62 protein-coding genes are annotated in these 57671 nt (G+C 51.3%); 2 read left to right on the top strand and 60 right to left on the bottom strand.

What is annotated here, in order from left to right:
* Positions 1-263: 263 nt before the first annotated feature.
* From F456_RS0107760 to F456_RS0107740, 5 genes are all read right to left on the bottom strand, one after another.
* A complete protein-coding gene (locus F456_RS0107760; RefSeq protein ID WP_018976444.1) occupies positions 264-947 on the bottom strand; it encodes a DnaD domain-containing protein in 684 nt (227 codons plus the stop codon).
* A 57-nt stretch (positions 948-1004) separates the two neighbouring features.
* Positions 1005-2300 (bottom strand): asparagine--tRNA ligase, encoded by a 1296-nt coding sequence (gene asnS / locus F456_RS0107755; protein WP_018976443.1) that lies wholly within the window; start codon positions 2298-2300, stop codon positions 1005-1007.
* A gap of 24 nt (positions 2301-2324) precedes the next feature.
* Positions 2325-3533 carry an acetate/propionate family kinase gene (locus tag F456_RS0107750; protein ID WP_018976442.1) on the bottom strand — a complete coding sequence of 403 codons (1209 nt, stop codon included), beginning with the start codon at positions 3531-3533 and terminating at the stop codon, positions 2325-2327.
* Entirely contained in the window at positions 3530-4402 is an 873-nt protein-coding gene (locus tag F456_RS0107745) for a 3-hydroxyacyl-CoA dehydrogenase family protein (RefSeq protein ID WP_018976441.1), read from the bottom strand. The genes F456_RS0107750 and F456_RS0107745 overlap by 4 nt, the downstream gene beginning before the upstream one ends.
* 197 nt (positions 4403-4599) lie before the next feature.
* Entirely contained in the window at positions 4600-5481 is an 882-nt protein-coding gene (locus F456_RS0107740) for a LysR family transcriptional regulator (RefSeq protein ID WP_018976440.1), read from the bottom strand.
* Positions 5482-5591: 110 nt separating this feature from the next.
* Here F456_RS0107740 and F456_RS25080 point away from each other — a divergent pair, with 110 nt between their 5' ends.
* On the top strand, positions 5592-6410 hold the full coding sequence (locus F456_RS25080) for a tautomerase family protein (protein ID WP_018976439.1): 819 nt from the start codon (positions 5592-5594) through the stop codon (positions 6408-6410).
* Between the two features lie 113 nt (positions 6411-6523).
* On the opposite strand, the gene F456_RS0107725 is transcribed toward F456_RS25080, so the two are convergent.
* The 54 genes from F456_RS0107725 to F456_RS0107460 form a co-directional block, all read right to left on the bottom strand.
* The gene (locus F456_RS0107725; protein ID WP_018976438.1) at positions 6524-8026 is read right to left on the bottom strand and encodes an AAA family ATPase; all 1503 of its coding nucleotides are present in this window, start codon (positions 8024-8026) and stop codon (positions 6524-6526) included.
* On the bottom strand, positions 8019-8564 hold the full coding sequence (locus tag F456_RS0107720) for a heavy-metal-associated domain-containing protein (RefSeq protein ID WP_018976437.1): 546 nt from the start codon (positions 8562-8564) through the stop codon (positions 8019-8021). The genes F456_RS0107725 and F456_RS0107720 overlap by 8 nt, the downstream gene beginning before the upstream one ends.
* A 398-nt stretch (positions 8565-8962) precedes the next feature.
* A complete protein-coding gene (locus F456_RS0107715; protein ID WP_018976436.1) occupies positions 8963-9481 on the bottom strand; it encodes a DUF5590 domain-containing protein in 519 nt (172 codons plus the stop codon).
* A gap of 24 nt (positions 9482-9505) precedes the next feature.
* Positions 9506-10816, bottom strand: coding sequence for an amidohydrolase (locus tag F456_RS0107710; RefSeq protein WP_018976435.1), 1311 nt, complete (start codon positions 10814-10816; stop codon positions 9506-9508).
* Positions 10779-11456, bottom strand: a complete 678-nt coding sequence (locus F456_RS0107705) for a redox-sensing transcriptional repressor Rex (protein ID WP_018976434.1) — start codon at positions 11454-11456, stop codon at positions 10779-10781. Before F456_RS0107705 ends, F456_RS0107710 begins: the two co-directional genes overlap by 38 nt.
* Positions 11457-11480: 24 nt before the next feature.
* Entirely contained in the window at positions 11481-14345 is a 2865-nt protein-coding gene (dinG, locus tag F456_RS0107700; protein WP_026293731.1) for an ATP-dependent DNA helicase DinG, read from the bottom strand.
* 158 nt (positions 14346-14503) lie between these two features.
* Positions 14504-14887, bottom strand: coding sequence for an aspartate 1-decarboxylase (panD, locus tag F456_RS0107695; protein WP_018976432.1), 384 nt, complete (start codon positions 14885-14887; stop codon positions 14504-14506).
* Positions 14880-15791, bottom strand: a complete 912-nt coding sequence (panC, locus tag F456_RS0107690; RefSeq protein WP_018976431.1) for a pantoate--beta-alanine ligase — start codon at positions 15789-15791, stop codon at positions 14880-14882. The genes panD and panC overlap by 8 nt, the downstream gene beginning before the upstream one ends.
* Entirely contained in the window at positions 15788-16714 is a 927-nt protein-coding gene (panB, locus tag F456_RS0107685) for a 3-methyl-2-oxobutanoate hydroxymethyltransferase (protein WP_018976430.1), read from the bottom strand. Before panB ends, panC begins: the two co-directional genes overlap by 4 nt.
* A gap of 344 nt (positions 16715-17058) precedes the next feature.
* Positions 17059-18195 (bottom strand): biotin--[acetyl-CoA-carboxylase] ligase, encoded by a 1137-nt coding sequence (locus tag F456_RS0107680; RefSeq protein WP_018976429.1) that lies wholly within the window; start codon positions 18193-18195, stop codon positions 17059-17061.
* The gene (locus tag F456_RS22065) at positions 18192-19505 is read right to left on the bottom strand and encodes a CCA tRNA nucleotidyltransferase (RefSeq protein WP_051086716.1); all 1314 of its coding nucleotides are present in this window, start codon (positions 19503-19505) and stop codon (positions 18192-18194) included. The genes F456_RS0107680 and F456_RS22065 overlap by 4 nt, the downstream gene beginning before the upstream one ends.
* A gap of 51 nt (positions 19506-19556) precedes the next feature.
* Positions 19557-20714: an N-acetyl-alpha-D-glucosaminyl L-malate synthase BshA gene (bshA, locus tag F456_RS0107670; RefSeq protein WP_018976427.1), complete on the bottom strand. Its 1158-nt coding sequence runs from the start codon at positions 20712-20714 to the stop codon at positions 19557-19559.
* Between the two features lie 57 nt (positions 20715-20771).
* A complete protein-coding gene (bshB1, locus tag F456_RS0107665; protein WP_018976426.1) occupies positions 20772-21470 on the bottom strand; it encodes a bacillithiol biosynthesis deacetylase BshB1 in 699 nt (232 codons plus the stop codon).
* Entirely contained in the window at positions 21463-21891 is a 429-nt protein-coding gene (locus F456_RS0107660; protein ID WP_026293729.1) for a methylglyoxal synthase, read from the bottom strand. Before F456_RS0107660 ends, bshB1 begins: the two co-directional genes overlap by 8 nt.
* 37 nt (positions 21892-21928) lie before the next feature.
* Complete coding sequence (gene dapB, locus F456_RS0107655; protein WP_018976424.1) at positions 21929-22729, bottom strand: 4-hydroxy-tetrahydrodipicolinate reductase; 801 nt, start codon at positions 22727-22729, stop codon at positions 21929-21931.
* Entirely contained in the window at positions 22726-23079 is a 354-nt protein-coding gene (locus F456_RS0107650; RefSeq protein WP_018976423.1) for a nucleotide pyrophosphohydrolase, read from the bottom strand. The genes dapB and F456_RS0107650 overlap by 4 nt, the downstream gene beginning before the upstream one ends.
* 170 nt (positions 23080-23249) lie before the next feature.
* Complete coding sequence (locus F456_RS0107645; RefSeq protein WP_018976422.1) at positions 23250-23909, bottom strand: DUF1405 domain-containing protein; 660 nt, start codon at positions 23907-23909, stop codon at positions 23250-23252.
* A gap of 144 nt (positions 23910-24053) precedes the next feature.
* A complete protein-coding gene (locus F456_RS0107640) occupies positions 24054-24257 on the bottom strand; it encodes an IDEAL domain-containing protein (RefSeq protein WP_018976421.1) in 204 nt (67 codons plus the stop codon).
* Positions 24258-24562: 305 nt separating this feature from the next.
* Positions 24563-25168, bottom strand: coding sequence for a histidine phosphatase family protein (locus F456_RS0107635; RefSeq protein WP_018976420.1), 606 nt, complete (start codon positions 25166-25168; stop codon positions 24563-24565).
* Positions 25169-25215: 47 nt separating this feature from the next.
* Positions 25216-25836, bottom strand: coding sequence for a hypothetical protein (locus tag F456_RS22060; protein WP_018976419.1), 621 nt, complete (start codon positions 25834-25836; stop codon positions 25216-25218).
* Positions 25826-26431 (bottom strand): RNA polymerase sigma factor, encoded by a 606-nt coding sequence (locus F456_RS0107625; RefSeq protein ID WP_018976418.1) that lies wholly within the window; start codon positions 26429-26431, stop codon positions 25826-25828. The genes F456_RS22060 and F456_RS0107625 overlap by 11 nt, the downstream gene beginning before the upstream one ends.
* A 298-nt stretch (positions 26432-26729) precedes the next feature.
* Positions 26730-27350: an immunity protein Imm33 domain-containing protein gene (locus F456_RS0107620; RefSeq protein WP_018976417.1), complete on the bottom strand. Its 621-nt coding sequence runs from the start codon at positions 27348-27350 to the stop codon at positions 26730-26732.
* 14 nt (positions 27351-27364) lie between these two features.
* The gene (locus F456_RS0107615) at positions 27365-27808 is read right to left on the bottom strand and encodes a hypothetical protein (RefSeq protein WP_018976416.1); all 444 of its coding nucleotides are present in this window, start codon (positions 27806-27808) and stop codon (positions 27365-27367) included.
* A gap of 98 nt (positions 27809-27906) precedes the next feature.
* The gene (locus tag F456_RS0107610; protein WP_018976415.1) at positions 27907-28632 is read right to left on the bottom strand and encodes a DUF4274 domain-containing protein; all 726 of its coding nucleotides are present in this window, start codon (positions 28630-28632) and stop codon (positions 27907-27909) included.
* 217 nt (positions 28633-28849) lie between these two features.
* The gene (locus tag F456_RS0107605) at positions 28850-29197 is read right to left on the bottom strand and encodes a hypothetical protein (RefSeq protein WP_018976414.1); all 348 of its coding nucleotides are present in this window, start codon (positions 29195-29197) and stop codon (positions 28850-28852) included.
* Positions 29198-29648: 451 nt separating this feature from the next.
* A complete protein-coding gene (locus F456_RS0107600; protein ID WP_018976413.1) occupies positions 29649-30737 on the bottom strand; it encodes a prephenate dehydrogenase in 1089 nt (362 codons plus the stop codon).
* Between the two features lie 48 nt (positions 30738-30785).
* The gene (gene hisC / locus F456_RS0107595; RefSeq protein ID WP_018976412.1) at positions 30786-31883 is read right to left on the bottom strand and encodes a histidinol-phosphate transaminase; all 1098 of its coding nucleotides are present in this window, start codon (positions 31881-31883) and stop codon (positions 30786-30788) included.
* A 170-nt stretch (positions 31884-32053) separates the two neighbouring features.
* On the bottom strand, positions 32054-32968 hold the full coding sequence (gene trpA, locus F456_RS0107590; RefSeq protein WP_018976411.1) for a tryptophan synthase subunit alpha: 915 nt from the start codon (positions 32966-32968) through the stop codon (positions 32054-32056).
* Complete coding sequence (gene trpB / locus F456_RS0107585; protein ID WP_026293726.1) at positions 32965-34170, bottom strand: tryptophan synthase subunit beta; 1206 nt, start codon at positions 34168-34170, stop codon at positions 32965-32967. Before trpB ends, trpA begins: the two co-directional genes overlap by 4 nt.
* Positions 34170-34892, bottom strand: coding sequence for a phosphoribosylanthranilate isomerase (locus F456_RS0107580; RefSeq protein WP_018976409.1), 723 nt, complete (start codon positions 34890-34892; stop codon positions 34170-34172). Before F456_RS0107580 ends, trpB begins: the two co-directional genes overlap by 1 nt.
* Positions 34892-35731, bottom strand: a complete 840-nt coding sequence (trpC, locus tag F456_RS0107575) for an indole-3-glycerol phosphate synthase TrpC (RefSeq protein WP_018976408.1) — start codon at positions 35729-35731, stop codon at positions 34892-34894. Before trpC ends, F456_RS0107580 begins: the two co-directional genes overlap by 1 nt.
* Positions 35721-36797, bottom strand: a complete 1077-nt coding sequence (gene trpD, locus F456_RS0107570; protein WP_018976407.1) for an anthranilate phosphoribosyltransferase — start codon at positions 36795-36797, stop codon at positions 35721-35723. The genes trpC and trpD overlap by 11 nt, the downstream gene beginning before the upstream one ends.
* A 485-nt stretch (positions 36798-37282) precedes the next feature.
* On the bottom strand, positions 37283-37660 hold the full coding sequence (gene aroH / locus F456_RS0107565; protein WP_026293723.1) for a chorismate mutase: 378 nt from the start codon (positions 37658-37660) through the stop codon (positions 37283-37285).
* Positions 37660-38760, bottom strand: coding sequence for a 3-dehydroquinate synthase (gene aroB / locus F456_RS0107560; protein WP_026293722.1), 1101 nt, complete (start codon positions 38758-38760; stop codon positions 37660-37662). The genes aroH and aroB overlap by 1 nt, the downstream gene beginning before the upstream one ends.
* Before the next feature lie 13 nt (positions 38761-38773).
* A complete protein-coding gene (gene aroC, locus F456_RS0107555; protein ID WP_018976404.1) occupies positions 38774-39943 on the bottom strand; it encodes a chorismate synthase in 1170 nt (389 codons plus the stop codon).
* Between the two features lie 185 nt (positions 39944-40128).
* Entirely contained in the window at positions 40129-40956 is an 828-nt protein-coding gene (locus F456_RS0107550; RefSeq protein ID WP_018976403.1) for a CheR family methyltransferase, read from the bottom strand.
* Positions 40947-41390, bottom strand: coding sequence for a nucleoside-diphosphate kinase (ndk, locus tag F456_RS0107545; protein WP_018976402.1), 444 nt, complete (start codon positions 41388-41390; stop codon positions 40947-40949). The genes F456_RS0107550 and ndk overlap by 10 nt, the downstream gene beginning before the upstream one ends.
* Positions 41391-41574: 184 nt before the next feature.
* Positions 41575-42549: a polyprenyl synthetase family protein gene (locus tag F456_RS0107540; protein ID WP_018976401.1), complete on the bottom strand. Its 975-nt coding sequence runs from the start codon at positions 42547-42549 to the stop codon at positions 41575-41577.
* Entirely contained in the window at positions 42546-43421 is an 876-nt protein-coding gene (locus F456_RS0107535; protein WP_051086715.1) for a menaquinone biosynthetic enzyme MqnA/MqnD family protein, read from the bottom strand. The genes F456_RS0107540 and F456_RS0107535 overlap by 4 nt, the downstream gene beginning before the upstream one ends.
* Positions 43403-44020, bottom strand: coding sequence for a UbiX family flavin prenyltransferase (locus F456_RS0107530; protein WP_018976399.1), 618 nt, complete (start codon positions 44018-44020; stop codon positions 43403-43405). Before F456_RS0107530 ends, F456_RS0107535 begins: the two co-directional genes overlap by 19 nt.
* A complete protein-coding gene (locus tag F456_RS0107525; RefSeq protein ID WP_018976398.1) occupies positions 44014-44886 on the bottom strand; it encodes a UbiA-like polyprenyltransferase in 873 nt (290 codons plus the stop codon). The genes F456_RS0107530 and F456_RS0107525 overlap by 7 nt, the downstream gene beginning before the upstream one ends.
* 1 nt (position 44887) lies before the next feature.
* Positions 44888-45604, bottom strand: coding sequence for a demethylmenaquinone methyltransferase (locus F456_RS0107520; protein WP_018976397.1), 717 nt, complete (start codon positions 45602-45604; stop codon positions 44888-44890).
* The gene (locus F456_RS22055) at positions 45601-46401 is read right to left on the bottom strand and encodes a heptaprenyl diphosphate synthase component 1 (protein WP_018976396.1); all 801 of its coding nucleotides are present in this window, start codon (positions 46399-46401) and stop codon (positions 45601-45603) included. The genes F456_RS0107520 and F456_RS22055 overlap by 4 nt, the downstream gene beginning before the upstream one ends.
* Positions 46402-46496: 95 nt before the next feature.
* The gene (gene mtrB / locus F456_RS0107510; RefSeq protein ID WP_018976395.1) at positions 46497-46721 is read right to left on the bottom strand and encodes a trp RNA-binding attenuation protein MtrB; all 225 of its coding nucleotides are present in this window, start codon (positions 46719-46721) and stop codon (positions 46497-46499) included.
* 302 nt (positions 46722-47023) lie between these two features.
* The gene (locus F456_RS0107505; RefSeq protein WP_018976394.1) at positions 47024-47296 is read right to left on the bottom strand and encodes an HU family DNA-binding protein; all 273 of its coding nucleotides are present in this window, start codon (positions 47294-47296) and stop codon (positions 47024-47026) included.
* 237 nt (positions 47297-47533) lie between these two features.
* Positions 47534-47896 carry a 2Fe-2S iron-sulfur cluster-binding protein gene (locus tag F456_RS0107500; RefSeq protein WP_018976393.1) on the bottom strand — a complete coding sequence of 121 codons (363 nt, stop codon included), beginning with the start codon at positions 47894-47896 and terminating at the stop codon, positions 47534-47536.
* 96 nt (positions 47897-47992) lie between these two features.
* Positions 47993-49033, bottom strand: a complete 1041-nt coding sequence (locus F456_RS0107495) for an NAD(P)H-dependent glycerol-3-phosphate dehydrogenase (protein ID WP_018976392.1) — start codon at positions 49031-49033, stop codon at positions 47993-47995.
* Positions 49026-49664 carry a glycerol-3-phosphate 1-O-acyltransferase PlsY gene (gene plsY / locus F456_RS0107490; RefSeq protein WP_018976391.1) on the bottom strand — a complete coding sequence of 213 codons (639 nt, stop codon included), beginning with the start codon at positions 49662-49664 and terminating at the stop codon, positions 49026-49028. Before plsY ends, F456_RS0107495 begins: the two co-directional genes overlap by 8 nt.
* 197 nt (positions 49665-49861) lie before the next feature.
* Positions 49862-51184, bottom strand: coding sequence for a ribosome biogenesis GTPase Der (gene der, locus F456_RS0107485; protein WP_018976390.1), 1323 nt, complete (start codon positions 51182-51184; stop codon positions 49862-49864).
* Between the two features lie 207 nt (positions 51185-51391).
* Positions 51392-52675: a 30S ribosomal protein S1 gene (rpsA, locus tag F456_RS0107480; RefSeq protein ID WP_018976389.1), complete on the bottom strand. Its 1284-nt coding sequence runs from the start codon at positions 52673-52675 to the stop codon at positions 51392-51394.
* A gap of 82 nt (positions 52676-52757) precedes the next feature.
* Complete coding sequence (gene cmk / locus F456_RS0107475) at positions 52758-53465, bottom strand: (d)CMP kinase (RefSeq protein WP_018976388.1); 708 nt, start codon at positions 53463-53465, stop codon at positions 52758-52760.
* A gap of 185 nt (positions 53466-53650) precedes the next feature.
* Entirely contained in the window at positions 53651-54292 is a 642-nt protein-coding gene (locus tag F456_RS0107470; protein WP_018976387.1) for a flagellar brake protein, read from the bottom strand.
* Between the two features lie 217 nt (positions 54293-54509).
* Positions 54510-55259 (bottom strand): glutamic-type intramembrane protease PrsW, encoded by a 750-nt coding sequence (prsW, locus tag F456_RS0107465; protein WP_018976386.1) that lies wholly within the window; start codon positions 55257-55259, stop codon positions 54510-54512.
* Between the two features lie 111 nt (positions 55260-55370).
* Complete coding sequence (locus F456_RS0107460; protein WP_018976385.1) at positions 55371-55982, bottom strand: genetic competence negative regulator; 612 nt, start codon at positions 55980-55982, stop codon at positions 55371-55373.
* A 362-nt stretch (positions 55983-56344) separates the two neighbouring features.
* Between F456_RS0107460 and F456_RS0107455 the strand changes: the two genes are divergently transcribed.
* The gene (locus F456_RS0107455) at positions 56345-57301 is read left to right on the top strand and encodes a polysaccharide deacetylase family protein (RefSeq protein WP_040925052.1); all 957 of its coding nucleotides are present in this window, start codon (positions 56345-56347) and stop codon (positions 57299-57301) included.
* A 130-nt stretch (positions 57302-57431) separates the two neighbouring features.
* On the opposite strand, the gene F456_RS22050 is transcribed toward F456_RS0107455, so the two are convergent.
* The coding region (locus F456_RS22050; protein WP_018976383.1) for an IS3 family transposase at positions 57432-57671 on the bottom strand (240 nt) is incomplete at its 5' end.

Raw genomic sequence — 57671 nt, 5'->3', positions numbered from 1 at the left:
ACGATTGTCTGTATCGACGAAAAAGCTTGGACAAACGTATTTTGACGTTTGTAGAGTGAGTTTCCTCATTGTCGCTGTTAGCTCAAATGTGGAAATTCACCTTTTTCTGTCGGTGAGTTTCCTCTCTCTCGCTGTTAGCTCGAGTGCGGAAATTCACCTTTTTTATCGGTGAGTTTCCTCTCTCTCGCTGTTAGCTCGAGTGCGGAAATTCACCTTTTAATCGGTGATTTTTTTATTCTCGCTGTTGGCTCGAATACAAAAAATCACCTTTGCCCTCTAAATTTCTGAGAATAGGCACGGACGTCTTCCGGGGTACGTACCCGGTTGCGGCTCCATTCAAGAAGGATCCGGTCGATATAGCGGAAATGCAGTTTACCTGCAAATACCGCTTCTTTCAGTGCCAACAAAATCAGCTCTTCCGGATACCGGTCCTGATCAATCCAAACGGAGATCGTCTCGCACTCCATCGGCGACAAAGGGCGGGCAAATTCTTGTTCGAACACTCCGAACAGGTTATCAGCTGTTTCTGTGTCGTCTTCAGGAACTGCTGCCGGACGTTCCATCCGGCGCTGGCTGCGGCGCTCTTCGGCCAAGCAGCCTGCCAAGCGCTCATACAGCCCGGCCAGGTTGTAGCGTTCAAAGCGGATACCGGATGGCGTGTCCTCGTCCTCATGGATAGCCAGAAACCCGTCTTTGATCAAACGCTGAAGCCTAGCGGCGAGTTCGCTCGGCTCCATCCCGGTTCGCTCCTGCAGTTCTTCAAGGGTCGGGAAGTCGTTCAACTCCGCTTGGCGGAAGGCGATGAGCTGAATAAGCAGCATCGCTTCCTCCAAACTGAGATCCATCTTGCGGTAAAAACGCAGCAGGGCGTGAGGAATATGAACCTGAGGCGATTCCATCGCATAGGAGACTCCCATGGACCAAGTCTTCCAGGCTTCGTCATTCACCCGTTTGTTCCTCCTTCCGCCTGCATAATCGGCTCTGCGCAGCATGCGTAAAGCGCCTTACGGATAGAGACGGTACAGCATACGCGGGAACGGAATCGTCTCGCGGACGTGATCGAGGCCGCAGATCCAAGCAACTGTACGTTCCAGCCCCAGACCGAAGCCCGAGTGAGGCACAGAACCGTATTTGCGCAGATCCATGTACCATTTATAGGCGTCGGACGTTAGGTTATGCTGTTCGAAACGCTCTTCCATCAGCTTCGGATCGTCGATCCGCTGCGAACCTCCGATAATCTCTCCGTAGCCTTCCGGCGCGATCATATCGGCACACAGCACGACTTCCGGGCGGTTAGGATCAGGTTTCATGTAGAAGGCTTTAATTTCCGCCGGGTAATGCGTAATGAATACCGGCTTGTCGTAATGGTTGGCGATCGCCGTTTCGTGAGGAGCACCGAAATCTTCGCCCCATGGCACGTCAAATCCGTTGTTGTTCAAGAACTCGATGGCTTCATCGTACGTGATACGCGGGAACGAACCTGTAATCTGCTCCAGCTTGCTCACGTCGCGCTCCAACGTCTCCAGCTCGGCACGGCAGTTGTCCAACACGGACTGCACCACGTAGCTGACGAACTGTTCTTGAATTTCCAGACTTTCTTCCAATTCTACGAAAGCCATTTCCGGTTCGATCATCCAGAACTCGATCAGGTGACGGCGAGTTTTGGATTTTTCGGCACGGAATGTCGGACCGAACGAATATACTTTGCCAAGCGCCATCGCTGCGGCTTCCATATACAACTGACCGCTTTGCGTCAGGTAAGCATCCTCATCAAAGTATTTGATGTGGAACAATTCCGTTGTGCCTTCGGCAGAAGACGGCGTCAGAATCGGAGGGTCCATCAGCGTGAAGCCTCTTGTATCGAAAAATTCCCGAACGGCGCGAACGATCTGCGCACGAACGACCATAACCGCACGCTGTTTCGTAGAACGGAGCCAGAGGTGACGGTGATCCATCAGGAAGTCTACTCCGTGCTCTTTTGGCGTAATCGGATAATCTTCAGTGATATGCAGCACTTCAATTCCCGTAACTGTCATTTCATAGCCGGATTTGCTGCGCGGTTCTTCACGAATAACGCCTGTCACATACAGCGAACTTTCTTGCGTCAGGCTTTTGGCATCATTCCAGATTTCTTCCGAGACTTCGCTTTTGACAACGACGCCTTGAATATATCCGGTACCGTCGCGAAGCTGTAGAAATTGAATTTTTCCGCTCGAACGCTTGTTATTCACCCAGCAGCCGATTCTTACCGTCTCGCCGACGTGGCTGCTTACGCTGCGGATGTCTGTTTTGGTAGACATGCAAGTCATTCCTCTCTCTGTATGTTAAGCTTTTGCTTCTTCGACAATCCGGTACGTGTCGCGCGCAATGACGAGCTCTTCGTTCGTCGGCACAACCAGTACTTCCACTTTGGAATTCGGCGTCGAAATGCGGCGTGGATCGCCGGAGCGAACCTTGTTCAATTCGTCGTCGATCTCGATACCCAGGTACGACAAATTGTTGCAGACTTCTTTGCGAACGATAGCGGAATTTTCGCCCACGCCGGCCGTGAAGACCAGTACGTCGACACCGTTCATTGCTGCTGCATAAGAACCAATATACTTGCGCAGACGGTATTCGTACATTTCGAACGCCAGCTTGGCATTCGGCTCGCCCTTCTCCCAGCCGTCTGTAATATCGCGCATATCGCTGCTTACGCCCGAGATTGCCAGCAGACCGCTGTGCTTATTCAGCATGGAGTTCACTTCGCTTACGCTCAGCTCTTCCTTGTTCATGACATAAGGTACGATAGCCGGATCCAGATCGCCGGAACGTGTACCCATCATGAGACCTTCGAGTGGAGTCATGCCCATTGATGTATCGACAGAGATACCGCCCTGAACGGCCGTAAGGCTGCCGCCGTTGCCGATATGCGCCGTGATGACCTTAAGGTCTTCCAACGGCTTACCGAGGAATTCTGCTGCTGCCAGACTGACATAATAGTGCGAAGTGCCGTGGAAACCGTAGCGGCGCACTTTGTATTTGTTGTAGAGAACGCGCGGAATAGCGTAGAGGTACGACTTCTCCGGCATCGTCTGGTGGAACGCCGTATCGAAGACAACGACCTGCGGCACTCCCGGCATATTGATTTCCGACGCTTCGATACCCATAACGGCCGCCGGATTATGCAGCGGAGCCAGGTCAATCAGAGCGCGGACTTTCTTTTTCGTGTCTTTGTCGACAAGTGCAGATTCATTAAAGAACTCTCCACCGTGCACGACGCGGTGCCCGATCGCATTGATCTCGTCAACGCTTCCGAGTACGCCGTGCGTTTTGTCGGTCAGCTTTTCGATAACTTTCCGAATCGCCGTATTATGTTCCAGAATTTCGCTGACTTCTACGACTTCTTCTTTGCCGGTCGGTTTGTGCGTCAGAATGGACGAGTCCATTCCGATCCGTTCAACCAATCCTTTGGCCAGAACCGATTCGTCGGTCATGTCATACAGCTGATATTTAAGCGAGGAGCTCCCCGAGTTGATTACGAGTACTTTCACAGTCTGTCACCATCCTTGTCGTACTTGAAAAATCCTTCGCCGGTTTTTGTACCGAGCTGTTCCGCACGCACCATTTTTTTCAAAATGAATGCCGGACGATACTTGATATCCCCGAATTCGCGGAACATGCCTTCGAGTGCCGCCAAAACGGAGTCCAAACCGAAACGGTCGCACATTTCGAGCGGTCCGCGATTGAACTGGTATCCGATACGCATTGCGTCATCGATGTCTTCGGCCGAAGCTACGCCTTCTTCAAGCACGTGCAGCGCTTCGTTGATCAGCGTACAGATCAGACGAGTGCTGACAAAACCAGGAGATTCGTAAACCATGATGCCTTTTTTGTCGAGCGTCTCTTCTACGAAATTCTTCGCCGCATCAAATACGGTATCCGAAGTTTTCAAACCGCGAATCAGTTCGACCAGGTTGATCGAAGCAACCGGGTAGATGAAGTGCATGCCGATTACGCGCTCCGGATGCATCGTGGAGCTGCCGATTTCGGTCAAGCTGAGCGCAGACGTGTTGCTCGCCAGTGTAACGTGGCTCGGGCAAACCTGATCAAGCTGTGCGAATACCGCTTTTTTCGCTTCCAGATCTTCCGAGATCGTCTCGATGACCAGATCGCAGGAACCAAGGTCCGCAAAGTGGGTCACTTTCGTAATTCTGGACAGCGTAAGCTTTTTCTCTGCCGGGGTAATCCCCCATTTTTCCAGCTTCTTGTCCAGACTTGTTTCGATCATGCTGTACGAATAATCCAATTTCTCATTATTCTTTTCAACGAGCAGAACGTCAAGGCCTCGGGAAGCCAGCATTTCTGCGATCCCCTGTCCCATGACTCCGCCGCCGACGACGCCTATTTTTTTAAAATTCATCTCTAGTTTTCATCCTTTCTGGTCTCTCATGCAAGATTGTCCACTCCTACAGCCGACATGAGCGTCTTGCATTCCCAACATCTAATCATATCTTAGCATATCCAAAATGTAAAAAAGAAATTGAGCGTTAAAAAATTTAGTCTGCCGAGTATGGACATGCATTTTCATTTTACTCCTGCAAACTATGTTTGAGGCATTTAAGTTTCAGACATTTTGTGAGCGCTGCGGATCAATTGTTCTAACACGTCTCTGCCAGGGCATGGACGCCGCTCTTCTTCGCTCCAAAGCAATCCTACCGGAATCCGTGAATGTTCCAACGTATAGGGGATGCAGCGCATCTCTTGGGGCACAGGCATTGTACTTACCACCGCTCCTATTCCTCCCATTGCACGGGTCAAAGCCGGAATAGAGGAGAGACGGCTGACCGTACAGGTGAAGGGTTTAGTGGGATAGGTGGAAAATTCCTGTTTTAAGCGAAGATGATACAGACAATCTTCTCCGCCTGCAATCAGTGGATATCGATAAAAGTCTTCAACCCTGAGCCGATCCTGTCCTCCCAGAGGATGCGAACGGTCAACGATGAAAGCAATCTCTTCTTCGTACAACGACTCGAAATAAGCGCTGCCCATGTCTCTGGGCCGACCGCAGAGCGCCAAATCAATTTCTCCGGTATGAATGGCCCGGGCCAGTCTTTCACTGGAATCAATTAATATTCGACATTCGATCCCTGGCTTTGATTTGCGAAAATTCTCCATCAGCTGCGCGAGTCCATTTTCTGCCGCAGGCTCGATTACCCCGAACGTCAGCACTCCTTTCTCTTCATCGCCGAGAGACAATGCCTGATTATGTACATGAATCCAGTGACGAATCAGTCCTTCAACTTCGCCCGCATATAACTTTCCTGCTTCTGTCAATTCCGCTTCCCAGCCGCGATTGAACAGTTTAAAGCCTAACTCTTTTTCCAGACGTTGAATCTGTGCGGTGACGGTCGACTGCGCATAATGCAATTTTTCCGCAGCCTTGGCAAACGTCCCCTGCTCGATAACCGCCTGAAACGCAAGCAGTTCTTTGAGACCCATTCCAGTCATCTCCATTCGCATTTCCGAATCTTTACACACACATTTTCAATTATATAGATCTGCTGCTCTGTCCTACAATAAAGGCAGTCCAACAAAAAGGAGAGCTGAATATGCCTTTCATTCGTACCAGTTACAGGCAGGATCGCCATAACTCTGTACAGCTTCAAGCTTATGCCGAAACTCTTTTGGAATCTCTGGTTGAACACTTTCAAATTCCGCTTGACGACTTCTTTCATGTTTTTCATGCAGTCGAACCTGCCGGTTTTCAATTCAGCCCAAGCTATCTCGACATAAAGCGCAGCGAAGAGCTGCTGTTTATCGAAATCACGCTCGGGTCCGGACGCAGCCGCAAGCAAAAAAGGAATTTCTACCAGGACGCTGCCGAACGCATTGCCGAGCGCTGCCATATACGTCCGGAAGATATATTCATTATATTGGTCGAGACTGAACTTGAAGATTGGTCTTTCGGTCTTGGAAAAGCACAGATGATTGACACACCTCCCTCTTGGCTGAGCGATCCGGAGACCATATTGGAGCTGAAAGCCCATACTGAGGAGCAAAACACTCGGAATTGCCGTACAGGCCGTCTTCCTGATGAAAAATTGTCCGAAAGCATGCTTGAAAACTCCGCAGGACAAGCCTATGCAGACATCTCCCCAGCTTTTGCAGATTATACGCAGCGTTTACTGTTTGATGAAGTCTGGGCAGATCCGTCTCTCACTCCGCGCGAACGCAGTCTTGTTACCCTATCGGCACTCGTAACAGCAGGACAATCCGAGCAGCTCCCCTACCATCTGCATCTCGCTGAAAAACACGGATGGTCACGGGATGAATTGTCGGCTGTATGCACACATCTTGCCTTCTATGCTGGCTGGCCCCGTACGGCTTCGGCACTGAAGATATTGGAGCATGAACTGCCGAAAGTTTAACCTTGCAGGGATTCACTTCACATTTATTTCTCATTCACTTCAAAAAGACCTCCAAATCCCTCGCCAGCGGCGAAGTCTTAGGAGGTCTTTCACTGTTATGGAGAAAGTTACTTTCAGGCGGGCAGCTGAGTTAATTCATGAAACTGCGCACGGAACTGGTCGCCCGACAGTACTTCTTCATGCATCAAAATATCGAGTGATCCTTCAAACACTGTACGATAACGGTCAAGCTCGCGGCGAGTCTGTTCGGTCAGCGCACGCAAAATCTTGTCGTTATGCTTCATCAGTTCTTCCTGCGTCAGCATCTTCAGGCTGACAATGCCGAGATCGGTCAGACCTGACACGATCATGTTCTCAACCAGATTCAATGCCTGCTCGAAGTCTCCGCGAGAGCCTGTGCTGCGTCCGCCGTAATACAACTCTTCGGCGGCAGAACCGGCCAGCGCGATCATGATCTGTTCCTCGAGGAACTGCTTTGTGTACAGATACTGTTCCTTCTGCGGATTATGGCGCACATAGCCGAGAGCCTGTCCGCGAGGACTAAGCGCAACTTGGCTGACGCTGCCCGGACGCAGAACTTCGGCCATAATCGCATGCCCTAATTCGTGAATGGCAACCCGACGCTTTTCTTCGACGGTCGATTCGCGGTCTGTCTTCTCCCCGAGCATAACTTTATCAATGGCACGGGAGAGATGCTGCTGATCGATAACGGCTTTCTCTTCACGCATGGCATAGATTGCAGCTTCGTTCATTACGCTTTCCAGCTGTGCACCAGAGAAGTTGTATGCTTCTTCCGCAATACGATCCAGATCGACATCCGGCGATACCGGACGGCTTTTGGCGTGCAGGTCGAGAATATGCTTGCGGCCTTTTTTGTCCGGCAGATCAACTTGGATATGACGGTCGAAGCGGCCCGGACGCAGCAGTGCACTGTCCAGCATTTCTTTGCGGTTGGTAGCGGCAATGATCAGAATACGCGGCTCTTCATTCGTATAAATGCCGTCCATTTCGGTCAGCAGCTGGTTCAGCGTCTGATCGTATTCACGCTGCTGTCCACCTTCGCGTTTACCGCCGATTACATCGATCTCGTCGATAAAGATAATTGCGTTCTGCTTCTTTTCTTGGGCTGCACGGGTACGCGCATCTTTGAACAAGTCGCGAATTCGTCCTGCGCCAACGCCCACGTACATTTCGACAAAGTCACTGCCCGAAGCGGCAACAAATACGGAATCGGTATAATGGGCAGCGGCTTTTGCCATCAGCGTCTTGCCGGTTCCCGGAGGACCCGTCAGCAGGATGCCTTTGAGTGGACGAATGCCCAGCTTCTTAATTTCTTCGTGTTTGATCAGGAAGTCGAGTGCCTCGCGCAGCTCTTGTTTGGAATTATCTTGGCCGCCGATCTGCTCGAATGTGAATTTATCCGGTTTCTGCTTTTTACGGTTGCGGTTTTGAGAAGCTCCAACAGCCAGACCGCCTTTCATCTGCAGTACGGCGAAAACGCCTACGCCGATCAAAGCCAGTACAGCCAGCGGCATAATGTTAACTCCGACAAGCGGCAGGAAGACGACAAATGCCGCCGCAAAACCGATCAATATTTCTTTTGTCCATCTAGGCATTCGGTTGTCCTCCCGTTCCTTGCGCCGCTGTCAGCGGCAGAATAATGTATTTGTTCGCTTTTTTATCCGTTGCGGAGCTGAGCGCTACATAAATATAGTGATTGTCCATATCGCTTGAAATGGTATACTCGTCATTCTCGCTCTGAATCTTGGACAGCGTGTCGGGAATCATCGTATAACGTTTGCTGGCCATGGCTTCGGCGACGGAAAATGAAGCTTCTTTCCACAATGCGTCAATGTCAGGTGTCGAATGGTCGGCAATGTCAAGAACGATCGAACGCTTTTTGAACATCTGTCCTTGTTCCTTACGAAGTTCCGCAATCATTCCACGCAAATCCACATTCGATTGCAGATCGAGTTTCAAAAGTGCTTGGTTCTGGGTAATGTTCACTTGAGCGCTGTTCACGCCTGGATATTGACTGAGTATCTGCTCTACAGGACGCTCAAGGGCCGTCTGACGGTATAGGAACCAACCGCCCAACAATAAAACCAAAGACAGCGCAGCAGTGATAACAACGGGAAGCATGCGAATTTTCAATGGGCATTTCTCCTCTTCTTGCTGTGTGTGTAAACGTATAGACAAGAGTATGACATCCATCTAGCCTTGTGCGCATTCGACATTTTCGGAAAATGTCCGTTGGCGCTTTTCAAGGTATCTTCGTATAAACCAATCGAATTCCTTCTTTGTTCAAATTTAACTCTTTGTTGAACATAAGTATATCACACCGTTTTCCCATTTTCTAATTTGCATAAACTTGCCTTTGTGACTGCTTTGTAGAACCTTTACCGGGAAAAGTCTCCCTGCACAATTCAGGCACTTCCTAGAAGCATTCAGAGGCGTATAAGGCTTTCATTTTTCAATTCAAGAAAAGTACCTATAAAAAAGACCTCTCTGCAAAACAGAGAGGTCTTTTCGTTTATCGGAACAGCTATTTCCTACCACTTCGCCATTTCGAATGCTTCACCGATCGCGCTTCCGTCCTTTAGATTGTAGAACTGGTAGTAATGCTTGTCATTCTGCTCGTAAAAAATTTGCCAAACGTATTGATTATTGTGAATGCCCGGCAGCATGCGAACCAGCTTCGCATCCGGATATTCGGCTTCGAAGCGGCTTCGCATATCCTCGCGAGTCACTGTACCGTTAACCGCCAAGGTACGAAGTGCATTCTCACCCTCCGCAGGCGTACCTTCGGACGTATACTTCAGCCAGACATACTCTTCTTCTCCGCTATCCGTTGTACCTTGAATAACCCAAAAGATCGAATTTTCACCCCAGACCCACTTGTCGGCACGCTTTACTTCCGTCAGCTGTGCCTGGGAACGTGCCGAAGCGATAGCCGCATTGCGTTCCTTCGTTCGTTCCTGCAGGGAGAGCGTATAGTACAAATAGGCTCCCGTCAGCAGAATCAGAACGATAAGTATGACTAGTATAATCATTTTCGTACGCTTACTCACGTTGACTTCCTCCCGATATCCGGTTTATCGGGCCAGCAGCCCTTCGAATGCCGCTTGGGCTTCAAACCGGATTTTTTCTTCGTCCAGCGTCAGACATTCGCGGTTCTTGACGACCTGTTGGCCGTCTACCCAGACGTGGCGAACATCCTGTCCGGCCGCCGAGTAAACGATATGCGACACATAGTCTGTACGCGGCAGGAAATGCGCCTGATCGATATCGAGCGCAACGAAGTCCGCCTTCATACCGGCAGCAAGCGTACCAAGGTTCTCGAGATACAGCGACTGCGCCCCGTACAGCGTACCCATACGCAGCGCTTCGAGTGCCGGAACGGCTGTCGGGTCACCCGAGACACCTTTGTGAATAAGAGCAGCCAGACGCATTTCTTCGAACATATCGAGATTATTGTTGCTTGCCGGTCCGTCGGTGCCCAGCGATACGACAACTCCGGCTTTCAGCAGCTGCGGTACTCTCGCTACTCCGCTTGCAAGCTTCAGGTTGCTGCCCGGGTTATGCGAAACCGCTACCTTGTTCGCCGCCAGAATTTCAATCTCTTGGTCTGTCAGATGAACGGCATGCGCTACCATGGACGGACGGGAGAAGAAGCCCAATTTTTCAAGATGTGCAACCGGACGCAGTCCATAATCGCGTACATTCTGCTCTACTTCCGCTGCTGTCTCCGACATATGCGTATGCAGCGGCAGGTCCAAATCGTGAGCGGCCTCTACAAAGCGCGCAATATAAGCAGGCGGGCATGTATACGGAGCATGCGGCGACATCATAACCGTAATGCGCCCGTCTGCCGCCCCGTGCCAGTTTTTCGCAAATGTAATCGCTTCGGCCAACTTGTGCTTCTGTTCTTCTTCGGAACACAGGCCAATTACACCACGTGTAAGCGAAGCCCGAATTCCGGACTCCTTAACCGCCTGGCTCACACGGTCCATATGATCGTACATATCGAGAAACGTGGTTGTGCCGCCCTTAAGCATCTCAACGATTGAGAGCGAGCTGCCCCAGTACACATCGTCCGACGTGAATTTGGCTTCCATCGGCCACATCTTGGTCTGCAGCCATTCCTGAAGCACCATATCGTCGCCGTAACCGCGAAGCAGCGACATCGCCGTATGCCCGTGACTGTTGACGAGTCCGGGCATGAACAGCAGTCCCTTTCCGTCGATCGACGGCAGATCCCGAGCGTCTTCCGGCTCTTCAGTACCGATGTAGACAATAGTGCCGCCATCGATGACCATGCAGCCCTGAACGACACCTCCTTGTTCGGCTGTGGCAAATACGCCGTTTCTAACGATCCACTTTTTCGGGTTGTTTGTCGTTGTCATGGACTTCGGTCTCCTTTCCGCTGTCGAGATAATAAGCCAAGCTAAGCAGATCCGTCGTGAAATCGGCCGCATGAATACGCACTTCCGGAGGTGCTTTGAGCACCGTTGGCGCAAAATTCAAAATGGCTTCAACACCCGCTTCAATCAGCTGATCCGCAACGCGCTGCGCTTCCGTGTCCGGTACCGTAATGATGCCGACACGAATATTTTTCTCGACTACGGTCTCTTTCAATTCCTCGATCGGCTGCACGGTCAGCATGTTGATTTTAGTGCCGATTTTCGGTACATACGAGTCAAAAACGGCAACAATCTTCATGCTTTCTTTCAGATACATATTATAGTTGGACAGCGCATGCCCCAGATTTCCGGCACCGATGAGAGCTACGTTAATCTGACGGTCCAACTTAAGAATATGGCGAATTTTTTCAATCAGATAAGACACGTCGTAACCGATACCTTTTCGTCCAAAATCACCGAAGTACGCCAGATCTTTCCGGATTTGAGCCGGGTTAAGATCCAGCTTTTGTCCCAGTTCTTGCGAAGATACGGTCATTACCTCACGCTTATGCAGTTCGGTTAAGTGACGCAGATAAACGGGAAGTCTGCGAACGACGGCTTCCGAAATTTTTTCCGCTTTCATTCAATGTCCCTCCCAGGGAAAGAGTTAATCCGTCTGCACTTCCGGCTCCAGCCATTCGGCGACTCTCGGGACAATTTGTCCGAGCGACATATGCTCCATTTTGGGACCCGGAAGCGAGTATAAAAAGTATTTGCCATAGTACGATTCGATGACCCGCGTATCGTAAACGATCACAATGCCGCGGTCGCGGCGCGTTCGCACCAGTCGGCCGAATCCCTGCTTGAAGCGGATGACGGCCTGCGGAACGGATAATTTCATAAACGGGTTTAGGTTCTGCCGTTTAAGCAGTTCACTCTTAGCTTCCAGCAGCGGATGGCTCGGCGGCTGGAAAGGCAGTCGGACGATAGCCAGACAGGTCAGCGCATCTCCCGGAATATCTACCCCTTCCCAGAAGCTGCTCGTTCCAAGCAGTACCGACTGCGGATTGTCCTGAAAACGCCGCGTAAGCCGGCTTCTGCTTCCGCTGTCGACACCTTGACCGATCAGCGATATGCCCGACGCCGAAAGCATCTCTTTCAGCGGCTCATATACCTGACGCAGCATCCGATAAGAAGTGAACAGCACGAGCATTCTGCCGCGAGTCGCTTCCGCCGTCTGTGCCAGCGAATCGGTAAGCGCCGCCAGGAAGCTGGCATCCGCCGTCTGTCCCCGAACGCTCGGAAAGTCTCTTGGGACAATAAGAAGCGCCTGCTCCCGATAATTGAACGGCGATGGCAGCACTTCCGTTAACAGACGTTTGTTTGAATCAGCTTCCTTCAACCCCAACTGATCGATCATATAGTCGAACTTTTTATCCACCGCCAATGTAGCCGATGTCAGAATAATGCTTTTCTTTTTGTCAAAAAAGTGCTGCTGAAGTTGGGCACTGACATCGATCGGCACTGCATACAGCTGCAGCGACTTGCTCTTAAATTGCGAACTGCCTTCAAGCCAATACACCGTACTGCCGTCATCAAGCCTCATAAAGAAGCGAAGCGATTCCCGCGCTTCGGACAAGTCTTTAAACAGACCGGCAATATCCGTTGCCAGTCCTTCAGCCGTATAGTCTCCGCTGTCCTCCTTAACGGAGGCTGCCATACGCTCGCCTGTACGAATGACTTCACCGAGCCCTACATAGATCTGATCTTCCAGCGTCGACAAGGTATCCCAGCCTTTGGGATATTCCCCTGCTGTCAGGCGCAGCGTATGCTGGCCGGCTTCGGGGGCGGACGGATCGACCCGTTCGGGCAGCAGCGTATAGAGCAGTTCCGTCAACTTGTCCCAGCTTTCCTTCGCATCGATCAGCTCGGGAATGATGTTGTCGATCGCCTTGTTCCAGTCGTTTTTCTTCTCATGGCCGATCCGTCCGAGCAGCTGGCGTAATGCAGGAAGCTGTCCGTTTTTCCCGTCTTTATACAGGCGGTTTATCGCATGGATAAAAGAGAAATATTTTAGATGCAGCCCCAAATGCTTACCGGCCACATCCTCGAGATGATGCGCTTCATCAATGACGAGACGCTCGTATGCGGGCAGCAGCTGATCGTCGGCTTTGACGTCGGAGAACAGCTTCGAATGGTTCGTCACGACGACATCGGCCATCGACGCTTCGTGCTTCGCCCGATAGTAGTAGCAGCTGCGGAACCACGGACAGGCGCGTCCTAGACAAGAATCCGTCTCGCTGGCAACGGTATCCCAGAAATCTTGACCGCGGCCGATCCCGAGATTCAGCTCTTCGTCGTCGCCGTTTTCCGTACGGGTCAGCCAAACAACGAGCTGCGCCGCTGTCATCGCATCATCCGCCGGATGTACGAACTCGCGCCGGTCGATTTTTTGCTCAAGCTTGCGCATACACAAATAATGTCGGCGGCCTTTGAATACCGAAGCCCGGAATTCGAACGGTACGACGCGAGTCAAGAGCGGAACATCACGTTCGCGCAGCTGTTCCTGAAGATTGATTGTATGGGTGCTGACCATCACCTTGCGGTCTTTTTTTACGCTCTCGTAAATGGCCGGAATCAGGTAGCCGAGCGATTTGCCCGTTCCCGTTCCCGCCTCGATCAGCAGATGTTTGTCGTTTTCGAACGCTTCTTGCACTTTGCCAAACATTATATTTTGCGATTCCCGTTCTTCGTAGCCCGGCAGCTCGGCGCGCAAGTTGTCCTGTACCTGATTAAGAAATTCTTCGAACGAAACATCTTCGAGCGGATTTCCATCACGAATGTCGCGAGCCGGAGGCACTTCGCCCCACTCGCCGGCTTTCAGAGCAAACTGGCGATAGAACTTGAATTCTCCGCTTTCCTCAAGCGGTTCAAGTTCTTTTTCTTCGACCAACGTCTGGAAAAACCAGCCGAGGTCGCTATCGCCTTCGAGCAGTTCGGCCACGCGCTGCAGGGTAATAAGCGGCAGCGATCTTGCCTCTTCCAGACACTGCAAAAAAACGTGCGCCGTCGCCAACGCATCACTGTCTGCCTGATGCGGCCGCTCATGCGGAACACCGAACTGGGAAGCCACTGCGCCAAGCTGGTAGCTCGTAATCGAAGGGTACAAAATGCGAAGCAAATCGATCGTGTCCAGAATACGGCCGGTAAACGGCAGGTATCCGGTCTGGTCGAGCGCACGCTGTAAAAAACCAAAATCGAAAGCTACATTGTGTCCGACCAGCACAGCGTCGTCCAAAAGCGGAATCATTCCGATAATCGCCTCGTCCAGTCCCGGTGCTTCGCCGAGCTGTTCTTCGCGTATCCCTGTCAATTCGGTAATGAAAGGAGTAAGCGGAACGCCGGGATTGACCAGGGACTGGTACGTGTCCACAATCTGTAGATCGTGGTCGATGACGCTCAGCCCAATCTGGATGATAGCATCCGATGCCTGAGTGCCCGTCGTTTCAAAATCCAGCACGGCAAATTTCATGGAGTCGATAAATCCTTTCAATCGTATTTCCTTACCAGCATAACAGAGAAGAAGCGGTTTGGGAAACTCTTCACCACTCCGCCAAGCCCAAAAAAAGCGAGGCTTTCGCACCGCTTTACGCGGCGGAAGGCACCTCGCTGCCTGCTTGATCGTATCCTTTAGCGGATTGTAGCGTGAACTTCTTTTACGGCCGTCTCGATAGCGTGGTTGCCTTCATCTACGAAGACGACTGTAGGCTTGTGCGTAAGCGCCTCTTCATTGGACATGGAGGCGTAGGAGATAATGATGACCGTATCGCCCGGCTGTACGCGCCGCGCCGCCGCGCCGTTCAGGCAGATTACTCCGCTGCCCCGCTGTCCGGGAATGACATACGTTTCCAGACGTTCGCCGTTGTTATTGTCGACAACCTGCACTTTCTCGTTTTCGAGCAGATCGGCCGCTTCCATCAGATCTTCGTCAATTGTAATGCTGCCTACGTAATTCAAATTCGCTTCCGTAACGGTTGCGCGGTGGATCTTGGATTTCATCATCGTTCTATACATGCAGAGGAGCCTCCTTGAGCTTCATAATGGCATTGTCGATCAGACGGGTCGAACCGAATTTGACAGCCAGCGCCAAAATGGCGGAGCCTCCGGATGCCCGAAGTTCGGATAAACCATGTTCGGGATGAATCGGAGCCAAATCCGGGAATGAGAGCATCTCCACATAATCGATCTCGGCAATGGGAGAAGTTTGAATCGCTTGGGTTACGTCATCCACGATTTGCTGCGGTGTAACGTCTTCCGTTTGGATTCGGATGGAAGCTTCGCGCAGCGAACGTGACAGCACGAGTGCTTCGCGGCGCTGCTCCTCGCTCAAATATGCATTTCGCGAGCTGAGCGCCAGACCGTCTTCTTCCCGTACAATCGGACATGGAACAATATCGACATCCATGTTCAGATCTTTTACCATTTTCTGAAGTACGGCTACCTGCTGGGCATCTTTGGCCCCAAAGAACGCTTTGTCGGGCTTGATGATATTGAACAACTTTGATACGACCGTTGCCACACCGTCAAAGTGACCCGGACGGGAAGCGCCGCAGAGACGTTCGGTCACGCCTGTGACCGTCACAGTCGTCCTGCGTTCCTCGGGATACATTTCCTCCACGGAGGGCAGAAACACAACATCGACACCTTCACGTTCAGCCAACTGCAAGTCGGCTTCTTCGCTGCGCGGATAACGATCCAGATCTTCGTTAGGGCCGAATTGAATCGGGTTGACGAAAATACTTAATACCGAAATGCCGCTTTCCTGACGCGAACGGCGAAGCAGACTGGCATGACCTTCATGCAGGTATCCCATTGTCGGTACAAAACCGACGATTCGGCCTGCGGCCGAGCCTTCCTGCTGCTGACGCAGCTCGTTAATAAAAGCTCGGGCTTCGGAAATTGTTCTGGCGATTTTCATCTCTGCGCCCCCACCTCTTCTTTAGCAGAAGGCTGTCCTTCATTCTTCGGCGTTTCTTGTTCGGCGCTGCCGCCGTATAGAGAATCGAGTGACTCGCTTACTCCTTCGTCGGCTTTGAAGACATGGTTTTCTGCAGGAAAAGCTCCGCTTTTCACTTCATTGACGTAATCTTCAATGCCTTCCCGAATTTGCGAGCCGACATCGGCAAATGTCTTGACGAATCTTTTTTCCATATAAGGAGAGGCATATTTTACCACGTCGTGGAACACCAGCACCTGACCGTCGCACTGTCGTCCGGCACCGATCCCGATTGTCGGGATCGAAAGCTCACGCGTAATGGCTGCCGCGGTCTCTTCCGCCACCAGTTCCAGTACTACGGCGAATGCTCCCGCCTGTTCCAGCGCTTTCGCTTCGTTCATCAGGCGCTTGGCATCGGCTTCATCCTTGCCCTGTACCCGATATCCGCCGATTGTATTAACCGACTGCGGTGTCAGTCCAATATGGCCAAGAACCGGAACTCCGGACTGCACAATCGCTTTGACGGCCGGTACAATCTCTATGCCGCCTTCCATTTTCACGGCATGCGCATGGCCTTCCTGCATCAGGCGGCGCACACCTTTGAGTGTCTCATCAATGCTTCCGTGGTAAGTCATGAACGGCATATCGGCCACGATGAACGTATGCTGTGCTCCCCGCGCCGTCGCTCTTGAATGATACACCATATCATCCAAAGTTACGGGAATTGTAGAGTCGTATCCAAGCACGACATTGCCCAGCGAATCCCCTACCAGAATCAGATCGACACCGGCTTCCTCCGCCAGCTTGGCAGATGGATAGTCATACGCCGTAATCATCGTCAGGCGATCCTTTTGCTGCTTCATCTTAGCGATTTTCACTACGTTAAGCGGTCTTTTTGTGGTCATATTATCAGGCTCCTTTGTGGTTAAGCCCATTCCGCAAATCGCTCAAAGCGAATTTGGGAACAGCCTTTTAGTCAAGGTGTTTGCAGACATTTACAATTTCGTCCAACACAAACAACCTTTTAGCTTTCACCAAAAGGGCCGAAAAGTGAAGAAGAAACGGGTGCGACGATTCGCTTCTCCCATCTGTCTCGGTCCTCGTACGGCTCAGAGCAGAACTGCAGGGCATTTCCATTTTCTTTTAAGCATAAATGATACCTAGAGTACGTTTGACGTGCGGCAGTGCAGTTCGGCTGACAGCCGATACCGCCTCCACTACGCCAGTATAACAAATGTATCGAAGGAAATCATCCTGGATAAATCTCGATATCGCCAGAGTACACCGGTATAAGAGCTCCGTCCTCGGTTTTCATTAAAAGTTCGCCCTGTTCTCCAAGTCCATGTGCCGTCCCCCTGCGCTCGCCCCGCACATCGCGAACGACAATCTCACGACCCAAAGTCACACTCAGCGACTCCCAGAGCAGACGGATCGGCTCAAATCCTTCCTGCGCATACAGCATATACAGCTGCTCAAATTCATTCATGACAGCAGCGATCAGTGCCGAACGGTCGACTTCAGTGCCGCTTTCCCGCAGAAGAGACGTTACTTTATCCTGCAGCTCCTCCGGATAATCGCCCTCTTCCAAGTTGGCGTCGATTCCGATTCCCATGATGCAGTGACGGACCCGCCCGTCTTCAACGACCGCTTCCAGCAGAATACCGCACAGCTTGCGTCCGTTCGCCAGCAGATCGTTTGGCCATTTGATGCCGGCTTCTACGCCGCTAACCCCTCGAATTGCACGGCAGACAGCGACCGCAGCCAGCAGTGTCAGCTGCGGTACAGCTGTAAGCGGTCCTTCGGGCCGCAGCACAGTGCTCATCCAGACGCCGCGTCCCGGCGGAGAATGCCAGACTCGGCCCTGTCGTCCGCGTCCCGACGTCTGCTCCTCCGCAACAACGAGTGTCCCTTCGGCAGCTCCATTGCGTGCCTTCTTCTCCGCTTCGGTCTGCGTCGAATCAATCTTCGGCAGTACAGTCAAGTCCCGCCCAAATCGGGAAGTGGTCAGTCCGGCAAGAATACGCCGGACATCGAGTGCGGAACCCGAAGCCTCCAAGCGATAGCCGAGCTTCGGTGAGGCATCAAATACGTAACCGGCGTCTTTCAGCCTGCGAATCTGCTTCCATACTGCTGTACGACTGACACCTATTCGGCGGCTGATTTCCTCGCCCGACAAATATTCTCCGTCTGCAGCTTCGAACATATCCAGCAGCCGATCGAGACTGCCGGACGATCTTCCGGTACCGGAAGCGAAAAGATCGGATTCTACTGCAGCCGAGCCGAGTTCTGCTGAAGTCGACTTGCTAGCTGTCCCGCCGGCCGTATCTTCCTGCAATCCTGAAACTTCCTTGCAGCTGCCGCTTTTGCGTCCATTGTCATGGGTCATTCCGATTTCTCCTCCTTCTGTGCACCGGGCACTTCTTCTATCCGAACCAGGTTTTCCAGCAGTGCCTCGCGCTCGTTGGCAATGCTTCCCATAGCGGTCGCCTCCAACAGCCGGCGGATCAAATCGCCCAGCCAAGGACCTGGCTTCCGGTCAAGCCGTTCTACAATATCTTTGCCGCCCAGTGCCAGTTCCCGCGGCGATTCCGCCGGGATCGCTGCCATCCAGTCGGCCGTAAGTTGAAAGCACGCGGTAGATTTCCCGTCCGCTTTATCCATCATGGAATGGTATACCCGCCAGTTTTCGGCCGCAGTCCGCCCGAAGTCGAGTACGCAGCGTACAAAAGCGAGCCGAAGGTTTTTCTCCTCCGCTGCGACTTCAGTCGAAAATCCCGCCGCGTTCATCCGCGCGTCTATGCGCAGCAGCGCCGCGGCGGATTTCGCGAATCCGCCTGAAAACGTCCAGCTCTTCAGCAGATTCTCTGCTTCATCGCCGGACACGCCGATTCCTTGAAGCAGCGCTGCCCAGCGCAGCTCCGCCGGCTTCGGCGGCAGCACGTCCAATTGTTCCGGACGCGCCGATTCCAGCGCCTGCGGCGTCAGGCGGATCTTCGCCTCCGCCAGCAGCCCGCTGCGCGCCAGCAGCAGAAGCCCTTCTGCAGGCTTCGGACCGCCGAGCATCTTCTCCAGCTCGGCCCTGATTCGCTCTGCGGCAATGTGCCGCATATTGCCGCGCAGCTCCAGCAGCGCTTCCCAAGTCTTCGGTTCCAGCTCGTAACCGAAGACGGAAGCGAAGCGCACACCGCGCAGCATGCGCAGCGCGTCTTCGCGGAACCGCTCGCGGGCTTCGCCTACGCAGCGGATCAGTCCGCGCTCCAAATCTCCGCGTCCGTCATAAGGATCGACATATTTGCCGTCCAATCCACGCGCGATTGCATTCATCGTAAAATCGCGCCGCCGAAGATCTTCCTGCAGCGAACGCACAAACGTAACTTCCTCCGGACGGCGGAAGTCTTTATAATCCGATTCCGTTCGGAAAGTCGTCACTTCAAAAGGAATTTTCTCCATGACAACCGTTACCGTACCGTGTTCGATCCCGGTCGGTATTGTCCGCGGAAACAGCGCATCCACTTCTTCCGGATGCGCCGATGTTGCGATATCCATATCGTTAACCGGACGGCCGATCAGCTCGTCCCGAACGCAGCCGCCCACCCAGCAGGCGGTATGTCCCGCCTCTTCCAGCGTCCGCAGAATATCTGCGCTCAGCCGCACCTGCTCCGGGTCGGCATGCTTCCACTGCGTCAAATGTTCCAACTCCATTTCCTTCTTTTCCAATGCGCGTGCACTGCCCTACCCTTGCGGAGCTTATCCTTGAACGACTGCTCCAGGCAGCTTGCGGCCCAGCACACGGTAATAAATATTTTCATACTCGCGCATGATCTTTTGATCGCAAAACATCGTATATGCCCGTTCCAGACAAGCCTCCCGCATAGCGGATTTTTTGACCGGATCGCTCAGAAGCGCAATCGCATAACCAGCCATTCCTTCCGTATCGCCAATTGGAGCGAGGCAGCCTGTTACGCCATGTTCCACCAGTTCTGGAATACCGCCCGCTTCCGAACCGACTGTCGGCACGCCGCAGGCCATTGCTTCCAGCGCGACCAGGCCAAAGCTTTCTTTTTCTGAAGGCAGCAGTAAAATATCAGCCAAAGATATAACCTGAGCAATTTCGTCCTGCTTGCCCAAGAAATGTACCCGGTCCTCAAGACCGAGTTCCCGAATCCGACTTTGCACCTTCGGCATGTCCGGTCCTTCACCGACCAGCAGCAGTTTTGACGGCAGCTCCCGGTTAACCCGGTCAAAAATATCAATAACATCCGGCACTCGTTTAACCGGCCGGAAATTGGAAATATGCATCAGAATTTTTTCTTCAGGTGCCGCAAACTCGGTTCTTAGTTCGGATACTTCACGCGGATAATAGACCCTTTTGTCGATAAAGTTGTACGTCAGATCAATATCCCGCGTAATGTCCAGCGCTTCGCGCGTCTGTCTGATCAGATCTGCTGATACGGCCGTCACCGCGTCGCTTCGATTGATTGCCAGGGCAATCAGATCTTTGAGTATGACATCTTGTCCCAGCACCGTAATATCAGTTCCGTGCAGCGTTGTAACAATCTTCAGCTGCTCACCGACAATCTGTTTCGCCAAATAAGCGCAGACCGCATGCGGTACCGCGTAATGAACATGCAGAATATCGAGTTTTTCCCGCTTGACCACTTCGGCCATCTTGGACGCCAGCGACAAGTCGTACGGCGGATAACGGAAAACATAATAATCGCTAATCTGAACTTCGTGATAATGAATATTTTTATGAAAGGCCCCCAGTCGGAAAGGAATGCTGTGCGTGATAAAGTGGACCTCGTGTCCCTTCTCCGCCAGCAGCTTGCCCAGTTCCGTCGCTACCACTCCCGATCCGCCGAGCGAGGGGTAACAGGTAATGCCGATTTTGAGTGTTTCGTTCATTGAGGCCGGAACTCCTTTCTCGCTGCTTGCCATGTCGAAATAAGTTTGAATCTGATTTTAGAAAAGATTAACTGTGTACGGAAGACGGGAAGCAAAACCTTCCGCGTAACTGATGCCGCGTCTCTGCCCGAGCAGCGAATCCCGCGCCTTCACTCGCTCCACATATTGTGCGGTCAGTGGAGTAGCGACAGTGTCCGATCCCTGCGAAGGAGCTGTGAACTGTGAGGCATAGCAGCGAAGCGCCGCTTCTTTTTCCTCGTAGACATCCGTGACGTCCACCATTAAATCGGCCGGCCCCGGATCGTTGATAAAGTAAAAATACAGCTGACTTACTGTGACAGGAGCAGATTCGGGCATATAACGGCGCAGCTTGGCATTAAAAACCGCTTCTTCGACCAAACGGCTGCATGCAATATGGTCCGGATGCCGATCTTCCCAATACGGAGCGAACACAATTCGAGGCGACCATCTGCGAATTTCGGACGTAATAAGCCGAATATGCTCTTCCGTACGAATCAATCCCCGATCCGGCAGGCCCAGATTCCCGCGCATGGAGAGGCCGAGTACGGCGGAGGCCGACTCGGCTTCTTGTTTACGCAGCTCTACTGTGCCGTTGGAAGACATCTCCGCAAAAGTCAGATCGCAGATGCCGACCCGATAGCCTGCGCGCGTATGCTTGACGATCGTGCCTGCCATCCCGATCTCTACGTCATCGGCATGGGCGCCGAACACCAGGATGTCGAGCGCTTCACTCATCAGTTTCAAGTCCCGGCTTGTATTTATGTACCAGCTCGCGCCATGCGAAATCTCCCCGCATAAGCGCTTTGACGAGGATTTCCGCTGTTGCAACATTCGTCGCCACCGGAATTCCCTGTACGTCGCAGATTCGAAGCAGCGCTGTAATATCCGGTTCGTGCGGCTGCGCCATCAGCGGATCGCGGAGAAAGATAATCAGATCCAGCTCATTTTCCGCCACCAATGCTCCGATCTGCTGATCGCCGCCGAGAGGGCCCGACATGAAACGGTGAATTTTCAAATTCGTCGCTTCCATAATCCGCTGTCCTGTCGTTCCCGTAGAATACAGCTGGCATCCCGTAAACGCTTGTTCATAAGCCGTAACAAAATTGACCATTTCATCTTTTTTGCGGTCATGCGCGATAAATGCGATCTGCATCAAAACCCCTCTTTCCGACTCCATGATTTATAAAATAAATTTACATCAAATGTTCGAATCCGTATACCATGCCTTCATACTCCATTACTTTTTTGATTCCGATATTCACACCCGGCATGTAACCGGCCCGTTCATAAGAATCATGGCGGATCTTGAGGCTCTGTCCGTAGCCGCCGAATACAACTTCCTGCTGCGCAAACACGCCAGGCAAACGCACACTGTGAATACGGAAGCCTTCGTATTCGCCGCCTCGTGCGCCAGGAAGAATTTCTTCTTCGTTGGGATTTCCCTGCTTCAACTTTTCTCGTCCCTTGGCAATCAGCTCTGCTGTCTTAATCGATGTGCCCGATGGCGCGTCCAGCTTCTGGTCGCCGTGATACTCGATGATTTCGACATGCGGCAGATATTCCGCAGCCTTTGCCGCAAACTGCATCATTAGAATCGCACCGACCGAAAAATTCGGAGCGATCAATCCACCAATTTTCGCTTCGCGGCAAAGCCCATCCAGTTCTTCAATCTGCTGCGGTGTAAAACCTGTCGCTCCCACGACTGGACGCACCTTGTGCTTAATTGCCGTCACTGTGTTACTGTAGACGACCGACGGAACGGTAAAATCTACGAGTACATGAGGCTTGGCATTCGCCAGCGCGGAGTCCAGATTGTCGGAAGCCGTAATGCCGCAGGGTTTAAGACCGACTAGTTCTCCGGCATCCGTTCCGGCGCCAGAACGATCAATCGCCGCCACCAGCTCCAAAGCATCATCTGCAAGCACCATCTTGACGACCTCGCGCCCCATACGTCCGCCTGCTCCGGCGACAGCTACCCTGATTTTTTCACTCATTCCTGCTCCTCCTTCTGCTGATCGTCGGCATCTATTCGAGTCCAACGATCTTTATCCCGCGTATTGAATTTATGCATCACTTTATCATGAGCCTCGGTCAGATCAATATTCAGCGAATTGGCAAAACACAGCGTTATAAACAAGATATCGCCAAGCTCCAATTCGATCGAATTTTCTTCTTCCCCGCTCTTTTTTGGCTTTTCGCCAAAGCTATGGTTCACTTCCCGTGCCAGCTCGCCGACCTCTTCGGTCATCCGGGCGAGCATGGACAATGGACTAAAGTATCCCTCTTTGAACTGCGAGATGTAGCGGTCGACTTCGCGCTGCATCTCCGCCAGACTTTTTTCCATGCCGGCGTCAGCCTCCTCCGTGATCTAAGCTCAGTTGCATTCTTCCCTATGTTATCGCAAAGGGTTTTTGAACACAAATTGTTTTACTGTGAAAAGCAGTCTGCACAGAAGACAGCGTCCTTACATTCACAGAAACTGTGAAAAGCAGTCTACATAGAAGACAGCGTCCCTCATCTCACTCTTTTCATAGGCTCCACCGAACGGCTGCCTCTGCCTGCACCGCGAATGGACAACCATCCGGCCAGCACGCTTGCAGCCGTCAGCGCAAATGTAAAGTTCCGCACCTGATCCAGCCGCTCCAGATGCTGCGCCGATAAATAAGGAAAGATGCCGTATGTATAATCGACGGTGTCATTGGCAAAAGTCCAAACTGCGGCCGGTATAAGCCAGAGTGTTCCGAGGCTGAAAAATCTCACATAGAGAAGAGCTTCCAGCGCCATAATACCGTGTGAAAAGATCAGCATCCAGCTCAAGGGATGAATAGACTGTCCAAGCGCAGCGTCCCAGAAAATAATAGTGATTGCCCAGACTCCGTATTTCACAGACGTCACTACGGCCAGCGCTTCAATCAGGCGGACAATTGCACGCATAAAGCGCGAGGACGGAGGAAATAAAAGCCCAAGTACCGCAAGTGTGAAAAACAGGCTTCCTGTTGGACTGTCCGGTACGAAAACGATTTGCCATACCGGATGAGTGTTCCAAACGTCAACCAGCTGATTCCCGTACCAGTAATAACCGTAAATCGTCCCGATCAGATTGCTGACAAACAGCAGCCAGAGAATTCGGCGGTCGGTCAAAAGGGCACGGCCCCATAACCACGAAAATAACATGTCGTTCCTCCCGTACAAAAATTGAAACGGCCCTGTAGAATGATGCAAGGCCGCATTCCCCATAAAAAGCCTGGCCGCATTTGCGACCAGGCTTTTTATGAACCCGCTTCTATTTTAACTTTCACGTCTTCTAGTTGGCAAGCATCAAGATGGAGTCAACGTCGTATTGCGTTCTAGTGTTTTTAGCTCACTTGTCAGTGCCAGAAAAGCCAATTCATCTCCTCTGGCAAGTGCCGCATCAATGTCCTGCTGCAGCGTTTCGCAGCGCCGTAGACGCAGCGCTTCATCCCATACCATCTCGGCGGCCAGACCCAACATCACTTCGTAAGCAGCTTTCATCTTGTCCAAAGGACGCACCTCCCGAGTTTATCGTATCATCACCGACTATTGCTTATGCTTCGACGACTGTAGACATGTTCAGGATTCCCCCGCGAACCCTTAAGTGAAAAATTGGGAGCGTGATCATTTTTCTCGTTTCCTAAGAAGCAAGAGAAAAGAAAGCAACTCCTTTCCCTGTTTATAACCATAATCGCTGAATGTGCACCATGATTCGAAAAAAAATGCCAATTTTATTTAGCAAGAATTTTCCGTCAGCATTAAAACAAAAAAAGCCTTTCTCCGAAGAAATCGGAAAAGGCTTGAACTCCAACTATTTAATTCCTGTTTTCGCTTGACGAAGCTTCGGCAAGCAGATGCTTCGTGCAGTTGAAAATCAACGGTTCCCACAAGTCCTCTCTCTTTTCCAATACGGTAAGAGACAGGTTTCCGATTCGTTCCGTCAATCGATCCTTATATAAAGACGTATACAATTGGGCGAGCAGACCACCGTGAGTAACGACCAAAACATTACGATCCGGATATTTAATCTCCAAATCAGCCATAAAGGCAAGCATGCGCTCTTCAAGCGCTTCAAGTTTCTCCTGCCCCAAATCTCTCATATTCCAATCGGCTCCAAAACGTTCTTCCCGTTCAGCCAGCGTCAACCCTTCTACTTGACCAAATCCCCGCTCCGTCAATCGGGCATCCGCTTCAAGCAGCGGCAGGTTTAGTTTGTCGGCGATAATCTTCGCCGTCTCTTCTGCCCTTAGTAGATTGCTGGAAATCACGAAATCCCACTGCTGCGATTCTTCCGCAAGTCGTTCGGCCAACCTACCTGCTTGTTTCCGTCCTTCATCGTTAAGCGGAATATCGCTTCGACCCTGTATCCGGCCTGCCGCATTCCAGTCGGTAAGTCCGTGTCTGATCAATCCGATTAGCATCAACGTCTCCCAACCTCTCTATAAGCTTTGCATACAATTCGTGTCCATTATTTGCGCATCGTTGCAAGCCGAGTCAACGACAGCAGCGCAAGCCCCATCCCGGTCAGTGATAAGAACATCCAGTACTGCGGATGCGTAGGCCCAATTTGGGCAACCAAAGGATCAACAATGCCGCGGCCTGAAGTCTGCTGATCATCCGCCTCGGTATCCGCTGAGTCAGACGCACCCGCTTTTACCATCAGCGGCTGCAAAATCACACCGGCAGGAACATTTTGAGCTGCGCTCTTCTGCTGGTCTGGAATTCCCCAACCCGCGAGATACACGAAACTGACGAGAAAGACGGCGAGCAGCGCAGCGATCCAGACGGCCGCACGGCTGCGAAACCGATGCTGCGAAGCATAAGTCTTGGTTTCGCCCGGAAGCAGCCAAGGAGACTCTTCATAAATCCGGTCCATCACGCTGCGATTCATTCGCTCGGCGTTCATTTCCGGTATGTCTAAGGCCGCCTCCTGCAGCAGATCGTCCAAATCTGAAAATCCATCAGAGTCGAACGATTCGTCCAGTCGATCCTCCGGACGAAACGATCCGTCTTTCGCATCGATGGGGCGCTGTGTATGAGAATTCCAGCGCATCCCTATCCGGTGTCCGCCATCTTCTCTACCCTTCATTCGGTCTCATCCCCTTGTAGATCTCCTCTTCGTAGACCAGTCCGTAATAGTAGGGTTCCAACTGATTTTTGATACTGAGTCGTGCCCGGAACAGCAGAGACTTGACTGAACTGATACTCTGACCCAGAATGCGTGCAATTTCCTGATAGTCCATCTGATCGTATTCGCGAAGGATTAGCGCAGCGCGCTGCTTCTCCGGCAGGTTATCGATTGCCGTCCGTACCATGCCAACCTGTTCGCTGCGCAGCAGCGCCTGTTCCGGTGCCGCTTCAACCGACGAATCGGTAATCAATTCGCCATCTTCAAGCGGTACATTCGTTGTACGGTGGCGACGCAGTTCGCTAAGTGCCGTATTTCTGGCAATTGTATACAGCCATGTCGAGAAGGAAGCTTCCACTTCCCGGAATGACTGAAGACTCTTGAATGCTTTATAAAAAGTTTCCGAACTGACGTCTTCGGCAAGATGGCCGAGGCCCGCGCCCTTCAACATATAATACGTAAATGCCAGGATTTTGCGCTGATAACGTCGCATTAGAACCGAGTAAAGTTCGACATTCCCCGCTTTAATTTCCCGAATCAACTGGGAATCTTCCATCGAAAACGTGCCCCTCCCTCGCTCGCCGCAAAAAAACTCTACAGCCCATTTTATCACAATGCCCGTACTTTGCAAAAAAGCCGGGTAATCGACCATTAGACGTGCGTGTTCAGAAAAAAGTTGCAGAGTGCGGCCAACTTTCTCTTTTTTCTATACTTTCACCCTGTTTTCCAACCATTTTGTCTGGTTGCCGTGTAGTTTTCGCATCGTAAAAAGCTCTGCAAAAGCGGTCTGCAGAGCTTTTTGCCTTACAACCTGTCTTACTCCTATTTAGGGTTGCGTCTTAAATTGCGTCTGTTCAACCGGTCGGCCATACATTCCGATCTTCCGGATCAAGTACGGCTTCTACATCACCATCGTTCAACACGGCTACATACCCTTTGGGAAGCAGCAGCATTTTCAGCACGCCGGGATGTGTATTGAACAGCTGAAATACGTAGTACAAGCGCAGATCCTCTTGTTCGACCTGCCCTTCGACCGGGCCCAAGTACCATCCCGAACGACCGTCTTCCCGATGATCAGTTCGCTCTAGGTAGACGCGATCCGCTGCTAACGCTTGTTCCGAGGAAACCAGTGTGTCCTGGAACAAAACCGTTTCTCCTGTGGCACCTGTCATCTTCAATACCTGATTTTGCGCCAGCTGCACGGAGAGCGTGGCAGACAGATCGTCGGTTGTGCGCGCGAACGGATTCGTTGTATAATCCGGCGCCAGAATTTCAACATTGTCCCGATCCAGTTCGTGCACAAACAAAATGCTCCAGCCGACTTGAATTTTCATACCGTCTTCCAGAAGGCCCGCCTTTTCTTCCGTATCCCGAAACAGATTCAACAAGAACTCTCCCTGCTTCTCCAAAGATTCATCGCACTTGACCGTAAATGTGCGTGATCCGATCATTTTTGTTTTCGTGATCTGCACCATCTTTTCCCTCCCGATCAGAATTCGTTCTTTTTACGGATACGCTCTTGTTCATTCAAATATTCCTTGTAAGTCCAGAACGCTTCCTCTCGTCCTCCGCCCTCAAGCAGCATCGTAACGGCGTAGGACAGCATATCGATCCACTGTGCCATCTGTTTGAGCTGCTCATCGGAAATAAGCTCGCTGCTTCGCAGCATACCGTCAGGTTCGACTGCCCACGCCCGTCCATATTGACAGATCCCCCATAAACATGACAGGATGGTCCGATCAAGCTTATCCTGTTCCAGCTCCTCCGCCAATACATCCAAGATTTCCATCACTTCACGGAAGTTTTCCTCAATCAATTCTCCCTGAAAAGGACGCAGCATCCCCAGAAAACCATTTTGAGCTTCCGCATCCTCTGTATCTTCCTGCAAAAAGGCGTGTTTCTTCAATCGCTCGACCGCCTGTTCTCTGTTCACTGTCCGTCCTCCGATCTATAAAATGCGCGGACTTAACCGCGCGAATGGTCCTGCTAAACTTCCCATTCTTCGACAGCTGCTTCGCAGATCGGTGTCAATCAGCGTCCCAATTCCGGCATCGAAGCTTCCAGCCTAGAACGCAGCTGCTCGGCCAGCTTCCTAAATTTCCGTCTTTGCTCATCTTCCGCGTAATCTTCCTCACGTAGATCCAGCCAATAGTCGCCGTCGGCTAAATCGTACATATCAAGGAGAGTAATTTCAGCACAAGACGGATTTTCCATAACGGCAAACATCAATTCCGGACCGTCTTCCCAATTGTATTTGTTCACGAAAGCATGCAGGAGTACGGGAGAATCGATTCGGCGGATCGTTTGAAGCAGTACATTCCGGTTCTCCTCATGAAGCAGACTGTCCAAGGTTGTCTGCTCTTCCGATGTAAGCGTAAGCCTTACCGCTCCTCTTGTATCGGCCAGCAGATCAGCCAGAGCACGATCGCCGCGCGAAGCGGCTTCATTCCACGCCGTTGCACGGATTCCGCGCGGCGAATCGATCTGCGCCCCATATTTCAACAGCAGCTTAACCGCACCTTCTTGGTGGAATTTGATTGCTTTCAGCAGTGCCGTCTCGCCCAATTTGTCTGTAACTTCGATCTCTGCACCTTTTTCGAGCAAAATTTCTACGGCTTCGGTCGGCAGCTTATATGTCATAAACAGCATCAATGGCGTGCGTCCCCGTTCGTCTCTCTCGTTTACATCCAATTCGCCGGCCGCCGTGCGGACGGCATGCACGTTTTTAGTTCTTGCTATTTCTGCCCAATTCGTCATAACCTGGCTCCTTTACAGCTTCGTTCTCACTAAGTGCTTATCCTACAGTATCCTATGTGAATGCGTTCAGTTCAAGTCAAAATGATTACTGCTGCTTCTAGACATGTTCCTTACGTCTCTTTGAGTAAAGCATCGGAGTAAAACAAATGAGCAAAACAAAAGCGGCAGCTTCGGCATCAAGCCGGCACTGCCGCAGTCTATGCGCAAAAGTAATACGTCAAGTCCATTCGGACATCAACATATACGCTTCCAGCCGTTCGACCAGCCGTTGACGATCACCGATCCGCTGCTCATCGACAAAATAACCTTCAAGTACGCTGTCGCCTTGTTCCTCATACTTAAGCAAATAACGCTGCAGGAAAAAAACTCCCGCTGGATCGCTCTGCGGTTCCCAACGCACATATACCTCATAACCGAGTTTCCGCTGAACGGCGCTGAACAAGATAGAACCGGAAAACCAATCAATCGTCTGAAGAGAAGGCTCCAATTCGTACAGCGTATTCACATCAACTTTCCATCCGGCCGGTATACGCAGCGACTGCAGTTTTGGCTTTATTTCGGCCATGTCTTACTCCTCCTTGCGTGCTCCGCCGCATTCACATCAGCAGGCTGCCCGGCACTTCGGGCAGCCTGCATCTCTGTGTCATAGCTAAGAATCGCTTGATCAGTAAACTTATATCTTGCTTTTACCCGGAAGAATAACTTTTGCCACGATGAATAAGCAAAATTCGCGAAAAAAAACACAAAATTCGCAAGTCTGCTGCATAATTCCGAAGATAAATGAACACAAAAAAAGACCGCTCACTGTGAGCGGCCTGCGTACTACTCTGAGTACACTAGTGGTATAGGAGTGGAGAGAAACCATACTGTACTTTTATTATATGTATACGCTTCCAAAATGTCAACGCTTTCTTTTCCTTTTTTGTTCAAAAAACAATAACCTTATAAAAAGGCCGTAGAAATTGCTCTACAGCCTTTTTTATTCATCTTATTTTATTTATTTTGTCGTCCTATTGTCACACATATACATCAAACTCCAACGACTCCAAAGATTCCTTCGCCCGTTCCATATGCACTTCGTCCCGGAAAGACAGCCGCATCAGGCCCGGTACATCCTCCCGGCTCTCGATGATCTGCAGGTTGCTCAGGTTGATGCCTCGTGAACCGAGTTCAGTCGTAATACGGCCGATAATGCCTGGATGGTCGGGAACATCGAGGTACAAGTCGTACGTTTTGGCAATTGCACCTTTACGCCGTTCAGGCAGTTCGTTGCGGAAATCGCCGGCGCTGCGGAAGCGTTCCGAGATTCCCTCTCCATCTTCACGCTCAAGTTGATCAATAAATCCTTCTACCTGTTCGTTCCAATCGCGTAGAAGCTTTAACAGATTGAAGCGGTTGTTCAGTAAAATGTCACGCCAGACGACGGGATCACTGGACGCAATTCGGGTAATATCACGAAAACCGCCTGCGGCCAGCGTACGATATAGCGGATTATTGTCATGATAACCGCTTATCTGATTGACAAGCGCTACAGCGATAATATGCGGCAGATGGCTGATTGCACCTACAATTTCGTCGTGCTGAGTCGGTTCCAAGCAGATCACTTTGGCTCGTGTCAACTCAAGCAGCCGGGTAAGCGCTTCGGTTGATTTAGGATCGGTGTCAGGTTCAGGTGTCAGCACATAATAAGCATTTTCGAACAGCAGCGAAGTCGCCGCCTGCACACCCGAGCGTTCTGAACCGGCCATTGGGTGACCGCCGATGAAGCAGGCTTCGCCCCAGTCCAACTCTCTCGCTCTTCCGGCAATCGAAGCTTTGGTGCTGCCCACATCGGTAACGATGCAGCCTTTTTTCAGCGGCAGGGCGTTGATTTGTTCCAAGTATGTCTCCAGCAATCCGACAGGAGTGGAGAGAAAAATAAAGTCGGCGTCTTGCACCGCTTCTTCCAACGACAGGGTCGCGGAGTCGACGACTCCGCGTTCCACGCACAGATCGGCGAGATCCTGCCGATGGGAAAATCCGACGAGCTCGATATCCGGCTTCCCGCGGAAGCACAGTGCCAGCGAGCCGCCGATCAGCCCTACGCCGATCACGGCAATTTTCATAAAGGTCAGCCTCGCTTTGTTGGGGTATTCATTCGAAAAGCATACCGATTAAACGGTCGCTCCCTGTTCGTTCAGCGCTTCTTCGAAAGTCCGGATGAAAATCTCATTCTCTCTTGGAGAACCGACGGTTACACGCAAATACGTCGGATAGCGCTTGAAACCCGCCCGGGCAATAACCCCTTTGCGCAGCATACGCTGGAACACTTCTCCAGCCGCCTGCTTCGTGTCAACCATAATAAAGTTGCCGTTCGCGGGGAAATAGGACAGTCCCATCCGGTCAAATTCACCTTGAAGGAATTGAATTCCTTCAGCGTTCTTCGCACTGCACGATTGAACAAACTCCTGATCCGCCAGCGCCGCTCTTGCAGCAGCTTGAGCAATACGGTTTGTATTGAAAGGTTCACGCACTTGATTGATCGAACGAATGACAGCCGCATTCCCCACTCCATAACCGATGCGAAGGGCCGCAAGTCCATAGACTTTGGAGAAAGTACGCAGCACAACCACGTTGTCGTAATCAGCTAACAGCTTCGTACCATCCGGATATTCGCTGTCCGTTACATATTCGAAATAAGCCTCGTCGAGCACGACCATCACAGAAGACGGAACGCGATCCAAGAAACTCCTTAATTCGTCTTTGCCTACAATGGTACCGGTCGGATTATTCGGATTGCAGATCCAAACGATCTTCGTACGCTCCGTTACAGAAGCCAGCATAGCCTCAAGATCATGCTTGCCGTCCTGCAGCGGCACTTCAATGCTCGTCGCCTGCTCGATATCCGCGTTGCTCTTATATACGGAGAACGTGGCATCGGCCATGATATTCTCGTCACCTTTCGACAGAAACGCACGCGCGATCAGAGCGATCACTTCATCCGAACCACAGCCGAAAATAATTTGATCGGGGTTTACGGACAGATGCTCGGCAACCGCAGCCGTCAGCTCGACTGCTCCGCCGTCCGGATACAGATTGAATTGTGTCAACTCTTGTTCGATTGCAGCTTTGACACGAGGAGAAAATCCGTACGGATTTTCGTTGGAAGCCAACTTCACGACTTCACTAAGGCCGTATTCTTTTTGAACTTCTTCAATAGGCTTACCCGGCTGATAAACCGGAAGACCGACAATATGAGCTTTAGGCTGCATGAGTTTTCCCTACTTTCCTGATTTGGCGTGTTGCAGTGCGAAAGTACAAATCTGCAAACGCTCAAAAGTTAGGGCTGATCCCGAAACAAGACCTTTATGTTAAAGAGAGCTAGGTCAAAGTCGGCAGCTCTGCCGACTTTGAGCTTCGTTTCTTGTTCCGGGATAAGCACTTATACTTTTAATTCTGCCACAAATTCGCGAATTTGCAAGAGTGCATCTTCACGACGATCGGCATTCATCAGGTCGGAAATCAGAGATTCGATAGTCCGGACGATGGCGCTGCCTACGACGACGCCGTCGCACAGCTCGGAAAAGCGCTCTACCTGCTCGCGACTGGAGATGCCGAAGCCCACAGCAACCGGCAGATCGGTACGGGAACGAACGTCGCGGATAAAGGCATCAACGCCTTCATGAAACGAAGCACGTTCGCCTGTAACACCAAGCGACGATACGCAGTAAACAAAACCGCGTCCGTGATCCAAAATGCGACCAATTCGCTCGATCGATGTTGGAGCAATAAGAGGAATCAATGCGATATTGACACGATCGGCCCGTTCACGCATTTCTTCGGCTTCTTCATGCGGCAAATCCGGTATGATGAGGCCGCTGATTTCGTTTTTTGAAGCTTCCGCAAAAAAATCGTCCAGTCCCATCTGCAGTACCGGGTTATAGTAGGTGAACAGCACAAACGGCATTTTCACGCCGCGTGCCCTAGCCTTGCTTGCAACGTCGAGACAGGTCCGCACGGTAATCAGCTGCTGGAGTGCACGTGAGGAGGCCCGCTGAATGACAGGACCATCCGCCAGAGGATCGGAGTAAGGCACCCCCAGTTCCAGTACATCTGCTCCTGCCTGTTCCAAATGCTCAATAATCTCCAATGTCGTCTCAATGTCCGGATCGCCTACGGTCAGGAAGGGGATCAATGCTGTACCATCGCTTTTTCTGATCCGTTGGAATGTCTCTTCGATCAGATTGGGAAGATTGGAATTTCCACTGACAGAAGAAGTATGGACTGCATCGGCCGACAATCCTTCCGCGGCGTTATGGTTCATTGCGACTCGGTTCATCAAATTCGGCTGCTTCATTGTCCGTCTCCTCCTTCTTTTTTTTCGTAAGCCATGATCGACTCGACATCTTTGTCTCCCCGTCCAGACAGACAAACGATCAGCAGTTTGTCGCTGCCAAGCTCCGGTGCGATCTTCCCGGCCTGAGCCAGGGCATGCGCCGACTCCAAGGCCGGAATAATGCCTTCGGTTCTGCAGAGCAGCTTAAGCGCATCCAGCGCTTCTTCGTCGGTAATCGGAACGTACTGGGCACGTTTGATATCCTTGAGATACGAGTGCTCCGGACCTACTCCCGGATAATCCAATCCCGCGGAAATCGAGTGTGCCGGCTGTACCTGACCGTATTCGTCCTGCAGCAGGTAACTCATGGAGCCTTGGAACACCCCTTTTGTACCCAGTGTCATTGTCGCCGCATGCAGTGGCGTATCAATGCCTTTTCCTGCCGCTTCGACGCCGACAAACTTGACATCTTCATCATGTACGAACGGATAGAACATCCCGATGGCATTGCTGCCGCCGCCGACTGCCGCTACGATCGTATCCGGAAGCCGTCCTTCGGTCTCCAAAATCTGGCGACGCGTCTCATCGCCAATTACCCGTTGGAAATTCCGCACCATTAGCGGATACGGATGCGGTCCTACGGCCGATCCCAAGATATAAAAAGTATCGTGTACGTGACTGACCCAGTAGCGCAGCGCCTCATTGCCGGCATCCTTGAGCGTTTTCGTTCCCGACAATACAGGAACCACTTCCGCTCCAAGCAGCTTCATTCGGAAGACGTTTAACTGCTGACGCTGCATATCTTCCTCGCCCATAAACACCTTACATTCCAGGCCGAGCAGTGCTGCTACTGTAGCGGTCGCTACGCCATGCTGGCCAGCGCCCGTTTCCGCGATCACTTTCTTTTTGCCCATGCGAACAGCGAGCAGTCCTTGACCCAGCGCGTTGTTGATCTTGTGCGCACCCGTATGGTTCAAGTCTTCGCGCTTTAAGTAAATTTTTGCGCCGCCAAAATGTTCCGTCAGACGCTTCGCATAGTACAGCGGCGTTTCGCGGCCGGAATACTGCTGCAGCAGGTTGTTCAATTCGGCGTTGAATTCTTCGTCTGCCGAATATTTGAGGTAAGATTGTTCCAATTCAATCAATGCGTTCATCAGCGTTTCGGGAACGAAACGTCCCCCGAAATCACCGTAGCGTCCTTTTGCATCCGGTACCTGACCAATCATGATAAAACCGCCCTTTCTACGAATAGAGTCATTTTTTCCATATCTTTATGTCCGTCGCTCTCAACGCCGCTTGAGACGTCGATTCCGTCCGGTCCGTAATTTCGTACCAATTCGCCTGCGTTGTCCGGCGTCAGACCACCGGCTACAAACAACTTCAATCCGTGCGCATGCGCCGCTTCCCGATACAGCGGAACGATCTCCCAATTAAACGTTTTACCGGAACCTCCGCCGTACAGTGGATCGTACGTATCAATCAGCATGGCATCGACTGCCCCTTCGTAGGCGGAACACAGACGTTCGGCACGATCCGCATGCGATTCGCCGCTGTCTTCGCTGCCAATCGATACTGCTTTGAATACCTGGATGCCAAAACGTTCACGCACTTTACGGCACATATCTGGATTTTCCTGACCGTGCAGCTGCACAACATCCAGCGCAGCAATTGACAGTACATATTCCAGCTCATCCATGGACGGATTCACGAACACGCCCACAACATAAGGTCTGGCCATCTGACGGGTATCCAGTTCCCCAATCAGTTCGGCGGCCTGCTTAGGCTCTACCTGTCTCCTGCTGGGTGCGAATACCAAACCGATATAATCCGCCTGCAGTTCCTCCGCCTTAAGCATAGCTTCTGCTGTACGAATACCGCAAAGCTTTATTTCCGGGCGCTTCGGCGTGCTATCTGTCCGTTCCGACTCTGTCCGGCTGCGATCCATTACCGCAGCCCTTTCTCAATCGAATTTCCGAATCCCGAAAGGAGAACATCAGGCAGCGGACCCATAACTTCCGTTACCGCCTCGCCGATCACGGGTCTGCGCATGAATGTTTCTCCGATCAGCACTCCATGCGCGCCATTTGCACTGACATAAGCGACATCTTCCGCGTTACGAATAGCACTCTCGCTGATAAGCAGCGCCCGCTCCGGTACGAGTGCGGCAAGTTCGGCAGTCACTTTCAAACTGGTCTCAAACGTATGCAGGTTCCGATTGTTTACTCCGATCAAGCCCCGATCAGTCACTGCCAGTACCGTTTCTAATTCTTCCGCATTATGCACTTCGATCAGTGTGTCGAGTCCAAGCGCTTCCGCAAATGTTTTGAGCTCACGCAGCCGCTTTTCGGGCAAAATAGCTGCAATAAGCAGCACCGCATCGGCACCGATCAGCCTCGCCTCGTAAATTTGTGTTTCGTCGATCACAAAATCTTTACGAAGCAGCGGTAAACTTACAGCTTGACGAATCGCGGTCAAATATTCGGAACTGCCTTGAAAATAATCGCGGTCGGTGAGTACCGACAGACAGTCGGCCCCCGCCGCTTCGTAAGCCTCTGCCAATTGTACGGGATGAAAGTCTTCCCTTATCAATCCCTTGGACGGAGAGGCTTTCTTGACTTCGGCGATCAGCGCCATATTTGAACGTTTCGGTCGGCGCAGCGCTTCTTCAAAGCCTCTAGTCGGCGGCATTGCCGCAATATGACGTTCCGCTTCCGCAATGTTCAGCGTTTCCTTCAACTGCTGAACTTCTCTTCGTTTCGTCTCTACAATTCGATCAAGATACATATCCGCATTCCTCCGTTATCCGTACAAGTTGTTCGAGTTTGTTCAAGGCCAGACCCGAATCTACGATATCTGCCGCCATCCGTACACCCGCTGCCAAATCTTCGGCTGCTCCGGCGGTATAAATGCATGCACCCGCATTTGCCAGTACGATGTCACGCCGGGCACCGCGCTCTCCCGACAGCACTCCGCGTACGATCCGTGCGTTATCGGCAGCGTCACCGCCAAGAATATCTTCAAGCGGATAACGAGACAAACCAAGTTCTTCCGGTACAATGTCATACGTGCGAACAACGCCATTCTTCAGTTCCGACACTCGTGTCGGACCCGATACACTGATCTCGTCCAGGCCGTCGAGTCCTGCAACGACCATCGCGCGCTTTGCGCCCAGATTGCCAAGTACCGAGGCGATCTGTTCCGTACGGTCTGCATCATACAGACCGAGCAGCTGCCGGTCGGCACCGGCCGGGTTCGTCAGCGGTCCCAGCAGGTTAAACACGGTGCGTACGCCCAGCTCGCGGCGAGGAGCCGCCGCATGCTTCATCGACGGATGATAGGTCTGCGCGAACAGAAAGCAGAGGCCGATCCGATCCAAGCATTCCGCTGCCTGGCTGCCGTTCAGTCCAATGTTGACGCCCAGCGCTTCCAGTACATCGGCGCTGCCAGCGCGTCCGCTTGCCGAACGATTGCCGTGCTTGGCAACGCGCACAGAAGCGGAAGCCGCAATCAGCGCGGATGCAGTAGATATATTGAACTTATGGATGCCCGAACCGCCCGTTCCGCATGTATCGAGCAGCCCTTCCTTTATCGTACCGACCGTATTGGAAAAACCGCGCATCGCTTCGGCAAAACCGGTAATTTCCGCTACCGTTTCTCCTTTCATTCGCAGTGCCAGCAGAAATCCGCCAATCTGTGCAGATGTTGCCTCACCCGACATGATACACTCCATTGCAGCCTTCGCTTGTTCGCGGGACAATGAAATTCCTTCCGAGGTCAGCGTCAACGCTTCCTTAATATCAATTATAGGCTGTGTCTGTTCCTTTATATACCCGTTCTGTGATGTCTGCATAAGATTCTCTCCTTCGAGGTCGAATAGGTTCGAGCGCCTCGAGGCCGCCCCCGGAAGTGTTCATTCTGCTGCTGTGCTGCCATTTCGTTTTACCGCGAAATACAGATAAAAGGAAATCAGCCTGCGGGTATGAAAAAAGACCCCCGCTTTGCAGCAGAGGTCTTCGGATCAAGCCGACAATTCCCGAATTGATAGGGAAGCCGACCGATATTCCGGAGGGTCGCATTCGTTGATGTATAGATTAAAAAATCCGCGGAATTTTGTCCCCGAACCTCTTCCTATACGCTAACTCTGCTCAGCCTGACTCTGCTCTGTCTTGCGGTCTGTACCGCATCGGCCCCTTCGGGCCACACGATTCTTCGCCGCTGCCCGAGAACACTCCTGCTCCCGGCGCAGCTGCGCGAATCCTTAACTTTGTTCATTACTATACCCGATTAGCGGATGGATGGCAAGCGCACTCACCATTCGCTTTTTCAAAAAGCCGATTATAGCTGCTTCTGTCTGGCCAAGTCCGGACGCAGAACCGTCGCTCCGCGCTGATAGACATGCTGAATTTCGCGCTGGCCCTTTTCCGTATTTACCTGGATCATCAATCGGATACACCGGGGCAGGCTTCCTTCTACCGGAATCTCCATCGCACACATGAGAGGAACGAAGTCCCAGCCGGGCTGGCGCCGAACGGCTACCGCCGGGAAAGCGGCATCCAAATCATGCGTAACCGTAATCCAAATATTGCTGACCGTTTCCGGATCGATTTCGTTGCGTTGGATCATTTCGGCGACAAGTTCTTCTGTCGCCGCATAGATGTCCTCGCTGCTGTTTTGTTCCACCGTTGTCGCTCCGCGAATCCCGCGATTATAAATTACGATTGTTCTTCCCTCCCTTTCAGACGTTCAATGATCGTTCTAACCGTATCCGCATCCACATCGTTGGCAATCTCGACGCTTCCGATACCAAGTGGAACGATAAAGACCATTTTGCCTTCTCTGAACTTCTTGTCGCGCTGCATGGCTGTCATCAGCGCTTCGCTGTCGATATCCTCCGGCAGCGTTACCGGAAGTTCCAACGCTTTCAGCATGGATACCGTTTCCGCATACAGGCCTGCCACTCCCCGTTCCTCACCCAGTAGAGCTGCTGCGGCCATACCGACAGAAATCGCTTCGCCATGCAGAAACTGTCCGTAGCCCGCTACCGCTTCAATCGCATGCCCGAGCGTATGACCCAGATTCAAAATCGCCCGCAGGTCGTTCTCCCGCTCGTCGCGCGAAACGATCTGTGCCTTGATTCCGCAGCCTTTTTCCAAACCGTGAGCAAGCGCAGCCGCATCGAGTGCCAGCAGATGCTCCGCATTGTCCCGGCACCAGTAGGCGAATTCTTTATCCCAGATCAGTCCATGCTTCACCATCTCCGACAATCCGGCGCGAACTTCGCGGGGAGGAAGGCTTTTGAGCGTATCCACATCATAGAGGACAAGCTCCGGCTGATGAAACACGCCGATCATATTTTTTGCAAGCGGATGATTGACGGCTACCTTGCCGCCCACGCTGCTGTCATGCGCAAGAATTGTCGTCGGCACTTGAACAAAACGAATGCCGCGCATATACGTTCCGGCCACAAAACCTGCCAGATCTCCGACTACGCCGCCTCCAAGTGCCAAGATCGTCGAGGAACGATCTAACCCGGCTTCGATCGCCTGAGTAATCAAATCGTTATACACGTCCAAAGATTTGGATTGCTCACCGGCCGGTACGACTGCACTGACAGTGCGGTAACCATCGTTCTTAAGCGACGTTTCCAGCTGCTGAAGATACAGCGGCGCAGTATTTTCGTCGCTGACAATCATCAGAGGGCTTTTATCCGGCACGCTGGCTTTCCGAAGATATGCAGCCGCATTAGCCAGCAGATTTTCGCCGATCACGATCGGATACGACCGCTCTCCCAGCTCTACCGTCAGCGTCTTCAAGGTCGCCGCCATATTAGTAGTTCTCCAGTTGACGCTTGTAATTGTCGTAGTTGGCTCTGATCTCCTCCATGGAGTCTCCGCCAAACTTCTCCAGGAAAGCTTTGGCTACTTCCCAGGCAACTACACTTTCCATCACGACGCTTGCTGCCGGCACGGCACAGGCATCAGAACGTTCGACTTGGGCATTGAATGCTTCCTTTGTATCAATATCTACACTGCGCAGCGGCTTGTACAGCGTCGGAATCGGCTTCATCACACCGCGGACAACGACCGGCATACCATTCGTGATGCCTCCTTCAAAACCGCCGAGGCGGTTCGAAGCGCGTGTGTAGCCAGTCTCTTCACTGTACAGGATTTCATCATGTACCTGAGACCCCCGCAGAATGCCCGCCTCAAATCCGATACCGATCTCGACGCCCTTGAAAGCGTTGATCGACATGACTGCCTGTGCAATTCGTGCGTCGAGCTTCCGATCATACTGCACATAACTGCCCAGCCCTACCGGCAGACCTTCCACAATACATTCCACGATACCGCCGACCGAATCGCCGTCTTTTTTGATCTGATCGATGTAAGCTTCCATCTTCTTCTCGGTTTCTTCGTCCACCACACGCACCGAAGAAGCTTCCGTACGGCTGATCAGCTCATCAAGCGGCAGATTATTGGCCGGAGCGGCAATCTCGCCGATTCGCAGCACCTGTCCGCCGATACGAATACCGAATGCTTCAAGCAGTTGACGTGCCAGTGCGCCGACGGCGACACGAACGGCCGTTTCGCGAGCGCTGGAACGTTCCAACACGTTGCGCAAATCTTTGAGATCGTATTTCAAGCCTCCGTTGAGGTCCGCATGACCGGGACGCGGGCGGTGTACACGGCGCTTCTCTTCATCCGTCCCTTCGATAGGCTCGATGTTCATAATCTTCGTCCAGTGTTTCCAGTCATTATTGGCGACAACGAGTGCGATAGGCGCTCCTGTTGTCTGACCGTGACGAACGCCGCCAACAATATCGGCGCGATCCTGCTCGATTTGCATGCGCCGGCCGCGGCCGTATCCCTTTTGTCTGCGCAGCAGCTGGAAATTCAAAGCCTCGAAATCGATCCGCAGATTGCTCGGCATCCCCTCAACGATCGCGGTCAGCTGCGGACCGTGGGTTTCCCCTGCGGTCAAATAACGTAAACTCATGACACGTTCCCCCTTTAAACTTTTAAACTGTAAACGACTAAAATCTCTAAATGTCTTTGCCCATTATATCATTTGCCTGTTACTTCTCCAAGCCACTTTACACTTTGCGTCAGACTATACCAAAAAACCGCCGTTCTCGCAATTAGCGAGCATCGGCGGCTTTACATGTTTTGGAAAAAATCAGATTACAGTTTTTTGTAAAAGAAAGTGTCGCACGGCTCAAGTCCGTATTGTCCCGGCGAGAAGATTTGCTCTGTGCTGCCTACAAACAGAACGCCGCCTTTGCGCAGACTGGCCGCAAACTTGTGGTACAGTGTCGACTTTGCCTCTTCCGTAAAGTAAATCATGACATTGCGGCAAACGATCAGATCGTAGCCGTCGTCAAATTTGTCCGTCAGCAGATTCAGCTTCTGGAAGTTCACCGCACGTTTCAGCTTGTCATCAACTTTGTACATCATGCCTTCAGCTTTGAAATACTTCTCTGCCACTTTCGACGGCACATCTTTCAGCGAACGTTCCAGATATTGACCCTGCTTGGCTTTCGCCAATGCGCCTTCGTCAAGATCCGCCGCATTGAGTTTGGAGTCTCCCAGAATACCATGGCCGTCAAGGATCATGGCAATCGTGTAGGGTTCTTCTCCTGTCGAGCAAGCTGCACTCCATACTTTCAGACCTTTTTTCCCGCCTGCACGCAGTTCGGGAATAATCGTATCTCGCAGTACTTCCCAACGATTCGGGTTGCGCCAAAATTCAGACACGTTGATCGTCATCCGGTCGAGAAACTCATAGAACAGCGCTTTGTCTTTCTTCATGGCTTCGAAAAACTGAGCAAACGTATGATAGCCGTGCTTACTGCGCAGCGTAGTCAAACGACGCTTCATCTGCGCTTCCTTGTATTGGGACAGGTCGATTCCCGTACTCGCATTTACATTTTTGATAAACCCGCTGTAGTCCGGGTCGCTTCCCGAGGCTGATACTTCTTCGCGCCCCGCGCCGCTTCTAATCAGATCCATCGCGCCACCGCCTTGTCATAATCAAGCTGTTCCGCTTCAGTGAAGAAATTAGCGATTTCCCGTTCGGCGCTTGCCGGGCTATCCGATCCGTGAATAAGGTTGAACGGCGTATGTGCCGCAAAATCTCCACGAATCGTTCCCGGCTGCGCTTCCGTAACTTTAGTCTTCCCCATGGCGATTCGGGACAGCGCAATGACATCGTCGCCTTCCCATACCATTGCAAATACCGGACCAGATGTGATGAATTCCACCAGGTTTCCAAAAAACGGCTTGCCTTCGTGTTCGGCATAATGACGCTTGGCCTGTTCTTCGGATATCTGCATGAATTTCCCCGCCACCATCTTAAAACCTTTGTCTTCGAATCGGCTAACGATTCGTCCGACCAGTCCACGCTGCACTCCATCGGGCTTAACCATCAAAAAAGTACGTTCCATCGGTAATCTCCCACTTTCGGCATATGATTTATTATCGGCTGAAGCGCTTGCTTTTTATAGAGTTAAACGTCTAGCTTCCAAAATCCTGCCTGCATTTCTGAAAACAGGTTCAATTGTTGTTCGAAATCGAACAAAATTGAACCTGTAAAAGAATATGCTGGCTGTTCGATTGTAGATGTTCCGTTCAATATGTGCGTTTTGATACAAAATGCGCAATGTCGCGCAGGTGCCTGCATGCACGAATATCAGGCAGTCTGTCCAGCGCTTCCAGCGCTTTTTGCGTGTAGCGATCCGCCAATTCCTCGGCTTTTGCTATGCCTTGACTGCCGGTAATCATGCTTACAGCCGTACTGACATCCGTTCGACCGTTCGCTTCATGAATGCGTGTGATCTCCTGCAGCAGTGGAGTACGCAGTGATTCTTCCTGCAGTGCGTACAGCACCGGAATGGTAATATTGCCCTGACGGATGTCACTGCCCGGCGGCTTGCCGATTTGCTTTTCCGTTCCACATAGATCTAACAGGTCATCGCGGATCTGGAACGCCATACCCACATTATACCCGTAGTTGTACAACTCCCGCGCCGCTGCAGCCGAAGCGCCGGCTGCAAGTGCGCCAAGCTGGCAGCTTATTGCGATAAGCAGAGCCGTTTTTCGGCGAATACGCAGTAAATATCGACGAATACTCTGTCCCGAGTTGAAAAAGTCGCGAATTTGCTCCATTTCTCCGATCGACATTTCGACCATAGCTTTCGACAGAATGCGATGAATCCGTGGATCTTCCAGCCCTGCTGCAATTTCCAGCGCCTTTGCATAGATATAATCTCCCGTATACATGGCAATCCGATTATCCCATTTGGCTTTGACCGTCAGCTGCCCCCGCCGTGTTTGTGCATTGTCGATCACATCATCGTGAACGAGTGAGGCCATGTGTATTAGCTCCAGAGGCACAGCGACGCGCTTCAGTTGGTCCAGCTCATATGTACCGAATTTGCCGCCCAACAGTACAAAAGCGGGACGAAGCCGCTTTCCTCCAGCCTTGAGCAGATGCATGGCCGCTTCACCAAGCGCCTCGCTCTCAACCTCGATACTGGCATACAGCGAACGTTCAACAGCATCCATATCCTTCTTTAATGTTCCGAAGATCTCCATTCGTTTCATTCGTTCACCCGTATCTGCATAGTATCGGTCCAAATTTCAATATCTACCGTCTCCGGCAGAAGTCCCATCTCCCGAGCGTAACGGAAGTAAAGGCTAAGGCCGTCCAACCGTTCCCGAGTCAAGTCGTAATTCAGATTTGCAAAATACTCGTTCCAATACTCCAATTCCCCGCCCAATCTGGACTGCGCTTCTTTCGCTACCGGAGTCAGGTCTTTCATACTTTGAAGTTTGCTCGCGACCAAAGCTTCGGTCAGTTCGCTGATCCGCTCTGGATAACGAGAAGCCGCTTCTTTTGAAACGGTCCATACCGCAAACGTCATACTTTTACCGGTCCAGGCTTTCCACTCCACTCCCAAATCGGTCACTACATATCCGCTGTTTGCCCAATCCGCACGAATCGCATGATCGCCGATCAAAAGTGCCGCATCCGCATGCTCCAGCATCTTTTCCAAATCCGGCTCGCAGGTTACATATTCCGGTTTGGCTCCGTATGCTTTTTCCGCAATTATTTTCAATAAGTTGACGGATGTTGCGGATGTGTTGGTCAGCGCGATCCTGCCGTGCACCGCTTCATCAAAGGGCCTCTTGGAAAAACAAAGAATCGATTTGACGGGACCGTCCGCGCTCACCGACAAACCCGGCAGCAGCAGAAACTTATGAGCTGCCATACCGTAGGCGAAAGAGGAAACCGGACTCATGTCCAATTCTCCTTCAAGGAGAAGGCGATTTAATACGGCCGGCAGCTCGGTTCTTGTCGTCGCCGGAAAACTTAATGAAGAGGGATCGAAGTAATGGTAAACCGGCCAGACGTTGGTATAGAGGATACGCCCCAGCTGCAGCACACTGTTATCTATCACGTTTCCTCCCCCCATCTTTTAAACAACTTATGCCCAATCCCAACCGTGTCCAACACTTTGCCTACCAGAAAGTCTACAGCTTCCTCAAGTGTACGGGGACGATGATAAAAAGCCGGCATAGCCGGAACCATCTTGACCCCCAGCCGTGACAGCTTCAACATATTCTCCAAATGAATGGCATGAAGCGGCGTTTCTCTAGGCACCAAGACGAGCGGACGACCTTCTTTTAACATGACATCGGCCGCTCGCGTCATCAAATTGTCCGACGAGCCGTGAGCGATTGCCGACAGCGTCCCCATTGAACAAGGGGCGACGATCATTCCCTCAGCCCGAAAAGAGCCGCTGGCGATCGACGCCCCAATATCCGCCACCGGATGATAGATTAGGCGTCCGGCACGGTCGCTAAAGCGTCGTTCCAGCTCTGCTTCCCGGCTGGAAGCGTCAAAATCCATCTCTTCCTTGAGCACGCGCCAGCCGGCGTTCGAAACGACGAGGTGTACGGTGAATCCTTCTGCCAACAGCTCTTCCGCCAGGCGGACCCCGTAAACGCTGCCGCTAGCTCCCGTAATCCCCAACACCCAGTGTCTTCCCGTTCCCGCCAGTTCGTTTACCAATACTTCACCACCAAATCAATCAGAGTGAACACGAAAACAATACCGCTGAGCCAGCTGTTCATCGTAAAGAATGCAGTCTGCACACGGCTGAGATCGCTTGCCTTGACGATACGATGCTGATAAAACAGAATGGAGCAGGCAATCACTACTCCTGCCGCGTACCACCATCCAAGCGGCGTCATGAAGGCCAATGCAATCAATCCGGCTGCAGTTACCGCGTGGAAACCTTGAGCAATCTTCAACGCTTTCTCAAGACCAAATCGGCTTGGAATGGAATAAATGCCTTCACGGCGATCAAAGTCGATATCATCGCAGGCATAAATAACGTCAAAGCCTGCTGTCCAAAACGCAACCGCAATATAAAATACGAGTGACGACCAACTGAAGCTGTCCGTTACGGCAGCCCAGCCGCCAAGCGGAGCGAGCGCGATTGTCGCGCCAAGTACAAGGTGGCATAACCAGGTAAAGCGCTTCGTGTACGAATACGCGATAATCAGGAAAGCGGCGATTGGGAACAGCTGCAGAGCAAAACGGGACAGTTCCAGCGTAGCCCACAGGAACAAACCGAAGAAAACGACGACAAACACCGCCACTTCGCCCGTTTTCAGCATACCGGCCGGAATAGCGCGTTTTGCCGTACGCGGATTTTTGGCGTCGATGTAACGGTCGATGAGACGGTTCATGCCCATGGCGGCGCTGCGTGCCCCAATCATGGCCAGCAAAATCCAACCGATCTGTGCCCAAGAAGGCAGATGTCCGTTAATGACCACGGAGCCTAGCAGCGTCCCCATAAAAGCAAAGGGAAGCGCAAATAAAGTGTGTTCGATCTTGATCATTTCTAAAAAGACGCCGATTTTCCTGAACATTCTATTTCTCCTTAATTCCGATATGCAGGGCGGCAATGCCGCCGGTAAGCGCGTAGTCCTGAACATCTCTCAGCCCTACGTCGCGGAAAATATCTGCCAGCTCTTTGCGGCCCGGGAACAGCTTAAGCGAATCCGGAAGCCACTTGTACTGCTCATAACTTTTGGCGAACAGCTTGCCGAGTTTCGGAAGCATTTGTTCAAAATAAAAATAATAGAGCCCCTTGAAAGGCTGGCTCGTCGGTTTGGACAGTTCCAGGCAAACAACCATGCCGCCCGGCTTAACTACCCGCTGCATTTCTTTAAGTACCTGCACCGGGTCCGGTACATTGCGCAGGCCAAAGCCGATCGTTGCGTAATCGAACGAGTTGTCGGCAAAAGGCAGTTCCATTGCGTTTCCTTGAAACAATTCAATCTGACTACCGTGCAAATTCCGGGCAATCTTCTGCCGACCGACATCCAACATCGCCGGACTAAAGTCTAATCCCTTCACTGGTCCGCTTCCGCTCGCCTCGGCCAAACTGATGGTCCAATCACAGGTCCCGCAGCACAAGTCGACAGCGCTATCTCCTTGGGATACCGCCATTTTTCGCATCGCAAATTTACGCCAAGCCTTATGCCGGTTAAAACTCAAAATGTCGTTCATCCGGTCGTACTTCGGCGCAATCTGCTGAAAAACGTCGCGAACAAACTCCTCTTTCGGTTTCGACGAATCTGTCATGATTCCATCACCTCGCCTTTCGTTTTGGCAGCAGCCAAAAAGCGCGCGGACAGCGGCAGGAGCGAAGCCCGGTCGATTCTGTCTGAAAGAGAGCCAATACGGTCTTCGAAGCGCTTAGCGAAGTCATGCAGGAGTGCAGCTAGCTCAGCGCACAGCTGCTCTCTCTCCGCCGCTTCCCGAAGCCGCCCATTTCGGAATGCCAGACCTTCATACGCCTCGCCATCTACAGCAGCAGCCAATTCGTCGGATGCCGCTTCACACAGACCGACCAACATTAACAGCTCCTGCCACTGGGATAGCAAGGGTTCTTCCAATAGGCAGTCAAATCCAGCGAACAGACGCACGTTGATCCGAGCTTTTTCGTCCAGGTACTCGCGCAGCTCCAACTTCGAATCCGATTGCATCCGCAGATACAGTTCCATCTTGCTGCGGTTCATATCGGCAATCGCACGGCTCAGCTCTGCGACCATTGCAATCTCTCCTGCCCCGGCTAGAAGCTGATAAAAAAGACTGCTGTAATAGTCGCCCGCCAGCACCTTGAGCTGACGAGTACGCATTGCCTGCTCCTCTTCGCTGTCGTCCCCCGGCGCAACTCGGTCGTGAATATCAAGCCCCGTCTGCAGCAGCCCGGTAACGATTCCGTACACCTCGCTTTGAGCGGCGTAATCGGAAGCTTCAAGAAAAGCGTGCAGCAGACGCAGACGCGCATCCGGCAGCGCAGGAATAGCCGTATGCTTCCGGATCATATCATATCCAGTATATTTTTTGGTTTTCTCCGGTACGCAGTAGGGTTTCATCAATAGGCCTCCGACTTTTTCCAACGTTCAACGCTATTTTTGTCACAATCTTTTCTATTATAGCATACGCTTTTTCAAACAACTAACGCAATTGCTCAGGACTCGGTCTCGATATTGCCGTGCTTTGTAAACACCGTTGCTTTGCCTCGAACTTTGATCGCAGACGTATGATCGGTAAACTGCGCGATCAATACCTCTCCTTTATCCAGCTTTTCCGTATGGTGAAAGCGGGTATCCTGTCCGCGTGTCAGCCCGATCACATGGACGCCGTTTTCATGAGCTTTAATGACAATGTAATCGGCTTTTTCTGAATGCTCCATTATAATTCCTCCTTTATTTATTGTTGCATGCTTGAGTTATCGTCATACAGTCTATTTATGATGGCAAATGGCTGGTTATATTGTCAACCATATCGCAACAAAGCGATGTGGTTGACAAGAATTGTAAATGCTATATCGTAATAAAGCTCGAAATAAGAATGATAAGGTTAATGAGGATAATCCACCCTATTCCTCTAAAAAAAGAAAAAGGCCGTGAATGTATATTCACGGCTCCTTCCTCATCATCGAACGAAAACGTTCGAGATGTTCAAAATCTTCAATCCCCAAGGATTATGTAGATTTTATTTAATTCCGTCTTTCAAGGCTTTGCCTGGTTTGAAAGCAGGAATCTTGCTTGCTGGGATTTCGATCTCTTCACCGGTTTGCGGGTTACGTCCTTTACGGGCGGAACGTTCGCGAATCTCAAAGTTTCCGAATCCAACGAGCTGTACTTTCTCGCCGTTTTGCAGAGCAGCAGCAATAGCTTCGAAAACAGCGTCAACTGCTTTGGTTGCTTCTTTCTTGCCAAGCTCCGATGCTTCTGCAACGTGGCTGATCAGGTCAGATTTGTTCATGCGTTTCACCTCCTGTTACAATCATACCCGGCACTCGTCCGAGAGTGCCCGCCGAAAAGGCGTATTTGGTCTTTCCGATATGCCTGAATACAAACTGCTGTAAGGACAAAGGCCGGAAGTCTCAAACTGCCCAGAACTTGCGTTCTGGAGGCAACAAACATATAGTAATACACCAGGCTTATAATTTCAAGCGTTTCATAGGCTGTACTAGAGAATTAAAGCGGGACTTTCACCCGCTTATCCCCAAAAATCTTCATCTGCCTGCTTCTGCCGTTCAAGCTGCAAACGAACGGCACGCTTCAGCGGATCTTCCGGTGTCGTTACCGTTACTTCGCCGCATACTTTAGCTTGGCAGGCAAGTCGGACACCTTGTTCCAGGCTTCCGCCCAACTTTCTGCGCTCACCTTCGGCAGGCGGGAGTACACCCGATTCGACAGAATTCAGCGTTACCTTGCACATCAGACAACCCATTTTCCCTTCACAGCGTACCGGAATATGTACGCCAGCCGAACGAGCAGCAGTCAGCAAAGTCGTTCCCGAACGTACTCGGACACTTTTTCCTTCAGGCAAAAACGAGACGGTAAATCGGTCATCCGGCATATCGAGTCCTCCCTTCGCAAAAACGGATTGATCGAATTGCCTGAGATTCACAGTACAGCCCCTGACTTGTTACCGTATGCCAACGGATATCATAAATCAGGTATGCCACTGCTCCCATGTTTCCTGCGAAATCATCTCCATCTCGGTCTTCGGACCGCGTCCCATCAGCGCTTCGACTGCCGTACGCGGATCAAGACCTTCGAACAGCACATGATACAGCTGCTCTGCAATCGGCATTTGGACTTTGTATTTCTGCAAAATCATATGTGCCGCTTCTATAGTCCGAATACCTTCGACAACCATGCCCATGGAATCAAGTACTTCCTGGAGTGGCTTTCCCTGACCAAGCAGATAACCCGCTCTCCAGTTCCGGCTGTGCCGGCTTGTCGCTGTCACTACCAGATCGCCAACTCCGGCCAGACCGGAAAATGTAAGCGGATTGGCCCCCATTACCGTACCAACCCGGGTAATCTCTGCCAGTCCACGGGTCAACAGCGCGGCTTTGGCATTATCTCCATATTCCAATCCGTCCGACATTCCTGCGCCCAGCGCGATAATGTTTTTGAACGCTCCTGCTAATTCCGCTCCAAGCACATCCCGGTTCGTATAAACACGGAAATAAGCGTTCATCAACAGATTTTGCGCAAGCTCGGCCTCTTTTTCTTTTGAAGAAGCCACTACGATCGTTGTGGGACGCCGACGCGCCACTTCCTCCGCATGGCTTGGTCCGCAGATAACGCCAATCTTCGATTCGTCGCACTCCAGTTCTTCGGCAATGATTGTCGACATACGCTTGAGCGTATCGATTTCCAATCCTTTTGTCGCATGAATACAGAGCATGTCTTCACGCCAGAACGGCTTGAGCATTCTTGCGACTTCCCTCATTACCTTGGAAGGCGCAACGATAATGACCGCTTCGGCATCTTTTACCGCTTCTTCCATACTGGTTGTAGCACGAATTCCGTCCGGCAGCTTAACCCCCGGCAGGAAGCGTGAATTTTCACGTGTCTTATTGATTTCATTGACTTGTTCCTCGCTCCGCGCCCAGAGCCGGACATCGTGACCATTGTCGGCCAGCACCATTGCCAGAGCCGTTCCCCAGCTGCCGCCTACCAATACGCACACTTTTTTAGCCAAGGCTGCGCTCCTTCCCGCCGGACTTCGAGCCCAGCTTGTTCTCCGTTCCGTTCTTCAGCTTGATCAGATTGCTTCGGTGCCGCCAAACGGCAAGCGCCCAGATCAACAGGCTGACGGTCAGTACCGATGCTCCAAAATCGTGCCAATTCGCAGCTTTATAAATGATCAGGAACACTGGCGTCAGGGTTACAAACAGGAGCGAACCGAGTGAAACATAACGGGTGAAAACAATGGATAGAATCCCGATAACACCAGCCCACAAAGCCGGGAAGAAGCAGAGCGTTGCGAGCATTCCGATTGTTGTCGCAATGCCCTTTCCGCCCTTAAAGTGAAAATACAGCGGCCAATTATGTCCAGCTACCGCTGCCAAGCCAGCCAAGGCAGGTGTCCACTCATAATCCGGCGCAAGCCATCGACCCAGCCAGACCGCAAGAATGCCTTTGCAAATATCCAGCGCAAGCACCAAAATTGCCGGCCCTTTGCCCAGTACCCGAAGCGTATTGGTTGCACCAGCGTTGCCGCTTCCATGATTCCGGATATCGATACCTTTGAACAATTTGGCGAATAATACGCTGAAGCTGATCGAACCGAGCAAATAAGCGGCTGCGATCGCAATCCCCGATAATATCATTGTTCGCTCTCCTTCGCGCAATTGAACTTTTGCGTTCTCTTACAGCATGTTTTTAAATAAACGTATCCTCCAAATAAATGAAGATTTCCACTTTCTTTATGCTGCCGAAGAGCGGGTGCACGCGCTTAAGGAGCATAAAAGGCATGGACGACGAATTTTAAAGACATGCTTTGGGGCGTGCTTCAACGCACGCTTTATTATTCTTTATCTTCAGACTTCCGTCTTGTGAAGATACGAATTGGCGTTCCTTCAAAATCGAAAGCGGCACGGATTTTATTCTCCAAATAACGCTCGTAAGAGAAATGCATCAGTTCCGGTGCGTTCACGAATACCACGATGGTTGGAGGCTTCACAGCGACCTGAGTCGCATAGTTGATCCGCATACGACGCCCTTTGTCTGTAGGTGGAGGGTTAATGGCTACCGCATCGGAGATCACGTCGTTTAGCAAGCCTGTCGGGATACGACGGGAATGCTGTTCGGCCGCTTGATTGACGACAGGCAGCAGCTTATGCACCCGCTGTCCGGTTAATGCCGACAGAAATACAACCGGCGCATAGGTCATAAACAGGAAGTGATCGCGAATGCTTTTTTCAAAATGCTGCATCGTTTTATCGTCTTTCTCGACAACATCCCATTTGTTCACGACGAATATCGAGGCTTTGCCCGCTTCCAGCGCATAGCCTGCAATGTGCTTATCCTGCTCGATGATACCTTCTTCGCCATTGATTACGACAGCTACCACATCTGCACGTTCAATAGCTCTCATTGCACGCATAACGCTATATTTCTCCAGGTTCTCGTAAACCTTACCGCGCTTACGCATACCGGCCGTATCGATCAGAACATACCGTTGACCGTCTCGTTCGAACTCGGTATCGATTGCATCTCTCGTTGTTCCCGCTACATCGCTGACGATCACTCGCTGTTCGCCAAGCAGAGCATTAACGAGAGAGGATTTGCCTACATTTGGACGGCCAATTAGTGCGACGCGGATGACGTCTTCGTCGTACTGCTCGTCTTCCGTATCCGGAAGCTTTTCTACAATTACGTCCAGCAGATCGCCTACGCCGCTTCCGTGCGCACCCGATACAGCAATTGGATCGCCCAGACCCAAATTATAAAATTCGTAGGTATCATCCATACGATTCATATTGTCGACCTTGTTGACCGCCAAGATGATAGGCTTTTTGGAACGGTACAGCATCTCCGCCACTTCGGAATCGGATTGAGTCAGTCCCGATTTCGCATCGCACATCAAGACGATTACGTCTGCTTCTTCGATCGCAAGCTCCGCTTGAGCTTTGATCGACTTAAGAATTTGCTCATCGTTCAGTTCGATACCTCCGGTATCAATAATACTGAAAGATCTGCCGTTCCATTCCCCTACCCCATAAATTCGGTCACGGGTTACGCCCGGTTTGTCCTCAACAATGGACAGACGATCGCCGATAATACGATTAAAGATAGTAGATTTACCGACGTTCGGTCTACCTACGATCGCTACTACAGCTCTTGCCATTTGATTATTCCTCCTTGTCAGCCGCAGCTGAAACTTCCCGTTACACGACAAGAAACGGCTGAACCTTTCCATACGGATCGGCCCCCGTTTCCAGTCGGCATACCAAGATGCGCATTCAGCCGATTTTCCAGCCGATTATTCTTATATTGCACAAACGGCGAACCCGCAGCGGGTCCGCCGTTTGCTCGTAGCTATGCTTGTAACGCCTTATTCTTCAGACTGGCCCAGCTTGTCCTTGAGCGCGCTCAGGTCTGCAAAACGCTCGCCCAGCGAAACGTTCATGCTCTGGTTGCTCAGCGAAACGTTAGGGTTGTCGATTTTCTCGACGCGTGGTCCCTTATCGCGGCCTTTGAAAGATCTTTCCGGTCTGTCGGATCTTTCGGACTTCTCGGAGCGAGCTTCACCTGCAGGAGCTTCTTCAGTTTCTTTGATGCTCAGGCTGATGCGCTTTTCGGAAGGATTTACGTCCAATACTTTCACTTGAACCGTTTGTCCTTCTTCCAGCACTTCTTGAGGTGTGCCGATGTGCTTATGGGAGATCTGGGAAATGTGAACCAGACCTTCTACGCCAGGAGCGATCTCAACGAATGCACCGAAAGGTACAAGACGCTTAACTTCGCCGCTGATGATTTCACCTTGGCTGAACTTCTCCGAAGCCGTTTCCCATGGTCCTGGAGTTGCAGCTTTGATACTCAAGCTGATTTTTCCTTTTTCTGGATCCACTTTCAGAACTTTCACTTTAACCGTGTCGCCTTCAGATACCGCGTCGGAAGGTTTGCCGACATGATGCCAAGCCATTTCGGAAACGTGAACCAGACCGTCAACGCCGCCTACATCGACAAATGCGCCGAATTGAGTCAAACGCTGTACTTTGCCTTCGATGACTTGTCCTTCTTGAAGTTCAGCCATAACTTTGTGCTTATTGGCTTCGAATTCTTCTTCCAGAACATCTTTGGCGGACAGGATTACTTTGTTGTTTTCGCGGTCCAGTTCTTTGACGCGAACGCGGATCGTACGACCTTTGTAATCGCTGAAATCTTCGACGAAGTGACGCTCTACCATCGAAGCCGGGATGAAGGCACGTACGCCCACGTCCGTCACAATACCGCCTTTAACAACGTCTGTGATTGTAACTTCGAAGATTTCTTTGCTCGCCAATTTCTCTTCGAGTTGATCCCAAGCTTTAGCGCCGTCGATTGCGCGTTTGGACAGAACCATTTGCTCTTTGTTGTCGTTAAGGCTGACAACTTTTGCAACGACTTCCTGACCAACTTCAGCGCCTTCTTCCAGCTCGCGAGTCGCGATTACGCCGTCGTATTTATAACCGATGCTGACGTACGCTTGGTCATCGTCCAATTTCACAATCGTTCCTGTAACCGTATCGCCCTTAGTCACGCTAACGACTTGATCCAGCTGATCCTGCGTAGCCGTTTCCTCGTTTACTTCCTGGTTTACTGCTTCTTCATTTTGATTTCTTGTCTCTTCCGACATGTTCAATACCCTCCTCGATTCAAAACCCTCATATTTAAACCCGCTGTGCGCAGGGTTCAAAACAATGCTTCTTTGGCCGCCTTTATTTGCCCAGTCGGGCAATCTCACGGTCGGCCAGGCGCACGATCTCGTCCGCAACCTCATTGATGGTCATGTTCGTCGTATCGAGCACCGATGCATCATCCGCACACATAAGCGGCGACACCTCGCGACTGCGGTCCAACTCGTCCCGTTCCGCAATTTCGCGTTCAAGCTGTTGAAGCGTAATGACTTCGCCGGATTCCGGCAGTTCACGGAATCTGCGCCGTGCGCGTTCTTCAACGGTTGCAGTCATAAAAATCTTGACTTCCGCATCTGGAAGCACGGTGGTTCCGATATCGCGTCCGTCCATGACGACGCCTTTGCGTAAAGCCATTTGCCGCTGTGCGGCAGATAACTCCGCACGCAGCCCCTCGATTTGCGCATATCGGGAAACCGTTCGGTTAACCGCAAGCGAACGAATCTCGTCCGTTACATCGTATCCCGAAAGCGTTACCCGCTGACCGTCTTCTCCCGGCACCAGCTCAATGTCGATAGCTTTCATGCGTTCAAGAACCCCAGTCACATCTTCCGCTTCGATGCCCTGATTTAGCATATCCCATGTTACCGCCCGGTACATCGCACCGGTATCGACATAAACATAGGAAAGCTTACTGGCCACCATGCGTGCGACCGTACTTTTCCCTGCTCCTGCAGGGCCGTCGATCGCAATGTTGATTCTGAACTCCCGTTCCCCGTTAGAGCTGGACAAGGGGGCATTCCTCCTCAAGGCCGCCTACTACAGACAGGCTTCTCAATCAATAAAAAAGCAGGCTGTGCCTGCGACAATAAAATTATAGCATAAGGATCCTCAATTTGCAAAACGTCCATACATGAAAGGACAAAGCCTTCGCCGCTCATCTCACTTGTATTAGAAAAACGGCAGAAGGCGTAGTCTCAACGGTTTCGAAAATCCAACTGCCGTTCGAAACAATAGCGAATCACTTTTTGTCGGTCGCCATCGGCTATTTGAGTAAAGGATAAGCTGATCGTGTTCCGGTTGGTCCCCGGTTCCTTAACACGCATAACCTCACCGCTGAATGGGATATGATCAACATCGCCGCTCTTGTACGCAAGCAAAATCCATCCATTCAACTGCTGATTCATCTGAATGGAGTGATCATCAGGAGCAATAAAGGAAAGGCCTCCTCCGCTCAAATCGAAAGTTACCGCAGTAAAATGAAGTTCGGGTGACAGCACTGCAATTTCTACCTGTGCAGGAACGCGTAAATAATGTCTCCGTTGAACTTTAGAAATATCCTCCGGCATTGGCTTGCTGATTCGCATTAGAGGGATTGCATCGTCGTGGTATCCCAGTACGTGTGACGTGAAATAATACTTTACCCCGTCTTCCGTCATATAATTGACCGAAAGCTCCTCGCCCAAGCGAAGCCGGCTTATCCGGGTTCCCAGCATCGGAATTTCTACCAATAGAGATTGTTCTTCCATCTCCGAAATTCGGGAACGGTGTTCGTTTTCGGGTTGGGATTCCATAGATACGGGCTGCATAAACAGCATATCGTTGGTTTTCGGATACATTTTGATCGCCCGCCTTCATTCTTCGTATGCTTGTCTTACCGGCTTAATGCAGCTTAAGCAGGCTGCCAGGCCGTCAGTTATCATTAGTATAACATGGCACAATTCTCTTGTGGGCCTAACCTCCCAAAAACACAAAGAAAGCCCGATCGCAAGCTTATAAAGGCTTGAAACGGACTTCAGGCAAAAATAATAATGCTATTGAATCGGTTCTTTTAAATCAGGCTTCCTTTTTTTCAGGCAGCCCGGTAGGTTGAACAGCTTGATTTGCAGCAGGGCGCCGAGTCGGTTCTTCCTTTTTTAGGAAACGGAAGGGGGAGCGATTATTCGCTTTCCCAACCTTATCCATGCCGCCATACCACATAAGCAGCATGAACGGAACGATATACCATATCCAATAATGACCGGATACATTAAGGATAATATCGTACAACCCGTGCCAAAGCAGCGGCATGATCAACGACATAGCCAAAAACTTTTTCCGCTCTGCCGCTTTTGCAAATTTGGCTCTTCCCAGATAGTACCCCATTACAACACCGAACATCGCATGACCAGAAACAGGCAGCAGTCCGCGAAGGAGCAGTGCGCCGAAGGAGGCCTTTAAGGAAAAGGCATACATAATATTCTCCAAGGTAGCAAATCCGAGAGAAACAGCCACTGCGTATAGAATGCCATCGTAAGGCTCATCGAATTCGGTATGATTGTAAATGAAGTGGAACAGAACGAACCATTTGAACGTTTCTTCCACGCCTGCAGAAATACCAAAAGCGAACAGGTAAGGGTTATCGCCAAATGCCCGCAGCAGTCCCTGCTGTACGATTGCAATCGGAAGCACGACCAAAAAGCCGAGCAAAAACATTCGCAGAACCATGTGCAGCGGTTCCGCATCATATTTGTCCTTAAGATAGAAATAGAACAGCAGCGCAGCACCCGGCGTAACCGCCGCAACCAAAATTGTTAGAACGAGCAAAGCGTTCCCCTTTCCCGCCCGCTTACGGCGAAGTTTCTGGCACTTCTGCAGTGCACAAACGGAAACGGCCGCCCCGAGCAATCGGGACGGCGCCATTTCTCACAGACCTATTCAGGCCCGACGGTCAAAGTGCTCGCAAATCTGGGCAATCGCCCGCTCCGCCATAACTGGCTTACCGTACTCTTGAAGTACGGACGTAGTGACCGAAGATGAGCTGCCGAATTCGGCAAGCACCGCAATTAGAGATTCATGCAAAGAATCTTCGAAATCCTCCGCAGAAAAATGCAGGAACCAAGCGTTCTTATAATGGTACAGCGAACCGCCCTCGGGTACCCGTTCGCGCAGCAAATGAGCCGCTTCGATAAGGGGTTCGATATCGTGGAAGGAGTAAACGATCGTATCGCTTGCCTCCATAGTCACTTCCATTTCATAAACTTCATCCGGCATTTCCTCGTCTCCTGTATCCGAATGGAGCGGATCGTATTTGCCCTTCGTTACGACGACCACCATCCCCTGAGCGGGAAGCGCAAACACTTCTACGGCAAGAGGGCCAGTCGCATCGAATCCAAGTTCGGTATAGGCTTGATCCATCATTTCGGTAAACAGATCATGGACTCTAGGAATTTCCTGCCACATGTCTTCCCTTTGAATGCCGCGTTCGTTCAGATCGTCGGACGAAAGGAAGATACGGATTTTATCCTGGCTCAATCGTTCAATTTTCACGACAGGACCCTCCTTTTGGAGTCGTTTTTTTGGGAAAGGGCCTCCCAATGTGGTGCGTTTTATATTATATAACCACATATTTATGTTATCACTTCTTTTCTTTAAATGCACGCCCAGATGTCGTAACCTTTCGATACATCACTCTCTTTTCAAAAAAATTTCCTTACCATGCTTTTTTGAACTTTTACGATGGAACAATTCCAACCTCTCACATGATTCAACAATTTAGCGAGAAGGTTACAAACCAGTTGTGCGCTGTAAATGCACTTTAGAGTATGCTAAGCTTTTAAAGGCTGCTTAAGAGCTACATAGTGCCACAAGAGAAGACACAAATGCACAGTAGAAAGCGAGATGAATGACAGATGTGGAAAAAGACGGCCATGTTTTGGTTGGCGGCCGGCCTCGTACTCGGCGCCTGTGGAAACACTGCCGATGAAGCGCAGACAACCGCTGCCGGACAAACTCCTGCGGAAACGCAGCCGGCGGATGCGGGGCAAACGTCAGTCGAAGCGCAGCAGAGTACAGACGGAATGCAGCAGTCTCAGTCGAATGGAGACGCCGTACAGACGGAATCCGAGCCGGCTGAAGCCGCTCAGAGTGACGAAACAGATGCCGCGGACAATACCGCGCAGGCAGATGATTCCGATGCGGACGACAGCGCGGCTGCCGACGAAGAAGTTCCGATCGAATATCATATGAACGCCAATTATGATATCGTTCCGAACGAGGGCAGTGACGCTCCAAAAAAAGTTGTGCTGCTGACATTTGACGACGGTCCAAAAGAAGCCGAAATGATTAACAGCATGATGGATACGCTCGACAAGCACGATGCCAAAGCGATCTTTTTTGTCAACGGATATCGGGTTAAAGCCAATCCCGACCTGCTCAAGCTTATCCATGACCGAGGCGGCATTGTAGGTAACCACAGCTATGATCATATTATTCTCAAAAAAGAAAGCGACGCTGAGATCAAGAAGCAGCTGGAAGACACGCAAAATATTGTGGAGCAAACGATCGGCCAAGCACCACAATTTTTCCGTCCGCCAAACGGTGCAGGCAACGATTACACACGTAAAGTCGCCGCGGATAACAATATGCTGCACATGAACTGGTCAGTCGGCTCGCTCGACTGGGTAAACCAGAACGATTCGCAGGGCGTTATCGACAATGTCTTCGATCAACTCCATTCGGGCAGCAACATTTTGATGCACGAGCTTCCTTGGACGGTTGAGGCGCTCGACGATCTGCTGACTCAGCTGGAGGAAAAAGGCTATGAGTTTGTTGACCCGCGCAGCATCGATACGACCAAGCAGCCTTAAGTTTCAAAACAAACTTTCTATTTCCGTCGAAGTCGTACAATCCAAAGTCGTAAAATATGGATACAAACTTGAAAAGCCGTCCCAGTTGTGGTCCTAGCCCCGTCAAGTAGACACTAAAAAACACAGTTTCTCAAGCGACGACCTTTTCCCGAAACTCTTTCGGGGAAAGGTCGTTTAGTTTGCTTTGGAAACGTTCCTCATTGTAATACGTCAAGTAGTCCGCAATTTGGTGCCTTGCTTCTTCAAGTGTGTTAGGATTCTCCAGATACAGTTTCTCAGTCTTTAGATGCGAAAAAAACGACTCGACACACGCATTGTCAAAGCAGTTGCCCCGTCTGGAATGGCTGCCTGTGAGTCCTTTTGCTTGCAG

The sequence above is a fragment of the Saccharibacillus kuerlensis DSM 22868 genome (assembly GCF_000378145.1).
In the GTDB taxonomy this organism is placed as follows: Bacteria; Bacillota; Bacilli; order Paenibacillales; family Paenibacillaceae; genus Saccharibacillus; species Saccharibacillus kuerlensis.
This window is presented reverse-complemented; position numbering and strand designations above follow the sequence as displayed.

What these genes read in the sequence shown, in the direction of transcription:
- asnS (WP_018976443.1), bottom strand. Translation starts at nt 2,300, where the DNA reads ATGTCTACCAAAACAGACATCCGCAGCGTAAGCAGCCACGTCGGCGAG.
- F456_RS0107745 (WP_018976441.1), bottom strand. Translation starts at nt 4,402, where the DNA reads ATGAATTTTAAAAAAATAGGCGTCGTCGGCGGCGGAGTCATGGGACAG.
- F456_RS0107740 (WP_018976440.1), bottom strand. Translation starts at nt 5,481, where the DNA reads ATGGGTCTCAAAGAACTGCTTGCGTTTCAGGCGGTTATCGAGCAGGGG.
- F456_RS25080 (WP_018976439.1), top strand. Translation starts at nt 5,592, where the DNA reads ATGCCTTTCATTCGTACCAGTTACAGGCAGGATCGCCATAACTCTGTA.
- F456_RS0107725 (WP_018976438.1), bottom strand. Translation starts at nt 8,026, where the DNA reads ATGCCTAGATGGACAAAAGAAATATTGATCGGTTTTGCGGCGGCATTT.
- F456_RS0107710 (WP_018976435.1), bottom strand. Translation starts at nt 10,816, where the DNA reads ATGACAACGACAAACAACCCGAAAAAGTGGATCGTTAGAAACGGCGTA.
- F456_RS0107705 (WP_018976434.1), bottom strand. Translation starts at nt 11,456, where the DNA reads ATGAAAGCGGAAAAAATTTCGGAAGCCGTCGTTCGCAGACTTCCCGTT.
- dinG (WP_026293731.1), bottom strand. Translation starts at nt 14,345, where the DNA reads ATGAAATTTGCCGTGCTGGATTTTGAAACGACGGGCACTCAGGCATCG.
- panD (WP_018976432.1), bottom strand. Translation starts at nt 14,887, where the DNA reads ATGTATAGAACGATGATGAAATCCAAGATCCACCGCGCAACCGTTACG.
- panC (WP_018976431.1), bottom strand. Translation starts at nt 15,791, where the DNA reads ATGAAAATCGCCAGAACAATTTCCGAAGCCCGAGCTTTTATTAACGAG.
- panB (WP_018976430.1), bottom strand. Translation starts at nt 16,714, where the DNA reads ATGACCACAAAAAGACCGCTTAACGTAGTGAAAATCGCTAAGATGAAG.
- F456_RS0107680 (WP_018976429.1), bottom strand. Translation starts at nt 18,195, where the DNA reads ATGACCCATGACAATGGACGCAAAAGCGGCAGCTGCAAGGAAGTTTCA.
- bshA (WP_018976427.1), bottom strand. Translation starts at nt 20,714, where the DNA reads ATGAACGAAACACTCAAAATCGGCATTACCTGTTACCCCTCGCTCGGC.
- bshB1 (WP_018976426.1), bottom strand. Translation starts at nt 21,470, where the DNA reads ATGAGTGAAGCGCTCGACATCCTGGTGTTCGGCGCCCATGCCGATGAC.
- dapB (WP_018976424.1), bottom strand. Translation starts at nt 22,729, where the DNA reads ATGAGTGAAAAAATCAGGGTAGCTGTCGCCGGAGCAGGCGGACGTATG.
- F456_RS0107650 (WP_018976423.1), bottom strand. Translation starts at nt 23,079, where the DNA reads ATGGAAAAAAGTCTGGCGGAGATGCAGCGCGAAGTCGACCGCTACATC.
- F456_RS0107645 (WP_018976422.1), bottom strand. Translation starts at nt 23,909, where the DNA reads ATGTTATTTTCGTGGTTATGGGGCCGTGCCCTTTTGACCGACCGCCGA.
- F456_RS0107635 (WP_018976420.1), bottom strand. Translation starts at nt 25,168, where the DNA reads ATGCTAATCGGATTGATCAGACACGGACTTACCGACTGGAATGCGGCA.
- F456_RS22060 (WP_018976419.1), bottom strand. Translation starts at nt 25,836, where the DNA reads ATGAAGGGTAGAGAAGATGGCGGACACCGGATAGGGATGCGCTGGAAT.
- F456_RS0107625 (WP_018976418.1), bottom strand. Translation starts at nt 26,431, where the DNA reads ATGGAAGATTCCCAGTTGATTCGGGAAATTAAAGCGGGGAATGTCGAA.
- F456_RS0107620 (WP_018976417.1), bottom strand. Translation starts at nt 27,350, where the DNA reads ATGGTGCAGATCACGAAAACAAAAATGATCGGATCACGCACATTTACG.
- F456_RS0107610 (WP_018976415.1), bottom strand. Translation starts at nt 28,632, where the DNA reads ATGACGAATTGGGCAGAAATAGCAAGAACTAAAAACGTGCATGCCGTC.
- F456_RS0107605 (WP_018976414.1), bottom strand. Translation starts at nt 29,197, where the DNA reads ATGGCCGAAATAAAGCCAAAACTGCAGTCGCTGCGTATACCGGCCGGA.
- F456_RS0107600 (WP_018976413.1), bottom strand. Translation starts at nt 30,737, where the DNA reads ATGAAAATTGCCGTGATCGGCGTAGGGCTGATCGGCGGCTCGCTGGCA.
- hisC (WP_018976412.1), bottom strand. Translation starts at nt 31,883, where the DNA reads ATGCAGCCTAAAGCTCATATTGTCGGTCTTCCGGTTTATCAGCCGGGT.
- trpA (WP_018976411.1), bottom strand. Translation starts at nt 32,968, where the DNA reads ATGAAGCAGCCGAATTTGATGAACCGAGTCGCAATGAACCATAACGCC.
- F456_RS0107580 (WP_018976409.1), bottom strand. Translation starts at nt 34,892, where the DNA reads ATGGATCGCAGCCGGACAGAGTCGGAACGGACAGATAGCACGCCGAAG.
- trpC (WP_018976408.1), bottom strand. Translation starts at nt 35,731, where the DNA reads ATGTATCTTGATCGAATTGTAGAGACGAAACGAAGAGAAGTTCAGCAG.
- trpD (WP_018976407.1), bottom strand. Translation starts at nt 36,797, where the DNA reads ATGCAGACATCACAGAACGGGTATATAAAGGAACAGACACAGCCTATA.
- aroC (WP_018976404.1), bottom strand. Translation starts at nt 39,943, where the DNA reads ATGAGTTTACGTTATTTGACCGCAGGGGAAACCCACGGTCCGCAGCTG.
- F456_RS0107550 (WP_018976403.1), bottom strand. Translation starts at nt 40,956, where the DNA reads ATGGATCTGATTAGAAGCGGCGCGGGGCGCGAAGAAGTATCAGCCTCG.
- ndk (WP_018976402.1), bottom strand. Translation starts at nt 41,390, where the DNA reads ATGGAACGTACTTTTTTGATGGTTAAGCCCGATGGAGTGCAGCGTGGA.
- F456_RS0107540 (WP_018976401.1), bottom strand. Translation starts at nt 42,549, where the DNA reads ATGAAACGAATGGAGATCTTCGGAACATTAAAGAAGGATATGGATGCT.
- F456_RS0107535 (WP_051086715.1), bottom strand. Translation starts at nt 43,421, where the DNA reads ATGGGGGGAGGAAACGTGATAGATAACAGTGTGCTGCAGCTGGGGCGT.
- F456_RS0107525 (WP_018976398.1), bottom strand. Translation starts at nt 44,886, where the DNA reads ATGTTCAGGAAAATCGGCGTCTTTTTAGAAATGATCAAGATCGAACAC.
- F456_RS0107520 (WP_018976397.1), bottom strand. Translation starts at nt 45,604, where the DNA reads ATGACAGATTCGTCGAAACCGAAAGAGGAGTTTGTTCGCGACGTTTTT.
- F456_RS22055 (WP_018976396.1), bottom strand. Translation starts at nt 46,401, where the DNA reads ATGAAACCCTACTGCGTACCGGAGAAAACCAAAAAATATACTGGATAT.
- mtrB (WP_018976395.1), bottom strand. Translation starts at nt 46,721, where the DNA reads ATGGAGCATTCAGAAAAAGCCGATTACATTGTCATTAAAGCTCATGAA.
- F456_RS0107505 (WP_018976394.1), bottom strand. Translation starts at nt 47,296, where the DNA reads ATGAACAAATCTGACCTGATCAGCCACGTTGCAGAAGCATCGGAGCTT.
- F456_RS0107500 (WP_018976393.1), bottom strand. Translation starts at nt 47,896, where the DNA reads ATGCCGGATGACCGATTTACCGTCTCGTTTTTGCCTGAAGGAAAAAGT.
- plsY (WP_018976391.1), bottom strand. Translation starts at nt 49,664, where the DNA reads ATGATATTATCGGGGATTGCGATCGCAGCCGCTTATTTGCTCGGTTCG.
- der (WP_018976390.1), bottom strand. Translation starts at nt 51,184, where the DNA reads ATGGCAAGAGCTGTAGTAGCGATCGTAGGTAGACCGAACGTCGGTAAA.
- rpsA (WP_018976389.1), bottom strand. Translation starts at nt 52,675, where the DNA reads ATGTCGGAAGAGACAAGAAATCAAAATGAAGAAGCAGTAAACCAGGAA.
- F456_RS0107470 (WP_018976387.1), bottom strand. Translation starts at nt 54,292, where the DNA reads ATGTATCCGAAAACCAACGATATGCTGTTTATGCAGCCCGTATCTATG.
- F456_RS0107455 (WP_040925052.1), top strand. Translation starts at nt 56,345, where the DNA reads ATGTGGAAAAAGACGGCCATGTTTTGGTTGGCGGCCGGCCTCGTACTC.